Origin of the sequence: Streptomyces sp. NPDC059224 (assembly GCF_042754285.1) — a bacterium.
Classification (GTDB): Bacteria; Actinomycetota; Actinomycetes; order Streptomycetales; family Streptomycetaceae; genus Streptomyces.
Genome location: NZ_JBHZAN010000052.1, coordinates 1 through 53478, shown reverse-complemented (window position 1 = coordinate 53478; position 53478 = coordinate 1). Strand labels below are relative to the sequence as shown.

At 67.3% G+C, this 53478-nt stretch carries 42 protein-coding genes and 13 pseudogenes; 29 read left to right on the top strand and 26 right to left on the bottom strand.

Going from position 1 to position 53478, the window contains the following annotated elements; all coding sequences use genetic code 11:
- Nucleotides 1-233: 233 nt before the first annotated feature.
- Nucleotides 234-1151: an IS5 family transposase gene (locus tag ACFXI4_RS39455; RefSeq protein WP_385000928.1), complete on the top strand. Its 918-nt coding sequence runs from the start codon at nucleotides 234-236 to the stop codon at nucleotides 1149-1151.
- Here the strand turns inward: ACFXI4_RS39455 and ACFXI4_RS39450 are convergent.
- The 3 genes from ACFXI4_RS39450 to ACFXI4_RS39440 all read right to left on the bottom strand — a co-directional run bounded on the left by ACFXI4_RS39450 (nucleotide 1108) and on the right by ACFXI4_RS39440 (nucleotide 3119).
- The gene (locus tag ACFXI4_RS39450) at nucleotides 1108-1659 is read right to left on the bottom strand and encodes a hypothetical protein (protein ID WP_385000925.1); all 552 of its coding nucleotides are present in this window, start codon (nucleotides 1657-1659) and stop codon (nucleotides 1108-1110) included. The two genes, ACFXI4_RS39455 and ACFXI4_RS39450, sit on opposite strands and share 44 nt — an antisense overlap.
- 324 nt (nucleotides 1660-1983) lie before the next feature.
- On the bottom strand, nucleotides 1984-2442 hold the full coding sequence (locus ACFXI4_RS39445; protein ID WP_385000922.1) for an acyl-CoA thioesterase: 459 nt from the start codon (nucleotides 2440-2442) through the stop codon (nucleotides 1984-1986).
- A gap of 116 nt (nucleotides 2443-2558) precedes the next feature.
- Nucleotides 2559-3119 carry an OsmC family protein gene (locus tag ACFXI4_RS39440; protein ID WP_385000919.1) on the bottom strand — a complete coding sequence of 187 codons (561 nt, stop codon included), beginning with the start codon at nucleotides 3117-3119 and terminating at the stop codon, nucleotides 2559-2561.
- A 163-nt stretch (nucleotides 3120-3282) separates the two neighbouring features.
- Here ACFXI4_RS39440 and ACFXI4_RS39435 point away from each other — a divergent pair, with 163 nt between their 5' ends.
- Nucleotides 3283-3888 (top strand): TetR/AcrR family transcriptional regulator, encoded by a 606-nt coding sequence (locus tag ACFXI4_RS39435; protein WP_385000916.1) that lies wholly within the window; start codon nucleotides 3283-3285, stop codon nucleotides 3886-3888.
- A 290-nt stretch (nucleotides 3889-4178) separates the two neighbouring features.
- Here the strand turns inward: ACFXI4_RS39435 and ACFXI4_RS39430 are convergent, their stop codons facing one another.
- Nucleotides 4179-5432, bottom strand: a complete 1254-nt coding sequence (locus tag ACFXI4_RS39430; RefSeq protein WP_385000913.1) for a hypothetical protein — start codon at nucleotides 5430-5432, stop codon at nucleotides 4179-4181.
- Nucleotides 5433-5532: 100 nt separating this feature from the next.
- On the opposite strand from ACFXI4_RS39430, the pseudogene ACFXI4_RS39425 reads away from it, so the two are divergent.
- Nucleotides 5533-6314 (top strand): annotated as a pseudogene (locus tag ACFXI4_RS39425) (transposase); the annotation flags it as partial.
- Nucleotides 6315-6475: 161 nt separating this feature from the next.
- Here the strand turns inward: ACFXI4_RS39425 and ACFXI4_RS39420 are convergent.
- The 3 genes and pseudogenes from ACFXI4_RS39420 to ACFXI4_RS39410 form a co-directional block, all read right to left on the bottom strand.
- Entirely contained in the window at nucleotides 6476-7639 is a 1164-nt protein-coding gene (locus ACFXI4_RS39420; protein ID WP_385000910.1) for a citrate/2-methylcitrate synthase, read from the bottom strand.
- 314 nt (nucleotides 7640-7953) lie between these two features.
- Nucleotides 7954-8691 carry a hypothetical protein gene (locus ACFXI4_RS39415; protein WP_385000907.1) on the bottom strand — a complete coding sequence of 246 codons (738 nt, stop codon included), beginning with the start codon at nucleotides 8689-8691 and terminating at the stop codon, nucleotides 7954-7956.
- Between the two features lie 448 nt (nucleotides 8692-9139).
- Nucleotides 9140-10299, bottom strand: a pseudogene (locus ACFXI4_RS39410) (IS3 family transposase).
- A 583-nt stretch (nucleotides 10300-10882) separates the two neighbouring features.
- Between ACFXI4_RS39410 and ACFXI4_RS39405 the strand changes: the two are divergent.
- From ACFXI4_RS39405 to ACFXI4_RS39375, 7 genes and pseudogenes are all read left to right on the top strand, one after another.
- Nucleotides 10883-11656 carry an alpha/beta fold hydrolase gene (locus ACFXI4_RS39405; RefSeq protein WP_385000904.1) on the top strand — a complete coding sequence of 258 codons (774 nt, stop codon included), beginning with the start codon at nucleotides 10883-10885 and terminating at the stop codon, nucleotides 11654-11656.
- Between the two features lie 107 nt (nucleotides 11657-11763).
- Nucleotides 11764-12357, top strand: a complete 594-nt coding sequence (locus ACFXI4_RS39400) for a TetR/AcrR family transcriptional regulator (RefSeq protein WP_385000901.1) — start codon at nucleotides 11764-11766, stop codon at nucleotides 12355-12357.
- 76 nt (nucleotides 12358-12433) lie between these two features.
- The gene (locus ACFXI4_RS39395) at nucleotides 12434-13225 is read left to right on the top strand and encodes an SDR family NAD(P)-dependent oxidoreductase (RefSeq protein WP_385000898.1); all 792 of its coding nucleotides are present in this window, start codon (nucleotides 12434-12436) and stop codon (nucleotides 13223-13225) included.
- Between the two features lie 883 nt (nucleotides 13226-14108).
- Nucleotides 14109-14948, top strand: a complete 840-nt coding sequence (locus ACFXI4_RS39390; RefSeq protein ID WP_385000934.1) for a sulfurtransferase — start codon at nucleotides 14109-14111, stop codon at nucleotides 14946-14948.
- 130 nt (nucleotides 14949-15078) lie between these two features.
- Nucleotides 15079-15783 (top strand): CatB-related O-acetyltransferase, encoded by a 705-nt coding sequence (locus ACFXI4_RS39385; protein ID WP_385000895.1) that lies wholly within the window; start codon nucleotides 15079-15081, stop codon nucleotides 15781-15783.
- A gap of 182 nt (nucleotides 15784-15965) precedes the next feature.
- Nucleotides 15966-16754, top strand: coding sequence for a maleylpyruvate isomerase family mycothiol-dependent enzyme (locus tag ACFXI4_RS39380; protein ID WP_385000893.1), 789 nt, complete (start codon nucleotides 15966-15968; stop codon nucleotides 16752-16754).
- A 135-nt stretch (nucleotides 16755-16889) separates the two neighbouring features.
- Nucleotides 16890-17843: pseudogene (locus tag ACFXI4_RS39375) on the top strand (ISAzo13 family transposase).
- On the opposite strand, the pseudogene ACFXI4_RS39370 reads toward ACFXI4_RS39375, so the two are convergent.
- Nucleotides 17832-18344 (bottom strand): annotated as a pseudogene (locus ACFXI4_RS39370) (transposase family protein); the annotation flags it as partial. The pseudogenes ACFXI4_RS39375 and ACFXI4_RS39370 overlap by 12 nt on opposite strands.
- A gap of 160 nt (nucleotides 18345-18504) precedes the next feature.
- Between ACFXI4_RS39370 and ACFXI4_RS39365 the strand changes: the two are divergent.
- A complete protein-coding gene (locus ACFXI4_RS39365) occupies nucleotides 18505-18945 on the top strand; it encodes a nucleoside monophosphate kinase (protein ID WP_385000890.1) in 441 nt (146 codons plus the stop codon).
- 140 nt (nucleotides 18946-19085) lie between these two features.
- On the opposite strand, the pseudogene ACFXI4_RS39360 reads toward ACFXI4_RS39365, so the two are convergent.
- The 4 genes and pseudogenes from ACFXI4_RS39360 to ACFXI4_RS39345 all read right to left on the bottom strand — a co-directional run.
- Nucleotides 19086-19172 (bottom strand): annotated as a pseudogene (locus ACFXI4_RS39360) (IS5/IS1182 family transposase); the annotation flags it as partial.
- A 26-nt stretch (nucleotides 19173-19198) separates the two neighbouring features.
- The gene (locus ACFXI4_RS39355) at nucleotides 19199-19507 is read right to left on the bottom strand and encodes a hypothetical protein (protein WP_385000887.1); all 309 of its coding nucleotides are present in this window, start codon (nucleotides 19505-19507) and stop codon (nucleotides 19199-19201) included.
- The gene (locus ACFXI4_RS39350; RefSeq protein ID WP_385000884.1) at nucleotides 19504-20091 is read right to left on the bottom strand and encodes a sigma-70 family RNA polymerase sigma factor; all 588 of its coding nucleotides are present in this window, start codon (nucleotides 20089-20091) and stop codon (nucleotides 19504-19506) included. The genes ACFXI4_RS39355 and ACFXI4_RS39350 overlap by 4 nt, the downstream gene beginning before the upstream one ends.
- Nucleotides 20088-21629, bottom strand: a complete 1542-nt coding sequence (locus tag ACFXI4_RS39345) for a sodium:solute symporter (protein ID WP_385000881.1) — start codon at nucleotides 21627-21629, stop codon at nucleotides 20088-20090. The genes ACFXI4_RS39350 and ACFXI4_RS39345 overlap by 4 nt, the downstream gene beginning before the upstream one ends.
- A gap of 167 nt (nucleotides 21630-21796) precedes the next feature.
- On the opposite strand from ACFXI4_RS39345, the gene ACFXI4_RS39340 reads away from it, so the two are divergent.
- Genes ACFXI4_RS39340 through ACFXI4_RS39330 form a run of 3 tightly spaced genes read left to right on the top strand, consistent with a single transcriptional unit; the run spans nucleotide 21797 to nucleotide 24409 of the window.
- Entirely contained in the window at nucleotides 21797-22012 is a 216-nt protein-coding gene (locus tag ACFXI4_RS39340; RefSeq protein ID WP_385000878.1) for a DUF3311 domain-containing protein, read from the top strand.
- A 58-nt stretch (nucleotides 22013-22070) separates the two neighbouring features.
- The gene (locus tag ACFXI4_RS39335) at nucleotides 22071-24224 is read left to right on the top strand and encodes a carbon starvation CstA family protein (RefSeq protein WP_385000875.1); all 2154 of its coding nucleotides are present in this window, start codon (nucleotides 22071-22073) and stop codon (nucleotides 24222-24224) included.
- Nucleotides 24225-24238: 14 nt separating this feature from the next.
- Complete coding sequence (locus tag ACFXI4_RS39330) at nucleotides 24239-24409, top strand: YbdD/YjiX family protein (RefSeq protein WP_385000931.1); 171 nt, start codon at nucleotides 24239-24241, stop codon at nucleotides 24407-24409.
- Nucleotides 24410-24699: 290 nt separating this feature from the next.
- On the opposite strand, the gene ACFXI4_RS39325 is transcribed toward ACFXI4_RS39330, so the two are convergent.
- Entirely contained in the window at nucleotides 24700-25464 is a 765-nt protein-coding gene (locus ACFXI4_RS39325) for a transposase family protein (RefSeq protein WP_385000872.1), read from the bottom strand.
- 337 nt (nucleotides 25465-25801) lie between these two features.
- On the opposite strand from ACFXI4_RS39325, the pseudogene ACFXI4_RS39320 reads away from it, so the two are divergent.
- Nucleotides 25802-26993: pseudogene (locus ACFXI4_RS39320) on the top strand (IS110 family transposase).
- A 141-nt stretch (nucleotides 26994-27134) separates the two neighbouring features.
- Here the strand turns inward: ACFXI4_RS39320 and ACFXI4_RS39315 are convergent.
- Nucleotides 27135-27989: an alpha/beta fold hydrolase gene (locus ACFXI4_RS39315; protein ID WP_385000869.1), complete on the bottom strand. Its 855-nt coding sequence runs from the start codon at nucleotides 27987-27989 to the stop codon at nucleotides 27135-27137.
- Between the two features lie 179 nt (nucleotides 27990-28168).
- On the opposite strand from ACFXI4_RS39315, the gene ACFXI4_RS39310 reads away from it, so the two are divergent.
- Both ACFXI4_RS39310 and ACFXI4_RS39305 read left to right on the top strand, forming a co-directional pair.
- Nucleotides 28169-28660: a MarR family winged helix-turn-helix transcriptional regulator gene (locus ACFXI4_RS39310; protein WP_385000866.1), complete on the top strand. Its 492-nt coding sequence runs from the start codon at nucleotides 28169-28171 to the stop codon at nucleotides 28658-28660.
- Between the two features lie 36 nt (nucleotides 28661-28696).
- Nucleotides 28697-28853, top strand: a pseudogene (locus ACFXI4_RS39305) (GNAT family N-acetyltransferase); the annotation flags it as partial.
- An 842-nt stretch (nucleotides 28854-29695) separates the two neighbouring features.
- Here the strand turns inward: ACFXI4_RS39305 and ACFXI4_RS39300 are convergent.
- From ACFXI4_RS39300 to ACFXI4_RS39285, 4 genes and pseudogenes are all read right to left on the bottom strand, one after another.
- A pseudogene (locus ACFXI4_RS39300) lies at nucleotides 29696-30387 on the bottom strand (transposase family protein).
- A gap of 393 nt (nucleotides 30388-30780) precedes the next feature.
- Nucleotides 30781-31488: an alpha/beta hydrolase gene (locus tag ACFXI4_RS39295; RefSeq protein ID WP_385000863.1), complete on the bottom strand. Its 708-nt coding sequence runs from the start codon at nucleotides 31486-31488 to the stop codon at nucleotides 30781-30783.
- Between the two features lie 305 nt (nucleotides 31489-31793).
- Nucleotides 31794-32000: a hypothetical protein gene (locus tag ACFXI4_RS39290; protein ID WP_385000860.1), complete on the bottom strand. Its 207-nt coding sequence runs from the start codon at nucleotides 31998-32000 to the stop codon at nucleotides 31794-31796.
- Between the two features lie 32 nt (nucleotides 32001-32032).
- Nucleotides 32033-32485 (bottom strand): hypothetical protein, encoded by a 453-nt coding sequence (locus ACFXI4_RS39285; protein WP_385000857.1) that lies wholly within the window; start codon nucleotides 32483-32485, stop codon nucleotides 32033-32035.
- On the opposite strand from ACFXI4_RS39285, the gene ACFXI4_RS39280 reads away from it, so the two are divergent.
- Nucleotides 32441-33190 carry a transposase family protein gene (locus tag ACFXI4_RS39280; protein ID WP_385000853.1) on the top strand — a complete coding sequence of 250 codons (750 nt, stop codon included), beginning with the start codon at nucleotides 32441-32443 and terminating at the stop codon, nucleotides 33188-33190. The two genes, ACFXI4_RS39285 and ACFXI4_RS39280, sit on opposite strands and share 45 nt — an antisense overlap.
- Before the next feature lie 61 nt (nucleotides 33191-33251).
- On the opposite strand, the gene ACFXI4_RS39275 is transcribed toward ACFXI4_RS39280, so the two are convergent.
- A complete protein-coding gene (locus tag ACFXI4_RS39275; protein WP_385000850.1) occupies nucleotides 33252-33449 on the bottom strand; it encodes a helix-turn-helix domain-containing protein in 198 nt (65 codons plus the stop codon).
- A gap of 219 nt (nucleotides 33450-33668) precedes the next feature.
- Here ACFXI4_RS39275 and ACFXI4_RS39270 point away from each other — a divergent pair, with 219 nt between their 5' ends.
- From ACFXI4_RS39270 to ACFXI4_RS39260, 3 genes and pseudogenes are all read left to right on the top strand, one after another.
- Entirely contained in the window at nucleotides 33669-34778 is a 1110-nt protein-coding gene (locus ACFXI4_RS39270) for a trypsin-like serine peptidase (protein WP_385000847.1), read from the top strand.
- A 382-nt stretch (nucleotides 34779-35160) separates the two neighbouring features.
- A pseudogene (gene istA / locus ACFXI4_RS39265) lies at nucleotides 35161-36578 on the top strand (IS21 family transposase).
- A 306-nt stretch (nucleotides 36579-36884) separates the two neighbouring features.
- Nucleotides 36885-37214 carry a hypothetical protein gene (locus tag ACFXI4_RS39260; protein ID WP_385000844.1) on the top strand — a complete coding sequence of 110 codons (330 nt, stop codon included), beginning with the start codon at nucleotides 36885-36887 and terminating at the stop codon, nucleotides 37212-37214.
- On the opposite strand, the pseudogene ACFXI4_RS39255 reads toward ACFXI4_RS39260, so the two are convergent.
- Nucleotides 37211-38026, bottom strand: a pseudogene (locus ACFXI4_RS39255) (IS5 family transposase). The gene ACFXI4_RS39260 and the pseudogene ACFXI4_RS39255 sit on opposite strands and share 4 nt — an antisense overlap.
- 77 nt (nucleotides 38027-38103) lie before the next feature.
- On the opposite strand from ACFXI4_RS39255, the gene ACFXI4_RS39250 reads away from it, so the two are divergent.
- From ACFXI4_RS39250 to ACFXI4_RS39230, 5 genes are all read left to right on the top strand, one after another.
- On the top strand, nucleotides 38104-38961 hold the full coding sequence (locus tag ACFXI4_RS39250; RefSeq protein WP_385000841.1) for a hypothetical protein: 858 nt from the start codon (nucleotides 38104-38106) through the stop codon (nucleotides 38959-38961).
- A 1038-nt stretch (nucleotides 38962-39999) separates the two neighbouring features.
- The gene (locus tag ACFXI4_RS39245; protein WP_385000838.1) at nucleotides 40000-41682 is read left to right on the top strand and encodes a SpoIIE family protein phosphatase; all 1683 of its coding nucleotides are present in this window, start codon (nucleotides 40000-40002) and stop codon (nucleotides 41680-41682) included.
- Between the two features lie 656 nt (nucleotides 41683-42338).
- Nucleotides 42339-43031, top strand: coding sequence for a hypothetical protein (locus ACFXI4_RS39240; protein ID WP_385000835.1), 693 nt, complete (start codon nucleotides 42339-42341; stop codon nucleotides 43029-43031).
- Nucleotides 43028-43429 (top strand): hypothetical protein, encoded by a 402-nt coding sequence (locus tag ACFXI4_RS39235; protein WP_385000832.1) that lies wholly within the window; start codon nucleotides 43028-43030, stop codon nucleotides 43427-43429. Before ACFXI4_RS39240 ends, ACFXI4_RS39235 begins: the two co-directional genes overlap by 4 nt.
- On the top strand, nucleotides 43426-43905 hold the full coding sequence (locus ACFXI4_RS39230; protein ID WP_385000829.1) for a hypothetical protein: 480 nt from the start codon (nucleotides 43426-43428) through the stop codon (nucleotides 43903-43905). The genes ACFXI4_RS39235 and ACFXI4_RS39230 overlap by 4 nt, the downstream gene beginning before the upstream one ends.
- Nucleotides 43906-44145: 240 nt before the next feature.
- Here ACFXI4_RS39230 and ACFXI4_RS39225 read toward each other — a convergent pair whose 3' ends face one another.
- From ACFXI4_RS39225 to ACFXI4_RS39210, 4 genes are all read right to left on the bottom strand, one after another.
- On the bottom strand, nucleotides 44146-45483 hold the full coding sequence (locus ACFXI4_RS39225) for an MFS transporter (RefSeq protein ID WP_385000826.1): 1338 nt from the start codon (nucleotides 45481-45483) through the stop codon (nucleotides 44146-44148).
- Nucleotides 45480-46145 carry an ArsR/SmtB family transcription factor gene (locus ACFXI4_RS39220; protein ID WP_385000823.1) on the bottom strand — a complete coding sequence of 222 codons (666 nt, stop codon included), beginning with the start codon at nucleotides 46143-46145 and terminating at the stop codon, nucleotides 45480-45482. The genes ACFXI4_RS39225 and ACFXI4_RS39220 overlap by 4 nt, the downstream gene beginning before the upstream one ends.
- 145 nt (nucleotides 46146-46290) lie before the next feature.
- A complete protein-coding gene (locus tag ACFXI4_RS39215; RefSeq protein WP_385000820.1) occupies nucleotides 46291-46524 on the bottom strand; it encodes a hypothetical protein in 234 nt (77 codons plus the stop codon).
- 46 nt (nucleotides 46525-46570) lie between these two features.
- Entirely contained in the window at nucleotides 46571-46807 is a 237-nt protein-coding gene (locus ACFXI4_RS39210) for a hypothetical protein (RefSeq protein WP_385000817.1), read from the bottom strand.
- 281 nt (nucleotides 46808-47088) lie between these two features.
- On the opposite strand from ACFXI4_RS39210, the pseudogene ACFXI4_RS39205 reads away from it, so the two are divergent.
- A pseudogene (locus ACFXI4_RS39205) lies at nucleotides 47089-49096 on the top strand (PHP domain-containing protein); the annotation flags it as partial.
- A 23-nt stretch (nucleotides 49097-49119) separates the two neighbouring features.
- On the opposite strand, the pseudogene ACFXI4_RS39200 reads toward ACFXI4_RS39205, so the two are convergent.
- A pseudogene (locus ACFXI4_RS39200) lies at nucleotides 49120-49218 on the bottom strand (IS5/IS1182 family transposase); the annotation flags it as partial.
- A gap of 165 nt (nucleotides 49219-49383) precedes the next feature.
- Between ACFXI4_RS39200 and ACFXI4_RS39195 the strand changes: the two are divergent.
- Nucleotides 49384-50271: a GNAT family N-acetyltransferase gene (locus tag ACFXI4_RS39195; protein WP_385000814.1), complete on the top strand. Its 888-nt coding sequence runs from the start codon at nucleotides 49384-49386 to the stop codon at nucleotides 50269-50271.
- Nucleotides 50272-50399: 128 nt separating this feature from the next.
- Here ACFXI4_RS39195 and ACFXI4_RS39190 read toward each other — a convergent pair whose 3' ends face one another.
- Nucleotides 50400-50597: a hypothetical protein gene (locus ACFXI4_RS39190; RefSeq protein WP_385000811.1), complete on the bottom strand. Its 198-nt coding sequence runs from the start codon at nucleotides 50595-50597 to the stop codon at nucleotides 50400-50402.
- 1263 nt (nucleotides 50598-51860) lie between these two features.
- Between ACFXI4_RS39190 and ACFXI4_RS39185 the strand changes: the two are divergent.
- Nucleotides 51861-53257: pseudogene (locus ACFXI4_RS39185) on the top strand (ISL3 family transposase); the annotation flags it as partial.
- Nucleotides 53258-53478 lie beyond the last annotated feature (221 nt).

Sequence of the window (53478 nt, the reverse complement as noted above, 5' to 3'; positions counted from 1 at the left end):
CGCCCCTCACCGTGGCAGAAGTCCGGCGGCTCCTGGCAACTTGCCACCCACCCCTCGCCGCTGGCCAGCCCTTCCACAGCGCACGCGCGCTGAGAAGCTGTTGTCTTTTCGATCTTGAGAGATGCGCGTCGAACGGGAGTCCCGATCGGGTGGTCGCGGGGTGCTGGGCGCATACGGACAGGGCCTCCTGAACAGCTCGTTGGTGTCGAATCACCGAGCAGCAGGAGGCCCTGGTGCAGCAGTCTTGCGTGCCGATGGCCGGGCAGTCCAGTGCGGTCACCTGGGAGTGTGACTGTCTGGCTCACCGGTTCGGAACCGCCGCCGACAACGGGTTGCGCCAGCCTTGCTACCCGACGGACATGACGGACGGGGAGTGGGCCGTGGTCCGCCCGCTGCTGCCGGTGCCGGGCTGGATGCGTGGCCGGGGCGGCCGACCGGAGGCGTACTGCCACCGCGCGATGTTGGACGCGATGCGCTACCTCGTCGACAACGGGATCAAGTGGCGTGCGATGCCTGCCGACTTCCCGCCGTGGGACCGGGTCTGTACGTTCTTCCGCCGCTGGCGCGACCACTGGCTGGTCAAGGAGTTCCACGACCGGTTGCGCGCAAGGATCCGTGAGAGGGAGGGACGGGATGCGGAGCCGACGGCCGGCGTGATCGACTCGCAGTCCGTCAAGGCAGACGCCGTCGTCGGAACGGACAGCCGTGGCTTCGACGGCGGCAAGCTGATCAACGGGCGCAAGCGGCATGTCGTGGTCGACACGCTCGGTCTGCTGCTGGGGGTGATGGTCACCGCAGCGGACACCGGCGACCGCGCCGCCGCCCAGGTCCTGCTGCGACAAGTCACCGACGCGCACCACCGGTTGGAGCTGGTCTGGGCCGACGGCGGCTACACCGGCAGCCTCGTCGAGCACTGCCTCACCGTGCTCGCCCTGGTCCTCGCGATCGTCAAACGCAGCGACGACATGCGCGGCTTCGTGGTCCTGCCCAAACGGTGGATCGTCGAGCGCCTCTTCGCCCACCTGATGCGCACCCGCCGCCTGACACGCGACTTCGAGCGCCGCACCACCAGCGCCGAAGCGATGATCTACTGGTCGATGATCCTGCTCATGACCTGCCGCCTTGCCCGGCCACACCCGCAGCGAGCGTGAACCGGCCCGGCGCCGGCTCGGCCAGCCAACCGCGCGCGACCAGGCGTTTCGCCTTCGACCGCAGCGCCTCCACCCGCGCCGGCACCACGTCCATGCCGAACACCGCGGCCATCTCCTGGCAGGTCAGCGGCCCTTGATGAAGCCGGGCCCGGTCCGAGACCGCCTGCAGAATGCGCTGGTAGTCCACCGACAGCACCGACCAGGCCAGCCCCTCACGCCACACCGACACCTGCGACTTCGACTTCGCCGCGGCCGGCACCTGCGACGTCCTTCCGGTCTGCTCCTCGGCGGTCGGCACGGTCCCCTCGGCCGGGGCGTGGTCCTGCCCGCTCTCGTCCACGGGGGCCAACACCTCACCGACCCGCGAGCAGGCGATGGCCCACTCCTTCCATTCCCGCTCGGCCACGGCCAACTCGGCCTGGATGCGGTCGGCCGCCTCCCGCAGTTCGTCCACACGACGGCGAGCGCCCAACTCACGCTGTTCCAACAGCCCGACCACCGACGGCATCCACGACCTCCCGGAGAGCGACAGCACGACAGGCCACAACTCCCACGGGATCACCGACCCTACGCCCGACCAGCGGAAACGCAGTCCTCACGTCCGGAAAGACGACAGCTACTGAGATGGTCACACTGGCGCAGACGACGCCAAGCCGTCGCCCGCCACTGTCACTATCAGCGGCGGCTGCACACGATCGAGGGGCGGCCCGGGAAAGACAACACAGGCCGGTCATCAGCCCTCTACACTCACCCAAACTGCCCCTGAACAGGGAAAACGTCAAAGTGCTGCTGGAGTACTAGCCTGATTCGCTGTTAGATCTCAAACGCGGTCTCAGGCTTCAGGGCCATTAATTCGATCGAACCCCGCTCGATGGCTCTCAGACCACTCGGTGGGGCGCATCGTCTCCCCGCTCACATTCACGATGGTCCGCGTACCGTGTGCATATGTGGTGTTGCCATCGCGGCTACACACGCGGAAGCCGATTGTTGCCGATGTGCGGCCTATCCGCTCGGTCCAGAGGTGGACGGCGATTTCCCCATTGCCGATCAAAGGGAGGTCGAACACGATGGCGACTGCCTTCACGACGTAATGGGAAGGCACCGCCTCTTCGGATCTGCCGAACCCCAGGCTAAATGCGTACGTGTTGAAAGCACGTTCAGCCATCACCGTGTAACGACCGTTGTGCAGCATCCCGTACGGGTCAAGATCGTCGAAGTGAACATCCAGTGGGATCAAGACTCCGTAATTGACGGAATCGAATACGAGAGATGATGCAGTCGCGTCAACCACAAAAAGTCCTTTTCGTGCCGCTTCTTCGCCGGGCCCTCCCTGACTGTCGGGGAGGGCCCTTTTTCAGCCGCGTTCGCGGTGGGCGGCCTGCCGTGCGCCGGCCATGCCTCTGCGGGCTACTGAGCCTCGTCCGTCACCAGGGTCGTCGTCACCTTGACGGGGTTGGCCAGTGTGTCCCTGATCGGGGAGCGCTGTTGGACGAGCTCGGTCAGCTCCTGGAGCTGCTCTGCCGTCGCGTTCGGCGACTGCGCGTGGACGTCCACCCGGATCTCCTGTGCCCCCGGACGGACGGACTTGTCGATGCCGAGGAAGCCCTGGAGGTCGAAGTCGACCTGCAGATCCAGACTCAGAGAGCTCAGCTCGATGCCGCGCGAGGCCGCGACCGACGCATAGGTCACCGCGTAGCAGCCTGCCAGTCCCTGGAGGATGTACTCGCCAGGGTTTGCCGCCTTGTCCGTGCCGAGCAGCGCCGTGGGCTCGTCCGACTCGAAGGAGTACGTGGCGGTACGGCTGGCGATGGCTTCACCGTTCTGCAGGGGGGCGGTCGTGGTGCCCCGCTGGTGGGTCCCCCCACTCCATTCGGACTGGACGCCGAAGGTGACCTGGGCCAACTCTGGCTTGTCCCGGACCGCTTCCACGGTCTGGTTCAAAGCGTCCATGTCGACACCGTTGATCATCAATCTCTCCCTGTCGTCTTCTCATGTAATCGATCCAGCGGTCCTGGGTGGCGTCTTGATCTTGCACCCACTCGGATCGAACAGAACTGTCCGTTCGGTTGTCACACGGTAAAGGGCCCCGGCCGGACGTGTCAAACAGATCTGTTCGTTCGATACTGGTGGCATGGAGAAGAAATCAAGCACGGTGCGTGACCGGCTACTGGAGACTGCGGACCGGCTGTTCTATGCAGGGGGTATCCATGCGGTGGGCATCGACCGGGTGATCGCTGAGAGCGGTGTGTCTAAATCGACCATGTATGTCCATTTTCGCACCAAAGAGGATCTGGTGGCGGAGTACCTGCGCCGCCGTAGCGATGCCATGCGCATCCGCGTCACGCGGGAGGTGGAGGCTCGGGAACAGATGCCGGTGGAAGGGCGGATCCTGTCCGTCTTTGACGTGCTCCATGAGGTGATCTCGGAGCCCGGCTTCCGGGGCTGCGCATTCGCCAACGCGGCAGCCGAGTACCCCCACCATGAGAAGGTGCAGGAAGCTGTCGCGCATGACCGCGTCTGGCTGCCGGCTCTCTTCTCCCGTCTCCTGGATCCTCTTGGGGCGGAGGATGACCTGCTGGTGGCTGCGCTGGTGCAGGTATATGACGGCGCTAACGCAGCCGCTCATCTCGACCGATCGAAAACGAGCGCACGCACCGCCCGGAAGACCGTCGAACTGCTCCTGGCCGCCAGGGAGTCAGCCCCGACCGGCAGAAGGACTCGAGACGGGGGCCACTGACCATGCGCCGGCCCCGTTCCGAGACCCCGAAAATGAGCCCGGGCTTTGTCGTGCCTCCAGCGGTGAATGAGCACCCGGTGGCGCGCGCCCTCATAATTTTGAAGAGATGGCCCGCATTCTGAAAGCCCTCAGCCGCAATCCCATCGCGTACGAAACCGCCGTCCATGCAACAAAATTAGCGTGGCCGCAGTCATATAGCCTATATGGTTGATATTGAGTAGACGGTGCGTTGTGACCTGCCTAACAAGGGCAGTTGCGAAATTGACATCAGTGCGTTGCCCTTGATGCCCTCACGCGGCGCATCGGTTATGCCTCGGTGGTGAGCTGTGCATCCTTCGGCCAAAGTGTATGATCTGCCGAATCAGGCAGCTCTCCGTCGGTGAGCCCAGTGGTCGTTTCGGTCGCTCCCTTGGGAGAGGGATCGGTTGCCTAGTGTCACGCCGCCTCCAAGCCGCCTTAGTCGAGGGGGAGATCGAGCAGTACATTCTCGATGACCTCAGGCATGGCCGGATGGATCCAGTACTGCCCTTTGGCCATGGAATGGGCTTGCAGGCCGAAGGACGGGACTTGACCCAAGGCCGGGTAGTTAGCGTATTTCCGCTGGTGGCAAGAGGGTGGAGCGAGTTCTCGGGCTGCTGTAGGTGGCGGGGCCGGTCTTGGCGGTGAGTCCGTTTACGGCCCATGTCGAGTTGTCGGTACATCGTGCTGAGGGTGATGTCGCCGAGGTGGCGAGCAAGGTCGCGGGTGTGCCACTGGCGGTCGGGTTCTGCGTGAAGGAGGTCCAGGACGCGCTGTCTGCGCCGGTCGGCGGCCGGTGTGTGCCGATCGTCGTGCGAGACGGGGGGCAGGTCGGGATCGGGTTCGAGGATGGTGCCGTCGAGGTCGGCGACCAGGCGGCTTGTGGCGGGGCGGCCGTCGTCTTGGCGTTCGGTGTACCGGGAGACCGGTGACCTGACTTTTCGGGTGCTGATGCGGAGGCGCCGGTGCGGGAGGAGCCCGGCCAGGACCCGGGTGCCGATGACGCCGGTGGTGCGGGTGCCCAGGGCGCCGGGCTTGATGACGTCGGCGGCCTGGACCACGAGGTCGCGGGCGGTCTGGATGGCTGTGGTGAAGCCGCAGCCATCCGGGTCGGTGCCCGGCCGGTACTCGGCGGCCTCCGCCATCACGGTCCGAAGTGCCTGGCAGAGGGCGAGCAGGGCCCACATCTCCTGCTCGACTGCGACCGGGTCGCCTGAGCGCAGGACCCGGCCGTCTGTGGTCGTGTGACGCAGAGCAAAATACGCCGACTCGTGCTCCCGCTGCTGGTGGCAAAGGGCAACGAGGGCCGGGGCGGGATAACGACGGGCATCGGTCAGCGTCGTGACCAGCCGGTAGGAGTTGGTGAACGAGTAGTCGTCATAGGTCACGGTGATCCGCGCTTCCACGACGCGTACCGGGACGGTGCCGATGGCCGAGAGGTAGGAGCCATCGGTGAGTCGGCTCAGGACCGGGGCGCGTCGGTTGGCGCGCAGCCGGCCCAGGAACCTGGCTCCGGTGTCGTGCACGGCGGCGAGGAAGCGTTGGCGTCGAAACCCTTGTCCCACAGGACCAGCATGCCGGGGCCCAGGTGGTGCAGGAGCCTGCGAGCGTAGGAGGTCTCCCCGTCGCAAGCCCACCGAGCACGACCTGCCGTTCTCGACCTGGAGTCTGCCCAAGCTGGCGGACTTCCTGGTAGCGGAGGGGTGGTCGACGGCATCAGCAACGAGGGCCTGCGCATCCTGCTCCGCGAGGAAGGCGTCTCCTTTCAATGCATAAAGACCTGGTATACCTCTCGCGATCCCGACTATGCCGCCAAGAAGGCCCGCGTCGAACACCTCTACGCGACCGCCGACGGCGAGGTCATACCCGAGGACGGCGAACCCGAAGTCATCTTCTGTTTGGACGAGTTCGGTCCCCTCAACCTGATGCCGCACCAGAGCCGGCCGTGGGCCGAACACAGAGGCAAGCACAAGGACCCCAACCGGGAACCACGCCGCAGGCGGCGGGCGACCTACAGCCGTTGGGGCGGAGTGCGGCATCTGTTCGCCGCCCTGGACCTGGGCAAGGACAGGCTCTACGGCCACATCAAGCCGGTCAAGAGGCGAACGCAGTTCCTGGAGTTCTGCCGCTACCTGCGCAGCCTCTACCCACTCGCGGTCCGGATCGCGATCGTCAGTGACAACTTTTCCCCGCACCTGACCAGGAAAAAGTGCCAGAGCGTCGGCACCTGGGCGGCGGCGAACAACGTCGAGATGGCCTACACCCCGGCCAACAGCTCCTGGTTGAACCGGATCGAGGCCCAGTTCACCACCCTGCGCTACTTCACCCTCGACGGTACCGACCACGCCGACCACAAAGAGCAGGGCAGCATGATCCGGCGCTACATCATCTGGAGAAACCGCCAGGCTAACCACCTTCCGGGGGGAGAGCAGGGCACCAGGATCGGCGTCCGGGACTTCGGGGCCACGACGGTCGCCGACAGGTCGGCTTGCCGATGGTGGCAACGGCAGCCCGTGCTGCGCGGCCGACGCTCGCCGCCCGACGTCGTAGTTGCGACCCCGCTCCCTCCTCACACCTCCGGTACGGGCTGCGGCGGCGTCTCGCCCACGTAACGCGCACCTGGACGGATGATCTTCGGATCGGTGGCCTGTTCCAGGATGTTGGCGCTCCAGCCGACGACCCTGGCGACCGCGAACGTCGGGGTGAACATGTCCCGCGGCAGGCCGCACTGCTCCATGACGACGCCGGCGTAGAACTCGACGTTGGAGTGCAACTCGCGGCCCGGCTTGAGTTCGGCGAGGATCGCCTCCACGCGTTCCTCGACCCGCACGGCGAAGTCGATGAGCGGTCCGCCGAACGCCAGACCTGTGCTGCGCAGCATCCGGGAGCGCGGGTCCTCGGTGCGGTAGACCGCGTGTCCGAAGCCCATGATCCGCTCACCCCCGAGGACCCGCTCCCTGATCCATGGGTCGATCCGGTCGACGGTGCCGATCGCGTCGAGGGTGTCGAGCGCGCGGGCCGGCGCGCCGCCGTGGAGCGGGCCCGAGAAGGCGCCGATCGCGCCGACGAGGCAGGCCACCAGATCTGCGCCGGTGGACGCGATCACCCGCGCGGTGAACGTCGACGGGTTGAAGCCGTGGTCCACCGTCGCCACCAGGTACTGCTCGATCGCTTGCGCATGCACTGGGTCCGGCTCCGAACCGGTCATCATGTACAGGTAGTTGGCCGCATGTCCGAGGTCGTCGCGCGGCGCGAGCGGCTCCTGGCCACGGCCGATCCGGTGCAGCGCCGTCAGGATGGTCGGCACGACGGCAGAGGCGGCGAGCGCGTCCTCGGCGCGGCGTGCGGGATCGGTGTCGTACAGCGGGCCCAGGCCCGTGGCGGAGCCGTACAGCGACAGCGCGGTGCGCAGTCCGGCGAGCGGACCGGCCGCGGCGGTCGCCCGGGCGATCGTTGGGAGTGCCTCGGCGACCTCGTCCGGCAGGTGGCGCAGTGCGGCAACGCGGGTGGCGAAGGCGGCCGAGCGTTCCGCGTCCGGCAGCGTCCCGTGGAACATCAGGTGCCAGACGTCCTCGAAGCTCCGACTCGCTGCCAGTTCGATCGCGGAGTACTGGCGGTAGTGGTAGAAGCCCTCGGTTCCCCGTACGTCTCCGAGTGCGGTATCGGTGACGACGACGCCCGCCAGTCCTCGCGGTACCTCGATGGCCGCCTGCCGCGGCCTGGTGTCCGACATGATCTCTCCTTCGCGATGTGATTGTGATGGCTGTGCATGGTTGAGGGCGCCGGCAGCCCTGCAGAGGGGCACGGCTGACCATGTGCGACCAGTGCGACGGCTCGGAGCGAAGCGGCAGCCCCGCCAGGCTGGTGTCTTGGCTTCCGGTAGCCCCGCTGGTCGTGGTTGTCGTGCTCGCCGACCTGGTCGCATGGCTGGACATCGGGTTGACCGTCTTGTGCGCCGACCATGCGATGGCTTGCTCCGACCACATCGCACGACTGCGACATGTCGGCGGGAGCAGCCGCCGGTGCCGGGGGAGCGCCCTGGCAGTGCTACTTCTTGAGTCTGCGGCTTCCAGCGTGCCAGTCCTCGGTCTTGCCCGTCTCCTGCGCTGATACGCCGAACGACGGCAGCTGCGGCCGCTCGCGCAGGCTGCGCTTGAGTTCGGCGAAGCCGGGGAAACTGGCGAGGCCGGTGACGTGATCCCACAGCACCCCTGCCTGCTCCTCGTCAGGCAGTCGGCTGATCACCGGTCCGAAGAAGGCGATGCCCTCCGGCGGCTCGAAGTGCACAATCGGCGTACCGACATCCTTGCCCGTCAGCGACAGCGCCTCGTCGGACTCGGCCTGGATCTCGGCATCTCGGGTCGTGTCGTCGAGTGCGTCGACGAGCGAGGTCGGCAAGTTGGCTTCGGCGAGGGCGTCGGCGGCGAGGTCGGGGGTGCCTTGCCAGCCGGGGGCCCGGCCTTCGTCGGGTCCGGCCTCCATGACGCGCGCGCCGTAGGCCGCGTAGAGCGGGCCGATCGCCTCGCGTCCGTGCTTCTCTCGTGCCGCGGACGCCACTCGCAGGAGCCGCAGGCCCGCGGTGTGCTGGGCGTGGTACTCCTCAGGGAAGTGGGTGTCGTAGTCGATGTGGGAGTTGATCAGACGCAGTGAGATGAACCGCCAGTCGACGGTGTAGTCGCGCTGTGCCTGGACGATCCGGATCCACTTGCTCGTCATCCAAGCGAACGGGCAGACGGGGTCGAAATAGAAGTTGATGTCGGCGTTCTTTGCCGGAGTCATGTTCATGCAGTGTCCTAGGTCGACTGGCTTCGCGATCAGATCAGAGGCAGGAGCGGCAGACGTTCCGCGGACGAGGTCCGTGGGATATCCATCTGGGTGATGGTCACGACGACTGTCCTTCATGATCAGAGCCTCGGAGGGGTGGCTTCGGGCTCACACCGAGCCTCCGCAAACGCGGCGACTCGACTAGCCTCCAACCTTGACATCAGTGTGATGGCAAATCGCTTCGCGTAGAGCTTCACCTCAGCTCATGCGGGCGGCTGATAAACGAGCAAGCGAGCAGTCCAGTTCGAGCAGGGGACGCGGCGAGGCCTGGGACTCCGCACCCGGACGCCCAGGGCGTCTTCACATGCGGTTTGGCAGTTGCCAGTCGAGAGGCGTAGCGCAACAGCCCTTCGCAACCCTTGCCGTGGTGGTCCCCTGGGGTCTGCTGCAGGTTTGGGTGACAGTTCGGTCACGCGGCTTGGAGGGCCGGTGTGGTCATGACGGTCTCGAATTCGATGGGGGTCAGGCGGCCGAGTGCGGCTTGTCTGCGGCGGCGTGGTAGGTCCGCTCGATCCAGGTCACGATCGAGATCCGGAGTTCTTCGCGGGTGGTCCAGGTCCGGCGGTCGAGGACGTTCTTCTGCGGCAGGCTGAAGAAGGACTCCATGGCCGCGTTGTCGCCGGCTGTCCCGACTCTCCCTGTCGAGCCGGCCATCCGGTGGCGATCGAGTGCCCGGACGAATCTCCGTGACCGGAACTGGGCCCCGTGATCGCTGTGCAGGATGCATCCCTCGACCTGTTGACGCCTGGCCACGGCGTTGTCCAGAGCGGTCACGGCCAGGCGGGACTTCATCCGCGCGTCGATGGAGTAGCCGACGATCCTGTTGCTGAAGGCGTCCTTGATCGCGCAGAGGTACAGCTTGCCGTCGATGGTGGCGTGTTCGGTGATGTCGGCGAGCCACAGGCGGTTCGGAACGTCAGCGGTGACGTCGCGGCGGACCAGGTCGTGGTGCACCTGCGGGCCGGCCTTCTTGATCCTGCCGCGCTTCTTGGCCGAACACGCTCCACCAGTGGTTGTCCCGGCAGATCCGCCATGCGGTACGGTCGGCCATCGCGGCTTCCGAGCTGCGGGCTTCGCCCGCCAGGAAGCGGTAGCCGAACTCCGGGTCGTCGCGGTGGGCGTCGAACAGTGTGTTCGCGCGGTGAGCCTCCTCCAGCGCGGCGTCGGTCACCGGCTTGTCGAGCCAGCGCTAGTAGGGCTGTCTGGCGAGCTTCAGGACCCGGCACGTCACCGTGACGGGCGTCCCGTCCGCGGCCGGCTCCTTCACGAGCGGGTAGATCCCTTTCCCGGCAGATGCGCCTGCGACAGGTAAGCCGCTGCCCGGCGCGGGACCTCGTTCTCCTGCTCCAGCAGCCTGATCCGCCGGCGCGCTTCCCGCAGTTCCGCGCTCTCTCGGCTCATCACCCCCGGCCCCGACCCGGCGTCGACATCCGCCCGGCGCATCCATTTCCACAACGTCATCGGGTGGACCCCGAAGTCGGTGGCCACCTGCTCGACCACACCGGGGCCACGGTTCCACGCGACCCGCACGACGTCCTGGCGGAACTCTTCCGGATAGGACTTGGGCACAGGGACATCCTTGCCACCCACCCCGCAGGCAAGCCAGTTCAGATGTCACCCGATCGCGCAGCAGACCCCTCGGACGTCCGGTGCACCAAGTCAGGGCCCACATCGAACACACGTCAGCCCGCGAGAATCCCGACATCACGAGTTTCAGTAACGGCAGTTGATCAGCCCCCGTTCTGGAGTGTCTGGACAGGTCCGGCGCACTCGTCGCCTTGGCGAGCACGAGGCGACCGCTCTTGGGATCAGGCCCGCAGTTGTAGATCGTTCCTGGAGGCGCCGAGGAGCTTCGCGATCGAGGTGACGGTGGTCTCCGGTCCGGTGGGACAAGCAACGCCGACGGCGTGACGCAGCCGCTTTTTCGGTTTTGCAGGCGGGTGCCGTGCGCGGATGCCGCGGGTCCAGGCTGTATCCAGGCTCTCGTCGGTGGCTATCCGATGGTTTCACGCGATCCGTCCGTGCGCCGCCCCTTGTCGATCTTGCTCTTCAAGCGATCGATGGACGAACGCAGCCCACCGATGAGCATGACTGAACATACTGTATGGTCATATTGTAAGGGGCCTCGCCGACCGATTCTGCGCCGTGGGGTGTGCGGGGCAAGGCCTATTTGAGGAGATGTCCTGTGAATGCGAGTGCGAGCCGCCCGACGTTCCTGTTGGTGCCGGGGGGCCACCACGGGCCGTGGGTATGGGAGCGGCTGCAGAAAGTTCTGGAGAGCGATGGCTGGTCCACGCGAGCGGTGAGCCTCGTGAGTGCAGTGGAGGACCCGTCGGCAGTTGAGCCGTTGCCGGGCATGCATGACGACGCCAAGGTGATCAAGGCGGCCCTGGAGGCGATAGCCGGCCCGGTGATCGTTGTAGCGCACTCCTATGGCGGGGTACCGGTCACTGAGGCGATCGCCGTGGCTTCCAATGTCGTGCACGCCGTGTACGTGGCGGCCTACATGCTCGACGTGGGCGAGGGGATGTTCCAGATGCACGGCGTGCCGGTCCCCGACTCACTGATGGGCCTGCGTCCGCCGGAGAATCCCGATCTGAATCTTCCCGCAGGCTTCTATGACGGTGACGCCTCGAATCCGGAGACGGTCGAGGCGATGGCAAGGCTCGTCCCGCAGACCGTGCGTGCCGACTTCGATACGGTGACGCAGGCTGGCTGGAAAACTGTGCCGAACAGCTATGTGATCCCGGACAACGACGTGTCTACCGTCGCTGCCGTCGAGGAGGACATGGCGAAACGTGCCGATGCCGTGTACCGCGTCCCCGGTCATCACGCGCCCTTCTACTCCCACCCCCGTGAATTCGCAGAGGTCCTGACGAAGATCGCGACGAACACGGCGAACGTAAGGCCGGCGCAGGATGCGTGAGAGCGGCGCGGAGCGGTGTATTCCCCGTCCCCGTACGTAATCCCACACTGACGAGCGGAAGGTGCCCGTTGCGATCCGTTACACGGCACAAGTCCTCCCACCATGCGGTGCAAGTAGAGGCGACCGAGGCTCGCCTGCTGTCGGCGGTGACGAAACTCATTGATACAGGCGAGCCCTTCACGGCGATCAGCGTGCAACGCATCATCGACGAGGCTGGCGTCTCACGAGCCACCTTCTATGCACACTTCCGTGGAAAGTCAGACATCCTAGCGCGCCTGTCCGCTCAACTGCGTGAGTCGCTACTGGCGCTGGCCCGCCAGTGGGATCCAGCCGCAGGAGAGGACGGAGCAGACCGGTTTGCCCGGTTCTTCGAAGAAGTGATCGTTATTCACCGTGCCCATCGCAGCCTGATCACCGCGATCCGTGAGGTGGCGGCCTACGACCCAGAGGTGAGCGACTTCTACACAGCCGACCTCGAAGGGTTCGACGAGCACGTGCTCGAGACCCTGCTCGCCGAGCAGGATGCAGGATCCACGTCACACGATCTCGATGCTGTGGCCGCGAGCCGGATCATCGTGTGGGGAGGCGGGCAGGCGATCGCCCGCCACATCAGCGTCGACGACGGAAGTGGCGACGCCGCATTCGCCCGTGAGCTCGCCAGGATCTGGTGGTACGGCGCCTACCGCCGGCCTGCCGAGTGAGGCGTATCACGGATGCGAACGCAAAAAATTCTCTAAGTCCCTGAATGTCTTATTCGACGTCTAAGAGGAACCAATCATGACGAACAACACCCTCGATGGTCTGCCTACTCGCCCGCTAGCCGGCAAGACGGCGGTGATCACCGGCGGCGGGCGGGGAATAGGAGCGAGTACGGCTCTCCTCCTCGCCCGTGCTGGTGCGCGGCTCGCGCTCGTCGGTCGCCGCGAAGAGTCGATGAAGGCGCTAGCGGACAGTTTGCCCGGTGCCACGGTGGTGATTCCGGCAGACCTGTCCCGGCCTGAGGCTCCCGAGGAGGTCTGGGAGGCTCTTATCGCACAGCTCGGCCAAGTCGACGTACTCGTCAACAACGCTGGCCAGTTGGGCAGCTTTACGCCTGCTCAGGATATGACGGCCGAGGAAGCCGACGCTCTGTGGGCGCTCAATACGCGCGCACCTTTGCTGTTGGGCGCGAAAGCTGCCGCGCACATGGCATCGATCGGTGGCGGGAGCATCGTCAACGTGACCTCCGCAGTGGGAAGCGACCGGAGCATGGCCAATGTAAGCCTGTACGCCACCACTAAAGGTGCGGTGGACGCCCTCACGCTCGCTCTGGCTGCAGAATGGGGTGCCGCGAACGTGAGGGTCAACGCCGTCAGGCCTGCCGTGGCCCGAACGGACTTCTCTCGCGCCGTCACGGAGAATCCGGCGCTGGAGGAGATGCTGACGAAGGAATACGTCCTTGGGCGGCTCGGCGAGCCGGAGGACATCGCGCAGGCCATTCTCTTCTTCGCCAGTCCCGCCAGCTCCTACGTGACCGGTCAGCTGCTCAGCGTTGACGGAGGGTGGGGTTCCGTCCACGCACGCGGCTGACGCACGGGCTACCCGCAGCAAAGGTCGGCACACAGTGCAGCGTCAGCGACAGTCACGCTCACCCGCGATTGGGTTGACGCTGTTCTCGACGCGGTGAAAACGACGGCAGTCGGCAAGACCGCGTTCGGCGCCCACGCTGGTCGACAGGAGTGTTGCTACGAACGGGTGGACCGGTACAACACGGGTAACGGGCCCTCGCCGGCCTCTGAGACGAGCTCGAAGTGATCCGGTCGGCATCAGCCGACAACGAGGCCTGCGAAAGCTTCCGTGCCTGCCTGAAGCGCGAGATTCACCGGGGCGCCCTTGCCGGTCATCTCGCGCAAGGGATCACCGAACATCAAGGGCCTGGGCAAACTCCGTTTCGTAGTCGAGCAAGCCTTCGCCGTACTCCACCGGTTCAAACGCCTCGGCGTCCGCTGGGAACGCCGGACCGAACTCCGCGACGCCTTTGTCTTCTTGGCCTGCGGCATCATCTGCTGGAGGCGACTGAGGAAGCACCGATCATGATCGCGTCACGAGCCACTGGCTGCAAAACACACCACTCACCCGGTGTCACTCATCAGTTGGACAACCGCGTGATCATTTCGGAAGGCCAGGATCAGCACCGAGTACTCCCTGTCCGGCAACCGAACCTCGACGTAACCCCGCCCACGGGAGCGCAGGTGGTTTAAGCGGTCTGACAGATCCTGCACCTTTAAATGTCTCTCGACATCGCCGCCCACACCACGCTCATCCAGCCCCTCTTCCCCACTCAGGGTCTCGCCCGCGATCCAGGGGCACGTTCCCACACTTCACCACGACACGACTACTGACTGAGTCACGTCACGTGATCGTGTTACGAGCCCATAGAGCCGCAGTAAAAACGACTTTCATGGAGAACAATATGAGCCGAGCTCGCACACTGGTCGACGCTGAATGGGTGCACAGACACCTCGATGATCCCCACGTCGTTCTGATTGAGGTCGATGAGGATACGGCCGCATACGACACCAATCACATCCGCGGGGCGCTCAGAATCGACTGGCGTTTGGACCTGCAGGATCCTGTTCGCCGAGACTTCGTGGACCAGGACGGTTTCGAGAAGCTTCTGTCCCGCAAGGGCGTAAAGCGCGAAGACACTGTGATCCTGTACGGCGGGAACAACAACTGGTTCGCGGCATTCGCGTACTGGTATTTCAAGGTATACGGGCACGAGGACGTACGGCTGCTTGATGGCGGCCGCAAGAAATGGGAACTCGACAGCCGAGAACTAGTGCGGGAAGTACCTACCCGCCGGCCCACCACGTACAAGGCATCAGCTCCAAACTCATCTCTGCGCGCCCTGCGAGATGACGTCCTAGCAGCCATCGGTTCCCTCAATCTTGTGGACGTGCGCTCGCCCGAGGAGTTCTCGGGCAAACTCAGTGCCCCCGCCCACCTGATCCAGGAGGCAGCCCTGCAGCGAGGACACATCCCCACCGCAGTGAATGTGCCGTGGTCCAAGGCCGCTAACGACGACGGCACCTTCCGCTCCGATGACGAGCTCGCGTCGCTGTACGGAATTCTCGATTCCGGACGAGAGACCATCGTCTACTGCCGTATCGGAGAGAGGAGCGCGCACACGTGGTTCGTACTCAGCGAAGTCCTTGGATACGAGAACGTGCGCAACTATGACGGATCGTGGGCCGAGTACGGCTCCCTCGTGGGCGTTCCCATCACACTGCTGACCGAAAACGGCACCTGATCCGCTCCGCCTTCGCCCCATCTGGCTCGGCGGACGTCAGCCGAATGGGGAACAGGCGCTGCCTGCCACCGCCCGCCGCGTGATGACCCACTGATGCACACCGAGACAGTCACCAAGGATGGTACAGAACATGACCACTTTCCCCGATCCCGCAAACGCCCGGATCCCTGGCATGATCAAGAGCGAGAGGCGCCCCGGATTGGTCGAGGCGGCCGAGGACGTCACCGTGTTCCTCAAGCCGCTCATCAAGTCTCCCAAGATCGAGGTCGGTGAATTCACCTACTACAACGACACCGAGGACGCCGCCGGCTTCGAGGACAACAACGTTCTCTATGCGTATGGCCCGGAACGCCTGGTCATCGGCAAGTTCTGCTGCCTTGCCATGGGGACGAAGTTCATCATGTCGCCGGGAACGGATTACCACATGCCTGGCGGTACCACCTCGTACCCCTTCTTCATCTTCGGCGGATCGTGGCTCGAGAAGACGGCAGACTTGCTGCCCAATCTCCCCAGCAAGGGCGACATCGTCGTAGGCAACGATGTATGGATTGGTCGGGAAGCGGTCATCATGCCCGGCGTCACCATCGGTGATGGTGCAGTGATCGGAGCCCGTTCCCTGGTCACCAGCGATGTTGCTCCTTACAGCGTGGTCGGAGGCAACCCCGCGAAAGAGATCAGGAAGCGGCTGTCCGACGAGGACGTCGACCGCATGCTGCGCATCGCCTGGTGGAACTGGCCTGTCGAGGACATCACCGAGCATGTTCGCACCATCTGGTCTGCAACCCCGTCGGATCTGGAGGAGCTGGCCAAGAAGATCGGCCATCTGGGCGGCTGATCAGGTTCCCGTCTCGTAGAGAGACGGGAATCTCGGCGAGCTGCCTGAAGCTCGGGTTGTGCAAACCCTTTGCTGAAGATCCTTACCCAACCCAGAGGCAGTTGTGCGGGCCGTCACTACCGCTTCGAAAAGTGCGAATGGGTTAGCCAGTGGACTCTAGTACAACTTACACGATTTCCGAGATGGATGGATGGAGCGAAGGTGCGGAGGCGGTCTACGCGATATTGCGCCGCCGTCGACACGCACTTCTTGAGCTCTTGAACAACATCGAAGAATCTCAGTTCAACACACAGTCTCGCTGCACGGACTGGTCGGTGCACGAAGTGGTACGTCACGTTCGTGACGTAGCCAAGGTGCATATATCGATGTTGGATGAGACTGAATACCCTTTCGGAAACCCCAGGAAATTCAGTCCGAAGACCTCGCCCGCCGCTTGGATGAGGCACTCGGAGGGTGAATCCGTAAAGGAGACGGTGGATGAACTGTCGCAATTGATTCAACGGGAAGGGGACTTGTTTCTCCGGCGCGCAAGGGAAGGGTCCACCCAAGTGAGGCAGGGCCCACTTGGGAGGAAATTGCATTGGTCCGTGTTCAGCACCCATACCATCTGGGATGCGTGGATGCATGAGCGCGATATATGTATTCCCCTAGGATCTGACGTTCCACTTGATGGCGAGGAAGGTCGCCTCATGGTGATGTACACCCTGCTTGCCGCCTCGGCGCCTGCCGCGTGGTCTGGCGACTACGTGGAGACAGCGATCAAGCTATACGGATCACCTGACTGCACGTACCGTATAGGCCACGACAATTCCCGCATCTACGTCCAGACGGGCGGCCGAGCAGACGTCGGTGGCGATATGGCAGTGATCCTGGACAGCCTGGCAGGACGTGGGCCGGAACTGTCGGAGATACTCGGGTCATCAAGTGAAGCAGTACGGAAACTCTCGCTTCTTAGGGTCGTTGCGACGTGATGATGCCACCACCTGATAGAACGAACGGGGGAGTCTACGACGCACCGCCGCGGGCCGGATGAATGACATGGCTTTGTACGGGCGCGTCTCGCCGTCGCGGATATAGGCCAGGACACGGACCTGACCGAGGATCAGGTGCGGCTTGCGACGGACTCCTTGACACAGCTCGGGCTGGTGCAGCCGGCCGTGGCCAGGCTGGCGGAGGCCTCGGAATCGACCGTTACCCGAGGTCGTGAAGAACTCGCGCGCGGAGCAGAGGTGTTGGGGCGGGTGCGCAGGCCCGGGGGCGGGCGCAAGTCCGCCGCCGAGCGCGATCCCGGTCTGGTGGCGGCTCTCGAGTCGTTGATCGAGCCGCGTGAGGTAGGCGATCCGGTGTCCCCGCTGCGCTGGACCACGGCCTCCCTGCGGGACTTGTCCCGGGAGTTGACTGATGCCGGTCATCCGGTCAGTGCCCCCATGGTCGGCGGTCTGCTGCGTGCGATGGGCTTCAGTCTGCAGGGCATGGCCAAGAGCCGGGCCGGTAGCCAGGTGCCGACCGTGACGCCCAGTTCCGGCACATCAACTCCGCCGCCGAACGCTTCCTGGCTGAGGGCCTGCCGGTGGTGGACACGAAGCAGAAGGAACCGATCGGCGACTTCGCCCGGCCGCACCTACCGCCCCAAGGGCCAGCCGATCACCGCCCCGGACCACGACTTCATCGACCCCGACACCCCGGTCGCCATCCCGTATGGCATCTATGACCTGGGACGCGACAGCGGCTGGGTGAATGTGGGCACCGACCGCAACACCGCCGCCTTCGCGGTGGAGTCCCTGCGCCGCTGGTGGACGGTCCAATGACGTCTCAACTACCCCGGCGTGGACGGCTTGCTGGTAACCGCCGATGCCGGAGGTGCCAACTCGGCCGACTCCCGCCTGTTCAAGACGGGTCTGGCCGACTTCGCCGACGAGTGCGGACTGAGTATCACCGTCATACACTTCCCGTCAGGTACTTCAAAATGGAACAAAGTGGAACACCGGCTGTTCTCCCGGATCACCCGCAGCCTGCGCGGACAGCCGCTGACCAGCTACGAGGTACTGGATCTTTGCTGAGGTCAGGGCGTCGAGGATGCCGTGTTCGCGTGCGGCGCGGATGTCATGGACGGCTCCGGGCAGCGCGGGTGAGGCCCACAGCAGATGTCCGGCTGGGTCGGCGAGGACTTGGACGTTCATGCCGTGCTTCTTGTGTTTGCCCGAGTAGAACGGCTGGTCAGCGGCGATCCGATCGATGGGCAGGAGAGTGCCGTCGAGCAGGACGAAAGCCTTCGCCGACGCTTCGCGGACGGCATGTTCGAGTGTAGGTGCCAGAGCGGCCAAGAGGTCGACGGCTTCGGTGATGTACCGGTAAGCCGTTGTCGTGCCGATGCCGAACCCGGCTGCGAGCTGGGCGTAGGGATGCCCGTTGCGGGGGTGAGCAAGGGCAATCAGCGCCTGTCGGCCAGCGCTCGACCGGCGCCACCGGCTGCCTATCGGACGGCGACGTTCACGCAGACGGGCGGTGAGGAAGCGAAGAGGCGAGCTGGACAGGTCCAGCTCAGATGGGTAAACAAACACGTGAAGCCTCTGGCAGCGCGGGTGATCTTGGTAGTGAACCCATCTACCAGGGGCTTCACTCGTCTGTCACGCCAACTGCCGGACCCGCGCTGCAGGTTGGAAAGGGCTCACTGCACACTGCGGTGGCGTCACCGGATTCGGTTCCGACGGGGCCACCGCAGTGTCTGATGCAGTAGTTGACAGCAACGTCAGCGAACGATGCTGCGGAGGGAGCGGCGAACGGCTCGCGCACTCCGACGTCCGGCACGGTTTCCTCCTCGACGGATTCCCCCGCACGGTGCCGCAGGCGCGGGAACTCACCGCCGTCCTGGGCGCCACGGGCTCAGCACTGGACGCGGTGCTGGAGTTCACCGCTCCCGAAGACGTCGTCGTGGCACGGCTGTTGGGCCGTGGCCGGCCGGACGACAGCGAGGACGTCATCCGCTGTCGGCAACAGGTCTACGCGCAGCAGGCCGCACCCCTCCTGGCCCACTACGCGGCGATCCTGCTCACGGTCCGGGCCGTGGGCCCCGTCGAGGACATCACGGAGCGGCCATGGCGGCTCTGTCGGAGGTGGAACGCCGGGCCGGGTGACCGCGCGCCCGGTCAGTCGCCCCGGTAGAGGGCCGTGAGCAGTTCGGCGGCGGTCTGGGTGGCGGGGTGCGGGTAGTCCCGCCATCAGGCCAGGCGTACGGCGATGGGCTCAGCGTCGCGGACCGCCGAGGTTTGTCGGGCGTCGACCGCAGAGGGGGCGGTGGCGGTGAGGGTCAAGCTGTGTCGTCGGGTGATGCTGAGCATGGCGCGATGGACGCCGTTGCCCTTCAGGACGTAGTTCCGCAGGATTTTCCACCGCCCTGCTGTGCGCACCGCTGCGATCAGGGGTGGGGCCGGGGAAGTGACGCGTGACTGACCGTGGTCGTCGAGAAGATCACGCCCTGGTGCGACGGCGTCTGGTTGAGCACCCACAGGCCGATCAGCGTGGCCAGCGTGAAGACGACGGCGATCAGGACGGCGAGCACCAGCCGGCGCCGGCGTTCGCGCCGCAGCCACTCGCCGCGTGCCGTGCGGTAGGCGTCGGGGGCGGCCCGCACTCCGTCGGCGAGCGCGGCGAGGGCCTCGCTCAGTTCCCGCTCGGTGCGGTCCGGATCGGTGTCACGCGACGGAGTCGCGTCTCGCTGCGTCATCGCCGGGCCTCCATCGCGTGGGTCAGTGCGGCGATGCCGCGTGCGGTGTGGGTCTTCACCGACCCGGAGGAGATCTCCATCGCTGCGGCGATCTCGCTCTCCTTCAGCCCGAGCCAGTGCCGCAGCACGAGCGCCTCGCGCTGCCGGGACGGGAGTTGCTGCAGTGCGTCGATGAGTACCCGCTGGTCGTCGCGCAGCAGCGCCGTACTCTCGGCGGAGGCGACGGACTCGTCCGGGAGGACGGGCGGGTTCTCCACGTGCTTGCGGGCGACCTGGAGGTGACGTATCCGCATCCGGGTCAGATTGCAGACCGTGGAGCGCAGATACGCCTCCGCCGCCTCCACGTCCCTCAGGCGCCGCCACTTGCGGTAGATCTGGTAGTACGCCTCTGCCACCACGTTCTCCGGATCGTCCGCGCCTAGCAGCACGGCCAGGCGCAGCATCGAGGAGTAGTGCAGCTCGAAGAGCTGGGCGAGTGTGGCCTCACGCTCCAGTTCGGCCGGATCGGGCAGCGCGGGCGCGAGCGTCTCGCCCGGCAGCTCGACCTGCGGCTCCGGCGCGGAAGTCGGTTGTCTGCGTCTCACGGTCGATTCGCTCCCGTCTCCGGGCTCCGCCTGACACTCAGGCGGGACGGCAGGTCGGTCAGGTCGGCGCCGCGCGGGGCGCCGAGACGTTCGGCAACGGCGGTGCCGGCTACCGCCACGATCAGATTGAGCAGCAGTGCGGCCAGGCCCGCGTAGATCTTCAGCGGGCCGGAGCCGAGCGGCACGATGGACGAGAAGCCCTCGCGCACGACCAGGTAGGTACCCGCGGCCATGCCCACGCCCCATCCGGCGAGCAGCGCCCGAGGATGCAGCCGCCCGGTGAACAGGCCGACGGCCACGGCCGGGAAGATCTGCAGGATCCAGACCCCGCCGAGCAACTGGAGGTTGATCGCGTCCTGGTCGCGCAGCCCGAACACGAACGCCATCGCCCCCAGCTTCGCGGTCAGCGAGACCGCCTTGGCGATGCGCACCTGCCGCTTGGGCGTGGCGGTCGGATGCACGTACTCGACATACACGTTGCGTACGAAGCTGGTGGCGGCCGCGATGGACATCACCGCCGCGGGGACCAGCGCCCCTACGGTGATCGCGCCGAACACCAGCCCGGCCAGTGGGCCGGGCATCAACCGGTCGACCAGCATCGGAACGGCGGCCTCGGCGCCGCCCTTCGGCGCGCGCACGCCCGTCGCGAGGGCCGCGATACCGAGGAACCCGAACAGCGCGAGGAGCCCGGTCCAGGCAGGCAGCGCCACGGAGACCTTGCGCAGGGTACGCGGTCCGTCGCTGGCGAACCCGGCCGTGAGCACGTGCGGGTACATCAGCAGGGCGAGCGCGGAGCCGAGGGCGAGGGTGGCGTAGGCGGGCTGCTGGGCGGGGGAGAGGAGCAGCGCCGGGGTACCGAGCTTCTGGGCGGCTCCGTCGAAAACCCTGCCCGGTCCGCCGATCCGCTCCAGGACCAGCCAGGTGACCGCGGTGAGCGAGACGAAGACGGCGACCGCCTTGAGTGCGGAGATGACGGTCGGCGCCCGCAGCCCGTGCCGGTAGGTGGCCACCGCGAGCCCCGCGAACAGCGCCACCATCACCAGGTCCCCGGTCGCACCCCGCGGATAGACGCCCCCGGCTGTGAGTACCGCCCGTATGCCGAGCAGTTGGAGCGCCAGGTAGGGCATCGTCGCGAGGATTCCGGTCAGCGCCACCACCAGCGCCAGCGAGGGCGATCCGTATCGTCCGCGCACGAAGTCGGCGGCGGTGACATAGCCGTGCCGGCGGGCGACCTCCCACAGCCGGCTCAGCAGCACGAAGGCGATCGGGCAGACGATCACCGTGTACGGAACCGCGAAGAAGGCGGGCGCACCGTTGCCGTACGCCAGTCCCGGTACGGCGGTGAAGGTGTACGCGGTGAAGATCGTGCCGCCGAGCAGGAACCAGGTCCACACCGGGCCCAGGCTGCGGTCGGCCAGCGCCCAGCCTTCCAGGGACGGCAGCCGGTCGCTGGCGTGCAGGCGTCGCGCGGTCACGGCGAGCAGCGACGCCCCGCCGATCACGGCGAGGAACGTCGCGGTCATGGCGGCGTCGGCCATGGTCACCGTCCTTGGTGTGTCTGAACCCTCGCGCAAGAGTTGCGCGTGCCCCATGAACGGATGACAGGGAACCGGCGGGAAATTTCCCTGAAATTCGCTGTCAACCGGTCTCGGGGGATGGGCAACTCTTGCACAGACCGACAGCGAGCGGGAGAGGAGCGCAGGTCATGGCACGGATCGGTCATCACTGGGTACGGCGCGTCGCGATCGCCGTACTGCTCCTCGCGCCCGCCGCAGGCCTGCTGTGGGTCCCCTGGTACGCCGGAGCCGAGCCACGGCTGGCGGGCACGCCGTTCTTCTACTGGTACCAGCTCGCCTGGGTGCCGGGGTGCGGCCTCTGCCTGCTCGCCGCGTACGCGCTGACGAACCGACATCGCCGCTGACTCTCTCTTCCTCTTCCTGACCTTTTTGTTGTCACACCGTTTCCGGTGAGGAGCCGCCATGCCCGCAACAACCCTGCCCGAAGCCGATCCTCAAGTGCCCGAAAAGTCGCTTATATCCCCACGATCGATCCTGCTCTGGGCCACCGTCGCTCTGCTCGGCGCCGTCGCCTGGGGCGTCCTCGCCCTCGCCCGCGGCGAGAGGATCTCCGCGGTCTGGCTGGTCGTCGCCGCCCTGGGCTCGTACGCCATCGCCTACCGCTTCTACTCCCGCTTCATCGTCCGCCGGGTGCTCAAGCCGGATGACCGCCGGGCGACTCCTGCCGAGCGCCTGGAGGACGGCGTCGACTTCCATCCCACGGACCGCCGGGTGCTGCTGGGGCACCACTTCGCAGCCATCGCCGGAGCCGGACCGCTGGTGGGGCCGGTCCTCGCGGCCCAGATGGGATATCTGCCGGGCACCCTCTGGATCGTCGCCGGGGTGATCTTCGCGGGAGCGGTGCAGGACATGGTCGTCCTGTTCCTGTCCATGCGGAGGGACGGCAAGTCGCTCGGGCAGATGGCAAGGGAGGAACTCGGCCGGGCGGGCGGCGCCGCGGCCCTGATCGCGGTGTTCGCGATCATGATCATTCTGCTCGGCGTGCTGGCCCTGGTCGTCGTCAACGCCCTCGCACACTCCCCGTGGGGTACCTTCTCCGTCGCGATGACCATCCCTATCGCCCTGTTTATGGGCTTGTGGATGCACCGGATCCGGCCGGGCCGGGTCGTCGAGACCAGCGTCATCGGCGTGGCGCTGCTCCTGCTGGCGATCATCGGCGGCAGCTGGGTCCAGGGCTCCTCGCTCGCATCCGCCTTCACCCTCAGCCCGACCAGCCTCGTCTTCTGCCTCATCGGCTACGGCTTCGTCGCCTCCGTGCTCCCGGTGTGGATGCTCCTGGCCCCGCGCGACTACCTCTCCACCTTCATGAAGGTCGGCACCATCGCGCTGCTCGCGATCGGCGTCGTCGTGGCCGCTCCGGTCCTGCACGCGGACGCCGTCAGTAAATTCGCCACCTCGGGCACGGGCCCGGTCTTCGCCGGCTCCCTCTTCCCCTTCCTGTTCATCACCATCGCCTGCGGCGCCCTGTCCGGCTTCCACGCCCTGGTCTCCTCCGGCACGACGCCGAAGCTGATCCAGAAGGAGTCCCAGGTCCGGATGATCGGCTACGGCGCCATGCTGATGGAGTCGTTCGTCGCGGTGATGGCGCTGATCGCCGCCGCAGCCCTGGAGCCGGGCCTGTACTACGCGATGAACGCACCCGCCGGACTCCTCGGCACGACGGCCGAGTCCGCGTCCCACGCCGTGGCCGGTCTCGGCTTCACCGTCACTCCTGACCAGCTCACCCACGCGGCGAGCGCGGTGGAGGAGCAGACCCTGATCGCCCGCTCCGGCGGTGCCCCGACCCTCGCGGTCGGCATGTCGGAGATCTTTTCCGGCGTCTTCGGCGGCACCGCGATGAAGGCCTTCTGGTACCACTTCGCGATCATGTTCGAGGCATTGTTCATCCTGACCACGGTCGACGCGGGCACCCGGGTCGGACGCTTCATGCTCCAGGACATGCTCGGCAACGTGTGGAAGCCGATCGGCCGGGTCAACTGGAAGCCGGGGATCTGGCTGTGCAGCGGCCTGGTCGTCGCGGCCTGGGGCTACTTCCTCTACTCCGGCACCACCGACCCGCTCGGCGGAATCAACCAGCTCTTCCCGCTCTTCGGCATCGCCAACCAGCTCCTGGCCGCCGTGGCCCTCGCGGTCTGCACGACTGTCCTGATCAAGTCCGGCCAGCTGCGCTGGGCCTGGGTCACCGGCGTCCCGCTCGCCTTCGTCACCGCCATCACCTTCACCGCGGGCTGGCAGAAGATGTTCTCCGGCGACCCCAAGGTCGGCTTCTTCGCCCAGCGCGCCAAGTACGCCGACGCCCTCGACGCGGGGCAGGTGCTCCCGCCCGCCAAGACCCTCGACGACATGCACACCGTGGTCACCAACTCCACCGTCGACGGCGTGCTGATCTCGCTGTTCCTGCTGCTGGTCGCCGTCGTGATCGCGAATGCCGCGGTGGTGTGCGTAGGGGCCGTACGGTCGCCCGGCACATCGGTGACCACCGAGGCGCCGTACGTCGAGTCCCGCATCGACGTGCCCGAGCCGATCAGCGAGCCGCTGGTGGAGGTCCGGTCGTGAACGCCAGACGGTGGATGCGGGCGGTCGGCTGGTACCTGCGCGAGCTGACCGGGGAGGCCGAGTACGACCGCTACTGCGAGCGCCACCGGCGCCACCACCCGCTCGCGCCGCTTCCGACCCGCCGCGAATACCAGGTGTTGCGCACGCTGCATCGGGAGGCCCATCCGCAGGGCCGCTGCTGCTGACCGGGGGCCTGCCCGCCGGCAGGAGGGCTCCAGGGGCAGAACTGGCGTCTGCTCCCACGGTATCGGCCACTCCAGGCCCTGGGGACCACTCCGGACGAACCGGCTCGTACGAGGGCGCGGACCCAGGACCCAGGCAGACCCAGCTTGCGGCCCGTTCCGTGGCCACCAGGGAAAACACCGGACCCAGGACCCAGAGACCCCGGTCCCGGGGCACCGCGGAGTGCCGGCAGCGGACCGCTGCCCGATGACACAGATCAGCTGAACAGTGACACAGTGAGCCTTTTCCAACCTCAGTTTGAGCAGGTGAGGTGGAGGGTGAGGACGGCCTGGACGAGGCTGGTGATGCGGGTGGTGCTGCATCGGAGCTTGCGCAGGAGCCGCCAGTTCTTGAGGGTGGCGACGGCGGGTTCGACCAGGGCCCGGATCTTGGCCTGCGAGCGGTTCACGGCCTGCCGGCCTACGGGCAGGTTCTCGCATCGGCCTCGGAACGGCACGCGGGCAGCCGGTCCGGCGCCCTGGTAGCCCTTGTCCGCCCAGCGCGGGATGTCTGCGGAGGCGAGGGCTCCGAGGATGCCGTGTTCGCGGGCGGCACGAATGTCGTGAATGGCACCGGCCAGGGCGGGTGAAGCCCACAGCAGGCGGCCGGCCGGGTCAGCGAGGACCTGGACATTCAGGCCGTGCTTCTTGTGTTCGCCCGAGTAGAACGGCAGGTCGGCGGCGATCCGGTCGATGGGCAGCAGAGTGCCGTCGAGCAGAACGAACGCCTTTCTCGACGCCTCGCGGACGGCTTGTTCGAGCGTAGGTGCCAGGGCTGCGAGGAGGTCGACGGCTTCGACGATGGAGCGGCAGGCCGTGGTCGTGCCGATGCCGAACCCGGCAGCGAGCTGGGCGTAAGGGTGAGCATTGCGCAGGTGGGCGAGGGTGAGCAGGGCCTGTCGGCCCGCGCTCAGGCGACGCCACCGGCTGCCGATCGCACGACGGCGTTCGCGGATCCGGGCAGTGAGGAGACGAAGGTGTGAGCTGGACAGGTCCAGTCCGGGCGGGTTGACAAGCACGTGAAGCCTCTGGCAGAGCGGGTGATCTTGATTGTGAACCCGTCTACCAGGGGCTTCACTCGTCTGTCACGCCAACTGCCGGACCACACCGACAGGTTGGAAAAGGCTCCCTACGTTGTTCTGCGGGACGCGGTGAGCCCCTCGTATGGTTCACCCACCCAGGGGTGCCGGGTGTGGTTCAAAAGGCTCTGCCGCTTGTGGCTTCCACTGATTGGCCGCCCGGCGTCCCACGACGACTCGGCTGCCAATTAGGAATTGCGAATGATCGCTGAGTAGGGAATCGACAGCGAGGTCGTCCGTCGGGAGGCACCAGCAGCACACCGCACGGAGGCATCACATGGCCATGATCTGGGCCGGCATCGACGCAGGCAAGACCCATCACCACTGCGTCGTCATCGATGGGAGAGGCAAGAGGCTGCTGTCGCGCCGCGTCGCCAACGACGAACCCGAGCTCCTCGAACTCCTCGCTGATGTCTCGGCCCTGGACGAGACGGTGACCTGGGGGATTGACCTGGCCGACGGCGCTGCCGCTCTGGCCATCACGCTCCTGTTCAACCACGAGCAGCCGGTGCACTACATCTCCGGCCGGGCCATCCACCGCGCCTCGGAGAGCTACCGCGGCGAGGGCAAGACCGATGCCAAGGACGCCGCGGTCATCGCCGACCAGGTCCGCATCCGCCGTGGCCTGCACCCCTTACGCGCCAATGACGAGACCGTCACCGACCTCAAGATCCTCACCGGTCGACGCACAGACCTGGTCGCCGACCGAACCCGCACCGTCGACCGGCTCCGCGCCCAGCTCACCGGTATTTTCCCTGGTCTGGAGCGGGCACTGGACCTGACCAACACCGGTCCGCTCGTGCTGCTGACCGGCTACCAGACCCCAGCCGCCATTCGCCGGATTGGCGTCAAGCGGCTGGAAACCTGGCTGCGCAATCGCAGGGTCCTTCGCGCTGACCGGCTCGCCGAGACAGCCGTCGAAACCGCTGGCTGCCAGTACACCAGCCTGCCCGGAGAGAAACTGACCGCCCCAGCTCGTGCACACCCTGGCGACGGAGGTGATGGCCCTCAACCAGCAGATCGCCGACGTGGACAAGGCGATCGAAGCCCGGTTTCGCGAACATCGGGACTTCGAAGTGATCACCAGCCTGCCCGGCCTGGGTGTCATCCTCGGTGCCGAGTTCCTGGCCGCGACCGGCGGCGACATGAGCCTCTTCGGCACCGCAGACCGCCTTGCCGGCTTCGGCGGCGTCGCCCCGGTGTCCCGCGACTCCGGCAAGATCAGCGGCAACCCTCGCCGGCCGCGCCGCTACAACCACCGGCTCCAACGCGTCTTCTACATCTCCGCGTTGTTCAGCATCCGTCACTGCGAGGACTCCCGCCGGTTTTACGAACGCAAGCGTGCCGAAGGCAAGCGTCACATCCAGGCCGTCCTGGCCCTGGCCCGCCGCCGAGTCAACGTCCTCTGGGCCCTCCTACGAGACAGACGGCCCTATGAGGCCGTACCACCCACTGCCCAGGCGGCTTGACAGACCGCACTAGGAATCAGTGTCTCGTGTGTCCAAGATCAGGTCTTTGAGTACCGGGTGGTACGGGAGGATGTTCGGGTCGGTCATGAGGCGGCCGGTGGCGTAGGTGGTGTGTGTAGCGCGAGGGGGCGGAGTGTTCCGTCAGCGGGAGTTGGTGGTCGCGGCCTGTTCGATGATGCGGGTGACCGCGCCGGGCTGGGAGACCGTGACGGCGTGCGAGGCGTCGATCTCGGTGGTGTGGGAGTGGGCGCGGTGGGCCATCCAGCGCTGTGCGGCCACGGGGATGTTCTTGTCCTGGCGGGTGATCAGGTTCCAGGAAGGGATGGACTTCCAGGCGGTGGCGGTCGCGGTCTCATCCAGGGCGTTCGCCGCGATGGGGCGCTGGGTGACGGCCATGCGGGCGGCTTCCTTGGCGGAGACGTCGGCGGCGAACTGGCCCCGGAACTTGTCGGGCCGGATGTAGAGATCGGTGCCGGTGCTGCCGTCGGGCTGCGGGAAGGGCACCTTGTTCAGGGTGGCGCCGAGGGTGCTCCCGGGGAACTTGCCCGACAGCTCGCTCGCGCTCTCGCCCCGGTCGGGTGTGAATGCGGCGATGTAGACGAGGGCCTTGACGTTCTTGTTGTCGGCGGCGGCCTCGCTGATGACCGAGCCGCCGTAGGAGTGGCCGGCCAGGACGACGGGGCCCTTGACGCTGTGCAGGACGCTGGCGAGGTATGCGGCGTCGCTGTGGAGTCCACGCAGGGGGTTCGCCGGAGCGATCACGTGGTAGCCGTGGCGCTCAAGGCGGTCGATGACCCCGTTCCAGCTCGCCGACTCCGCGAAGGCACCGTGTACCAGCACCACCGTCGGCTTCTGCTGATGCTTGTGGTTCTGCGCGGTGTCCGTGTCGGTCGCCGGACCCGCGTTGGCGGCGGCCAGTCCTGCCGCGCCCAGGACCGTGGCGGCCCCCATGGCGGCGGTGGCCAGCAGCGAACGGCGCACGATCGACTTGCTCATGATCAATCCCTTGTCAGGTGGGGTTCACGGCCCGGTCGGGCCGATTCCAGAACCTAGCCCACGATTCCCTCGTGTGCAAGTTAATCGGGTGTGGTGCAATAGGGGGCAGGGAAGTGCTTGTCCCTCACACTCGGCAGGCCGCCAGGTCAGACCACGAGACTCCCGAAAGGCGTACCGCAATGACGCCCCGTACCACCGGACCCGCCCCGTCCGCGCCGGCTGACAGCCCGGCGGGCGACGAGCCTTCGCTGTACCTGGAGGATCAGTTCTGCTTCACCCTCTACAGCGCCTCGCGCGCCGTCACCGCGGCGTACCGCCCCCTGCTCGACCGGCTGGGCCTGACCTACCCGCAGTACCTCGTCATGCTCGTCCTGTGGCAGCACGGCACGATCACCGTGAAGGACCTCGTCCGCACTCTCAACCTCGACTACGGCACGCTCACGCCCCTGCTCAAGCGCCTGGAGACGGCAGGACTTCTCGAACGCCGACGCCGCGCCGAGGACGAGCGGGTGGTCGACATCACCCCGACCCAGGACGGCCTCGACCTCCGCCGTCTCGCCCTCGCCATCCCCCCGGCCCTAGACGAAGCCTTCAACCTCCCCGGCCAGGACATCGTGACGGCCAACGCGGTCCTCACGCAGCTCATCCGTAACCTCACCCACGCCGAATAAGCGGCCCAGAAGAGGGCCACTGCCCGCGCCGACAGCGGCAAGCGCGTCATGGCCGCGCTCACCGAGGAACTCGACCGCCGGGCGCCCGCCACCGCCTGCGTCTCCCTGATCGCCACGGTCCGGCCCCCTTCCTCTACGAAAAGTTCGGCTTCGCCGGCACCGCCACCCCCACTCGATCGGCCTGCACCGCGTCACCACCCAACGGCGGGCGGCCGGCCCACCACCGGCGCAGCTCTGGTCCCTGAGGTCGACGGCCACACCCGGACATCTCGGAGCGGTTCGCCTCAGGAGGCGGTCGCGGACTGTCTCCGACGGCTATCCGTAGACACACGTGGGGTCGGCTCCGCGCAGCAGCCGAGTCCGCGGTGCCCAGCCTGTGACGGTCCGTCCTCGCGGCAGGCCTGCCGTGCGGAAATGCTGGCCGGCGCAGATCGCCGGGCACGTCACCTGAAACGGCGACCGGTCCGCCTTCTACCACGTCGTCGAGCTGAGGCCGGTCGAGACGACCATCGTCGACCGCAAGGACGGTCGCACGGCCGCTTTCACAGTGGACCGGGGCGAGTAGTACCCGAAGGACAAGTTCCCCACCGTCGACGTCTACCGCAACCTCGACCACGCGGGCCTGCGGCTGCTCACCTGCGTCGGCGACTGCTCCGCCGCCGACCGCCGCTACGCGGAGAACAACGTCGTCTACGCCACCCTCACTCTCACCCACACCGACTAAACCCCGGCAGCGGCGGAACGACGGCACCGCGGGGGCCTGAACACCGCGCCCTGAGAACGGAGTTGACGAGACTTCGGGCGTCTCCGTTCACGTTGCGTGTGCTGCTCGGGAGGCCTGCCTGGTCTCAGGGCCGCTCGCGCTCGGGGGGTGCAGGGCTTGCGTGGACACCAGGAGGCGGTCGGGTACGGGTCGCCACCGATACCAACCGCGACTCGCAGTGCATCACGGTGGACAGGCGACAGGCTCCAGCATGCCGAAGGCGTCGAAGACCGGAATGAGGAGTTGGTTGAGACCGGCGTAACTGAGCGTTTTCAGCGTTGCGGCTTCAGGGTGAGAACGGCTTTGGCGGTGAGGGTCATGCGGTTGGGGCTGATGCGGGGTTTGTGGAAGATCTGCCATGACTTCAGTCGTGCCATGCCGTGTTCGACCGGTGCTCGTGCTGTGGCCGGGGGCCGGTTGGCGGTGCGCTGGGTGAGGGTGAGTTCACTGCCTGGTGGCGTTTGAGGCTGGTGGTGACCTGGGGGTCGGCGTCCTGGTGGGCGCGGTCGGCGAGGGCGGGGGCGTCTTGGCGCTCGTAGGTCCGGATGATGTGGTGGGTGCGGGCGGCGGTCAGGTCGTGGGTGCGGTCCGGCAGTGCAGGTGAGATCCACGGCGCCTCACCGGCGGGATCGGTGCCGGCGTGGACGTTCACGTGGTGCCGGCGGTGTTTGGCCGTGTAGTCGGTCCGGCTGTTGCCGACGCGGTGGCGCTCGGTGAGTGTCCTGTGCAGGAGGACGAACTCTGGGTCAGGCTCGCGTGGCGTCTTGGGCAGATCCGGAGCCTGGTCGGTGAGCAGGCTGGTGACAGTTGTGACGTAGGCGTGGGCAGTGCCGACAGATAGGGCGAAGCCTGCCGTGATGCGGGAGAGGGTGTGGTGGCGGTGCAGGTGCACGAGAGCGGCGAGCGCACGCTGGTGCGGCGGGAGTTTGCACCGCCGGTCACCCTCGCGAGTGACGATGAGCATCCTGACCCACACCGCAAACCTGAAGTCCTGGAGGATCTTCCGCAGGGACCGCAGCTGGCCGAACTCGCTTGTCGTAATTCTCCGTCGCCGTCCTCGCACAGAGCGTCAACGCTGCAAGCGCTCATTGATGAAATCTTCGCCGTCCTGGAGGCTGCGGCGGACAGGGGACCGGTGACGCACGACTGGCCGGACCGGACCTGGACTCTGTCGCGTATCAAGTCGCCGATCGGACGCCGGTTCCATGAGAGGTTCAATTCCCGGCGTTGCGGTGCTGCTCAAGCGGCACCGGCCACCCGCCACGTGCCGTTTGAGCAGCACCGTCGAGCGGGACGATGAGGCGACGGTCGGAGGGGTGAAGAAGATCTGGCCGAACGTGGAACGGCCGCGGCGTGGTCACTGGTCCTCGAACTCGTCCCGGATGACGCGGGCCAACTCCGCCGGCTTGCTGAGAAAGGGGGAGTGCGACGAACGTATTCGTCGGATTCGCTGAGCTCGCCCGGCCATTGCTTCCTGGAACGGCACCGGCATGGCTTGGTCTTCCTCGCAGATAATGTAGGTACTGGGCACCGTGCGCCACGCCGCCTCGGTGAGAGGCTGGCTCACCGACGCCAGGGACTGATGGCCGAGCCGGGCGGAGCACTCCCGGGCCAGGTCCGGATCCACGTCGCCGTACAGGACCTCCACCGGATCGGACACATCGAAGTAGTCCCGTTCCACGTTGTCGACATGCTGTTTGTGTACATCCCAGGCGGACGGATATATCCCGTTGACCAGGGAAAGGAGCGATTCGCCGACATCATGCATTATGGCGCTGAGGTAGATGACACGCTGAACGTTGCTCATCTTCCCGGCTGCCTGGCTGACCGGGCATCCACCGTAGGAATGGCCTACCACCACGGTGGGGCCGTCGATGGCCGCCAGTTCCTCGGAGAGTGCTTCCGCATCCTCGTAGAGGGTCCCCAGTGTCTCTGTGTCATGTCCACTGCTGGGTAGTGCCACAGCTCTCACCTCGACATCAGGCAGGTGGTCGATCAATTGTTTCCAGCACCATGGGCCGTGCCAGGCTCCGTGTACCAGAACGAGAGTGGGCGAATTGGTCATGTATTCCTCTTCTGCGGAGAGCGACTGACCGGACACTCGGTTGATGAACCGCTCGACGTTGTGCGCCGGGTGTGGGCTTCGGAGGGCGAAGGCTGTTGGTCTGCCGTACCGCCTCTTCGGAGCCAGGGGCCTATATATTCCAGCCTGAGCTATATTCCAGGCTGAGCGCAGTGCCGGACGATCGATCGGCAAACCGCCGATGATCACCTGCGCGCTCCTGCGACTGTTGGCGATGTCATCGAGTGGGTCGGCATCGAGCACCAGCAGGTCTGCGCGCGTACCCGGGACGATGATACCGCGGTCGCTCAGGCCGAGACTTCGGCTGGCAGGAGGGTGGCGGCGCGAATGGCGGCCAGTGCGGGAATACCTGCCCGGACATTTGAATCCAGCTCACGATGCTCGGAAAATCCCGGGAATTCTGCGTCTATACCTGTATCGGCTGACAGTAGGGTCCGGACGCCAATTTTGAACAGCAGGCGCAACCCGCTTTCCAGGACTTCGTAAGCTCTCACCCGGTCAGTGTCAACAGAAGTTGAGAACTCTCTCAATTGGTACGGGCAGCGGCCCGGTCGGCCGGTGAGACCGTTTCTGCGAGTGCCTTGTCGTCCAGCCATGAGAATTCCCCAGAAAATCCCGTCGGGATGCTCATCGATGTGAACACAAACACATCGCGTTCCAAGATCATGTCGATGGGCTCTTTGTCCGGACCTGGCTCGCGGACCGTGTGGGCGAGCCCATCCACGCCGGCGTGCACTACGGCCTTGGCATCCTCGATTTCAGGAACGCGACGCGTGAAGCAGTCATCGGCGACCGGAGGGTCACGGGCTTGTCGGCCGCAGTGATCGCTGAACTCGTAGCCGAGGTAGGTCCGTTGTGGCACGACCGGCACCAGGCCGTGTTCGTGTCCCGACCGCGGAAGCGTGCGGTCGGTGCCGGTGCGAAGCACCGGCTCGTGTTCGTCGCCCGGCTTCTGGCGACGCACGTCCATCTTCGCCACGCAACCACCCGCGACGTGCTGGCCTGCTGGTTCGGCGTGGACCGCTCCACCATCACCCGGGCCATCGGCGAGATACGGCAGCTGCTCGCCGAGCGGGGGTGCACGATCAGCCCCGGCGTGCGACTCAGATCGCTCGCCGAGATTGTCGACCACCTCGGCGCCAGCAAAATGAACGGCATCATCGACGGCACCGAGATCCGGGCCCGCCGGCCAGCCGCCGGACGCAAGGACCGGGACAAGTTCATCTCCGGCAAGAACAAGCAGAACGCCGTCAAGTCCATGGTCCTCACGGCCGGGGACGGACGGGTGCTCTTCTGCAGCCCGGCCAGCCCCGGAAGCTGCGCGGACATCACTCACGCCCGCCAGTTAGGGCTGGTCAACCTCCTGGCCGACGGCCCGGCAGTGGAGATCCTCGCCGATGCCGGCTACCAGGGCCTCGGGGCTCAGACCGGCGGCCGGGTGGTGACACCACCGCACCGCAAGTTCAAGAAGAACGCCCCGGACTGGTACGAAGAAATGCACGAGAGACAGCGCAAGGCACACTCCTCGCGACGCATCCGGGTCGAGCACGGCATCGCCCATTTGAAGAACTGGCGGGCCCTGGCCCGCCACCTCGGCCGCCGCGAACGCATGAGCGACACCGTTCAAGCCGTTGCCGCCCTACTCAGCCATCAGCGAGCCGAGGACCTGATCCCTGCCCGATAGCGGTGAAAACCCAGCCCCACCGGGCCGCTCGACGCCTAAGCGCCTACCGTGCACGAGCTCGTTACGCTGACCACCTGCATAACAACCGGTGTCCACGATCAAGGCTGAAGCCCCTAGGTCTTCCCGGCGACCCCTTCGACAGGACTCCCGCTTCTCCACTCTCGCGCCAGGCCCGACGCCACCGCTCGACCGACCGCACGCTGATCCGCAGGACAGCGGCAATCTCCGCGTCCTTCTGCCCGCCCTCGAAACGCTCCACGGCCTGGAGCCGGCATGTGCCGCATGACGAAGGAAGCCAGTGGCCTCGGCCTCACCGTCCGCTTCGAGCCCATCGCAGCAACAGCCAGACCAGCACACTCACCCGACTTTTCATGTCAGAGCCACGGTAGTGGGTCAAGCCCCCGCCGACCGGCCCTGCGGACATCATCTGAACACTCTTCTGACTGCTTCCTGACATCGCGCGCCTACTGTCCCGCGCATGCGCACATCTCCCTACCGTCCACGCGGTCACCAGGACGGCACCCTTTGGACCCTCCGGCACGCGATCGGTGCCACCGTCGCGGTGTCGGCGGCCGTCATCGCACTGGTCACGCCGACCGCGGCCGCCAACGCCGCACCGCACAACCCGTCGCCCAGCGGCGGCGCGGCGGGACAGGACACCGTCACCACCCACACCGGTGCCACGACCGCACAAGAGCAGGACCGGGTCAACCGCTACTGGACCCCCGAGCGGATGAAGCTTGCAGGCGCGCTGGTCCCCGAGATCACCCCTGTGCCCGAGGACGACAACACGCCCGACGACCCGCATCCGCTTCCCGCGAACACGCCGGACTCCGGGGCCGTGTGGACACATGGCGGGGCGGTGGAGAAGAACGTCGGCCGCCTGTTCTTCACCTTCTCCGACGGCTACGACGGCAGTTGCACTGCGACGGTCGTCACCAGCGTGAATCGCAGTACTGTCATCACCGCAGCACACTGTCTGAGAGGCGTCGGATCGCCTTCCGTCGACGACACCTGGAACCACAACTTCTACTTCGTGCCTGGCTATCGCAACGGAACGAAACCGCTCGGCGGCTTCAGCGTCAGGACCATGGCCACCTCTTCCCGCTGGGACACTGATCCGGACACCACGGAGTCGTCGGATGTCGCTGCCGCCGGCTACGACGCGGGACTCCTCGTGGCGAACTCCAATGCCGGAGGGCACCCGATCGAGGACGTCACCGGAAGCCAGCACATCGGGTTCGGTGAGCCCGTCGAGGGCGAGTTCGTCCACGCCTTCGGATACCCGGCCTACGGACTCAACGACCCCGGGGACAAATACGTCGGATCCCGCATGATCCACTGCGCGGGCACGAGCCATCCCGGTCCCAAGGTTCCCCTGCTCTGGGGTGAGACCTGCGACATGTCTGCCGGGTCGAGCGGTGGCCCTCACCTGGCCCACTTCGATACCCGCACCGGCATCGGCACCGTCGTGGGCGTCACCACCACCAACGAGGAACTCGCGGGCGGGCAGACCCCCACGCTCTACGCCACGCGCCTCGGTGACAGCGCCCACAGACTCTACGACTGGGCGCAGTGGTGTCAGTAGTACCCCGTCAGGCGTTTCTCCGACGCTCAGCCACCGCCCCAACACGGTCGGGCAACGGCCGGGAGTCGCAGCCCCGCTACCGGCACAAGCCTTCGGGGATCTGACGGCAACATTCCCAGGCGAGTTGCAGCCCTCTGCGGGGAGTTCTATGGCCGAAGGCGTCAGGAGGGGGCGTGCCGGGCGCCACGCCAGCGCGGCGACAACGAGCTCACGGATGCACGTATCTAGGCCGTGTATCGAAAGTGGATCTTGGGCTGTTGTCGCCGTACGCGTGAACGCGGCCAGTCACGTACGAGCGAAAGGGGCCGCTCGTTGATGCGGTGAGTCCTGTTGCTCGGCACTCTGCTGCTGGTTGGCAAGGGGCGGCGGAGGGCAGTTGACGATGGTCTTGGACCCGCAACGCTGGTTGGAACTCCGGCGGTTCCTTGCCCTGTTCGAGTCCGGTGCGGTGACTTTGACGGAGATCGCCAAGGACACGGGCCTGAACAGGAAGACGGTCCGCAAGTATCTGTCCGGGCAGGCCCCGGCCGAGCCGCCGCGGAGGGTGTCGGACGGCCGGCCGCGCAAGAAGGCCGTGGACGAGGTCGCGCCACTGATCGACGCGATGCTGTGGGCGGAGATCCTCATCAAGGGTGCGGTGGTGCACGAGCGCCTGGTGAAGGGCTACGGCTCCACCATCAACTACCAGCGCGTCAAGCTCTATCTGCAGGAGGCCCGTCCGTGGATTGCGGAGGAACTGGGCATCGCGCCTGGGGAGTTGGCGGGCATGCACCGTCGCTTCGAGGTGGTGCCCGGGGCCCAGGCCGACTGGGGTGACGAAGGAAGCGTCCTCGCCCACCTGGGCATCCCGAAGGTCTATTCGTTCCACATGACCCTGTCGTACTCCCGCGACCCGTTCTGCTGCTTCACCACCAGCCAGGATCTGCAGACCTTCTTCGACTGCCACAGGCGGGCGTTCGCCTACGGAGGGGTGCCGATGCCGATCGTCTACGACCGGACCAAGACCGTCGTGCGCCGGCATGTCGCACCGGGCGAGGCGGTCCCGCTGCATCCGGAGGCGGTGGGCTTCGCCGGCCACTACGACTTCGACATCGACGTACTGGCCGCCTACCGGCCCACCGGCAAGGTCCGGGTCGAACGCCAGGGTTCTGATCGTCCGACCACGTGCTCGCCGGGCGGGCCTTCTCCTCCGTCGAGGAGATGGACGCGGCGTTGATGGCCTGGGTGCCGCAGCGACGCGCCCGCACCCATGCCACCCACCACGAGGTCATCGGAGACCGGGCCGCCCGCGACCACGCGGCCCTCAAGCCGCTGCCACCCACCCCCAATCTGTTGGCCGAACGGCAGCTGCGGCATGTCGGCAAGGACTGCCTCGTCGCCTTCGACGGCAACCTCTACTCGGTCCCGGCCCGCAAGGTCCGCCCCCGCCAGCTGGTGGAGACCCGGGCCACCAAATCGCAGATCAGCCTGCACGCGACCACTCCCGGCACCGACGGCGAGAGTCTGCTGGCACTTCATGACCCGGCTGTTGGCCGTGGTGTCCGCGTCGTCGAGGAGAGCCACTGGAGTGGGCTGCCCGAGGGGAACAACCGGCGGACCACGACCGAGGTGTCCTTCTCCCCTCCGCAGCGGGACGCCGCCTCCGGGCAGGGCACCGGACCGCTCCTGGCCCTGCTCAACAGGGCCGCGGCCACCCGGATCGAGGTCGGCCGCCGGCCGCTGTCGGTCTATGACGAACTCACCGGCCCCCGGCCCTTCAACCCCCGTCCCCAGAGCAAGGAATCGCCTTTAGCGAGCTGACCGGCAACCGCATCCGCTGCGAGGAGGCCGGCCCGATCGTCGAGTTCACTTCGGCGAGGACGGCCGACGGGCCACCTACTCGTTCGCGGAACTGCCGTATCCCGGGCTCCATGCCGATCTTGCCGCGGCCTGGGCCCGCAGGACCAGCCCGACGGGCGACGGCCTGCGGACCCGCGCAGCCGCCGAGTACGCCTGGGCGGTGATCGGACGGCTGATGAGATGGCCGGGCGAGCGCCCGCCCGTCCGCCACGGACGTTGCGCGGACTGGCTCTGTCTCACCTGCGGCGTTTCGACCAGCACCGACGCATGACGATCCGGGCCACCAGCACCGTGCTGGAAATGGCCCAGGTCAGAGCCCTCCTGAGGGAGGTCGAGCCGGCCGGTCTGCTGCGAGAGGACGTAAGGAAGTATCTGGACCGGCCCGGACAGCTCTGCGGCCGCTGGCGGGAGGTCCATTCCAAGGAGCCGCCGCCCGGTTACCCGGACCGCAAGTTCGCGGCGATCACGGGCGCCACTCGCAGGGACGCGGTCGCGATCCGCCAGCGTCTGCGGGTCTTCCGCACGCTGATCGAGCGGTTCGAGACGGCCCCGCACACCCTCAGCGAGGTCGAGCGGGCACAGGCCAAGAGGTCCTAACAAAGGCGCCGGACGTGTCTGAGGGTGATCAGGCAGGTGGCGAGGCCGAGGAATGTCTCATGGATGTCGTCGCGTCGTTCCCATCGGATGCGCAGGCGGCGAAAGCCGTGCAACCAGGCGATGGCGCGCTCGACCACCCACCGTAGATGCCCAGGCCGGAGCCGTGTTCGACGCCTCGCTCGGCGATGACCGGGCGGATGCCGCGCTGTCACAGCAGGCGCCGGTACTCGTCGTGGTCGTAGCCGCGGTCGGCAACGAGCGCGTCGGGCCGGTGTCTGGGCCGGCCGACGACAGCGGCAACGGCCGGGATCTTGTCGATCAGGGGCAGGAGCTGGGTGACGTCGTTGCGGTTTCCGCCGGTCAGCGACACCGCGAGCGGGATGCCCTGGGCGTCGGTGACGACGTGGTGCTTGCTGCCCGGCCGTGCGCGGTCGACGGGGCTGGGTCCGCTTTTGGGCCACGTCGAGCGGCCCGCACGTGGGAGGAGTCGATCACCGCCCGCGACCAGTCCAGCTTCCTCGCGGCCCGCAGCTCCTTCGGCAGCACCAGATGCAGTGCGTCCCACACACCGGCCTCGTTCCAGGCGGCCAGACGCCGCCAGCACGTCATCCCCGAACCGAAGCCCAGCTCCTGGGGCAGGTACTCCCACTGGATGCCGATGTGCAGCACGAACAGAATCCCGCCCAACGCCTGCCGGTCCGGGACCCGTGGCCGGCCCTCGACCACCTTCGGTGCCGGCTCAGGCAACAACGGCTCGATGGCAACCACAGTTCATCCGACACGACCCACGGCCGCGACTCCCTCTTCCCCACGACCAGACCAACGACCACCCAAGCCGAAAGTCACATGATCAACGACTTCTGTTAGGACCTCTAAGGAACTCGCGCAGATGCTGTGGACCGGCGAGGTTCCCCCGCCGGTGAAGGCCAAGGGCAAAGGCGGACACCTTCCCGATCTGGCCGCGCTCATGGTGATGGGGGGTCTCTCGGGCCGGAACGGCGAGACGGTCAAGGAACTGGCTGCCGACCTCCGCGTCCTCGACGGGCGGGCGGTCGTGGTCAATCTGCTCAAGGGGCGCCGGAACAAGGCCCGCACCCGCCAGACGATCCACTGGGATGTCGGGAGGGGGAGCTCCCGCGTGCATACTCCCGGCGGCTGGTTTCCGCTGCTCAACGAGCTTGCCGAGCCCGGCCGCGCGTTCAGCGGATCGGAGCGGGTGTGGTCGATTTGGACCGGCGACACTGCCGGCGGTCCGGAGGACTTCAAGGCCGCTCGCTGCGCTGCCAAGGGTCACATCGACCCGTTCAGCCAGACGCTCGGACGTCAGTTCGAGTGGAACAACTGGGTCTCCCGGCACGGGCTGACAGCGAATGCCCCCGACGAGGAGGCGGAGCCCCAGTCGTTGGTGCTGACGATGAACCGACCGAAGAAGACGGCCGAAGTCCGCTCCACGCGGGCGGTCGGTGGGCACCTGCCGTCCGCGTCACGGACAAACACGCCGGATGTATCGTTCCTGCACTATCTGCGCAACGACCCGTCCATCCGGGACTGGGCCAGAAGATCCTCACCGAGGCCCTGGAGGGCACCGAGGCGTCGGCCCGTGCTTTCCGGGGACGGATCTTGGACGAGCAGATGGCCAAGGAGGCCGGGCACGATCCCGCGGCCGCGGCCGATAAGCTGGGCACAGGAATTCCACGATTACTCTGACCCCGCGAATGCCGGCGTCGGTCAGCCGGTCGCTGCCTGAGCTGATGCCGTCCCGGAGCTTCTCGGCGAGGTCGTTGACCTGCTTTTCCGTGATGTGCAGGGGGTTTCGCAAAAGCCAGCGCTTGAGTTCGTCGACACCGTCCTGGAGGCGACCGGACAGGTCCTCGAGGTTGCCCAAGACCTGCCAGCCGACGAACCACCCCACCAGCCCCAGGACCACGAAGCCGCACAGGGCCGTCAGGGCCGTGGCCAGGCCCCTTGGCACCCCGTGCCGGTGCATCCGGGCCCACGGTGGGCTGCAGGAGGGCCGTGATGAGCAGGGAGGCGACGAAGGCGAGCACCAACACCTTCACCGATCTGATGACCTGGACCAGCGCCCAGATGGCCGCCGCAAGGACGAGCAGCCGCCATCCGACCTCCGCCGCGACGCGAAGGCCCCAGGGCCCGGCCGTGAAGGGGGCCGGTCTGCCGCGGGAGGCCGACGACCGGGGCGGCGCCGGCGAGCCTTCCTCCCCTGGGTCGGCGATGGGCACCTCCGACGACCGCCCGGCTGTCGGCTCCCCCTTGGCACTGAGTGCTTCAGCCACTCACCAATTCGCACGACCGCGCCTGATCCTCAGTCGGGACGCCCGGACGCGTCAGGTGTTCCCTGCGTGCGACGGAAGGCCCGTCATCCCATCCGCCCGGGAATGAAATCTAATAGCAAGATCCACTCGGCCGAGGTGAAGCTGTGCTCGAATGGCTGGCGGATCACCTCGATGGGGGCAGCCGTAGGCGGCGCGGCACTCCTTTGCACTCGGACTCCGCAGATCTCCGACACCCCTCGCGGGCCGCCGTCGGGTGTGCAAAGAGCGTTGAGCGTTGATCGAATCACCGCGCGGGAGGCACGGCAGGGAATGGCGGAAGCACGGCAGGGGAATCGCGGAAGGGAATACCGAGAGCCCTCACTCACTTCGTTCCTTATACGGATCACACCGCCTTCTGTGAATCGCGCCGAGAAGCAGGGGAGGGATGTCGTATGAGGTACCGGGGTCAAACCGCGCGCGCAGCAGCCGAAGCAGCCATCGCAGCGGAGGGCGTGGAAGGTACCGCCGAGGCGCTGCGGTCCCTCCTGGAGAATTCGGCCGCCGCGATCGCCGTATGGGACACGGATCTGCGGTGCACCTGGGTGAACGACGCCTTCGCACGCTACGACGGCATACCGCGGCGGCACCGACTGGGGCGCCCACCGCAGGAGGCCCTGGCGGGCGACACCGCCGGTCTCGCGACGATCATGCGGCGGGTCCTGGCCACGGGCGACTGCGTGACCGGCCTCAACTACCCTTCCGGAGCCGGCGCGGAGCAGCTCGCCGGAAGGCGCTCGGCGTCCCTCGTCCGGCTGAACGACGGGGACGGCCGCCCGCTGGGGGTCTGCCTGGTCGTCCTCGGCAGCGCGGACGGTCCGCCCCGGGCCGGAGACCGACTGGCCGTGGTGAGCGCGGCGGCCTCCAGGATCGGCACCACGTTGGACGTCATGCGCACCGCTCAGGAGCTGGCGGACTTCACGGTGCCGATGTTCGCCGACTACGTGACGATCGACCTCACGGAGGCGGTGCGGCTCGGCGAGGAGCCGCTGGAGCGGTACGGCCTGTCGCAGGGGCGTGTCCCCACCTTCCGCCGCGCCGGCCAGGCCTCCGTCCGCACCGGCGCCCCGGAGTCCCTGTGGGTGCCCGGCGAGGTGGTCTACGTGCCCCGCCCGTCCCCGTTCCTCCGTGTCCTCTCCTCGGGCCGCTCGGTGCTGGAGCCGGTCCTCGACCCCTCCCACGACGTGTGGCTGGAGAACGATCCCGCGCGGGCCGAGAAGATCCGCGAATTCGGGATGCACTCCCTGCTGATCGTGCCCGTCCTGGCGCGCGGGGTCCTGCTGGGGGTGGCGGTCTTCGTGCGGACGGAGAATCCGGCGCCGTTCGACGAGAGCGACCGGATGCTGGCCGAAGAACTCGTGGCCCGCGCCGCCCTGAGCCTGGACAACGCCCGTCGGTACACCCGTGAGCGCCGGACCGCCCTGGCCCTCCAGAACAGTCTGCTGCCCCGCCGCGTCTGCGGCGGCACCGCCATGGACGTGGTGGCGCGCTACCTTCCCGCGGACGGTCCGGACAGCGTCGGCGGCGACTGGTTCGACGTGATCCATCTGCCGCGGGGCCGTCTGGCGCTCGTCGTCGGTGACGTGGTGGGGCACGGCATCAACGCCGCCGCCACCATGGGGCGGCTACGCACGGCCGTGCGTACGCTCGCCGATTTCGACCTCGCCCCCGGCGAGTTGCTGACCAGGCTCGACCGTACGTTCATCCGTCTCATGGAGGACGACGAGGAGAGCGGCGGGCCGGTCCCGTCCATGGGGGCCACGTGCGTGTACGCGGTCTACGACCCCGCCACCCGGTCCTGTTCAGTGGCACTGGCGGGGCACCCGCCGCCCGCCGTCGTCGACCCCGAGGGCACCGTCACGTTCCCGGAACTGCCGCACGGCACCCCGCTCGGACTCGGCATCTCCCCCTACGAGACCGCGGAGTTGGAGCTGCCCGCGGGAAGCACGGTGGCGCTGTACAGCGACGGGCTGGTCGAGGAGCGCCACGAGGACATCGACGTGGGGATGCGGCGGGTCAGCGCGGCCCTCGGACGCCCCGGGGACTCGCTGGAGGACGTGGCCCGGGCGGTGATCGGCACGCTGCCGGGCAAGGTTCCGGGGGACGACGTGACACTCCTGCTGGCCCGCGGCCTCTGAGCCGTCGGCAGCGGGCCCTGTCCACGCCGCCCTCGCCGGACGCGGCACCGCCTCCCCGCGGCACCTCAGCCCAATTCCCGTGGCCCCGCCACCCCTGGACAGGTCGGTGTGGGCGTGCCGTCCGGCCAACCGGCGCCAATTCCTATCGTTGTATTGAGGTGCGGACCCCCTCCGTGACTCGTGCGTGTCGGCGCTGCAGGCCTGGTCCCTGCGGTTCGTGGAGACCTTCGCCGAGGACACCACCGCGGCATTCGGCGAACACCTTGTCCTCAGCGAGCGCAGCGGCCGCAGCCGCGGGGGGGCCGGGACATTCCCCCACCGCGGCGCCCGAAGGGCGCGCTGACCGACGGTCTGTGTCCCGCCGGGCGACGACCGCGAGCGGGGACGTCCGCTTCCCGGCATCCACGGCAACGACGGCACGCTCCGGGTCAACCTCGCGCACATCGCGAAGGTACTCGACACGGCCCGCGGCGCGCTGAACGCCGCCGGCAACCGCGCCGTTCTCGCCGAGGTGGGGCTGCCCATCATCGAAGGCGGCCCGCTGGACGGGCCGGTCACCGGCGGTTGGCCGGCCGGTCCTCGCTGGCAGGACGGAGCCATCGACTACACCGGGGCCGGCTCCTGGCCCAGCATTCCTGAGCACGGCCTGCTTCATCGTGATCAGCTACCTGTCGGGGATGCGGTCAGGCGAAGTCCGGGAACTGGCCCCCGACTGCGCGTTCACAGAGACCGGTCCGGACGGTCGTATCCGCCACAAGTTGCGCGGCAGGGTCCTCAAGGGCCGCAAGCTCACCGGCGAGGAAGCTGAATGGGTCGTGCTCGACATCGTCCACCAGGCCGTCGCGCTGCTCGCCACCGTCAACGACGACCCGACCCACCTGTTTGGCCACAAGGGCATGACCAGCAACAGCCTTGTCCTGTTCGGCTCGGTCAACAGGCGCCTAAACGACTTCCGCGACCACCTCAACGAGCTGTTCAGCACCCCGGACTCCCCCTACGTGCCGCTCCCCACGGCCACACCGGCGCCGGATAACGACACGCCCGCTCACGATGAACCAGAGCGTGAAGAAGTGGAGGAAGAACCCATGCCCTGGCGGTTGAGTACCCGGCAGTTCCGCCGCACGCTCGCCTGGCACATCGCGCACCAGCCGTTCGGCGTCGTCGCGGGCGCCCGCAGTACCAGCACGCCGAACTGGCCCTGTTCGAAGGCTACGCGGGTACCTCGGCCTCCGGGTTTGCCGCCGAGGTCGCTGCCGAACGCGCCATCGCCCAGCTGGACTACGTCGAGGACCTCTACCGCGACTGGAACGACGGCCACCGCACCAGCGGAGGCGCCGCCGGCCGCGTGAACGCCGAGTTCGATCGAATCCGCCGGGAGCTGGGCGACCTGCCCGGAATCACCGCCAGCCCCGCCCGGCTGCGCACCATGCTCCAGCACCTTACGAAAACCCTTCACCCCGGCGTACTCAACGACTGCTTCTACCAGCCCTCCTCCGCCCTCTGCGCGAAGCGGGCCCAGCACACGGGCCGGCCCCTGCCGCTGCTGACCATGTGCCTGACCTGTCCCAACGCCCGCCGCTCCAGCGTCCACCTGCCCCGCCTGACCACCGCCCGCGCCCAGGCCCAGCGCCCGCTCGACGCCCCGGCCGGACTGTCCCGCCTCCAGACCGCCGCGCTGACCACCCACATCGCCGAACTCGACCACGCCATCGCAGAACTCACCTCCACCGAAAGCCCCGACGCATGAATGACCCCGCCGAACTGCGGCTGCGGCACGCCCTGGAACACGCTGGCATTCCCGTACGGCCGGGCACGGACCAGGCTGTCGTGCACGCCTTCGAGCGGATCGTGACCGGCAACCCCGAACACACCAGCGGCGCCCTGACTGTCTCCACGCTGTGCACGGAAGCAGGTATCTCGCGCGCTACCTACTACCGCTCACCCCTGGCGAAGATCATCACCGGACTGCTCCGGACACCGGACGCGCCCCGACCGCAGACCGACACCCTGACGGCGGAGATCGCCCGCCTCAACAAGGCGGACCGTACGCTGCGCTCCCAACACGCGGCCGAGCAGCGGGAGGCACGCGCCACCATCGCCGCCTACGCCAACCACATCCAGACGCTGAGCCTGCGGAACGCCGAACTCGAAGCGGAGAACGCCACCCTGCGCGAAGCTCTCCGCCAGAGCGGTACCGTGGCCTCCCTCCCTGTGACGCGTTGAATGCTGCCGCCGGAAGGACTTCCCACCTCCTCTCCAGTGGGGAGGTGCTCCTATGCCTTTGGCCAGGGAAAACACTGCTGCGTTGAGATCGGGTACCGACGCTGACGCCCACATGGAGGGCTTCGCCGCTTGGTCCAAGGTCGATCAGGGCTCTTCCGGGCGGAGAAGATCTCGGCGGGGAACGCAGGTTCCTGGAGGCGGAGCCGAAGATCGATGTCGTACACCCTCCCTCCGGAAGGGTCATGTCGCTACATTCGCGCTGTCCTGTGAGGCGTCTTCCTTGGACTGCGGCTTCAGGACGCCCCGCCCACGCGTACGGTCTATCTCGCGCCATTCCGGCCGCAGGCCGGCCAGATTCGTGGTGAGGAAGTACGCGGCGGCGCAGGCAAGCAGCACCGGCACGAGTCCGACAGCGGTCACCACCGCCCCGGCGAGCAGCCCGCCGAGAGGGATGCCCGCCCAGGCCAGCGAGTCACCGAGCGCGTTGACCCGGCCCAGCATCCGGCGCGGCACCCGCTCGACGAGGACGGCTCCCAGCACTGGATTGACGAAGCCGGCACCGAACCCACTGACCGCGAAGACGGCCAGTACTGCTCCCAGCGGGGCATCGAAGGCGAGGATCAGGAACCTCGGTGCCCCGGCCAGCAGGAACCCACCGAGAACCACCACCCGCCGCCGCAGCCGGTGCGCGACCACCGCGGCGATCAGGCTCCCGCCGACCCCCGCCGCCCCCATCACGCTGCCCATCAGGCCGATCGCGGTCGGCCCGTTGCCCGACTCCCTGGCCCAGACCGGTACGAGCACCGAGGTGATCGCCGCATCCAGCAGGTTAGTGATGCCGACCATGACAATGACGGCGAGCAGCAGCGGCTCACCGCGCAGGAAGGTGAAGCCCTCGCCAAACCGCCGCCAGTAACCCGGTCCCGTCTCCCCGGCCGACGAGGGGGCTTCCTCGATCGCATGGCCCATGCCGCGAGGAAGCGCGAGTTTGATGAACACGGATCCAAGGGCGAAGCAGCCCGCGTTGACGGCGAGTCCGGTCAGGGGACCGAGCAGCGCCACCAGGGATCCGCCGGCCGCCAGGCCGACGGTAGAGGCGAGCCGCTCGATCACACCGGCCAGACCGGTGGCCCGCTCCAACGGCACCCGGCCGCGCTCGGCCGCTTCCGGGACCATCACCTCCTTGGCCAGGTCGCCGGGGCCCCGGGCCGCGCCGATCAGCGCGACCAGAACCAGCAGAAGGGGAAAGGACAGCAGGTCCAGGGCGTGGAGCAGGGGAACCGCGGCAGCGGCGATCGCGCTGGCCAGATCGGTGGTCCAGGAAACGGCCCGCGGGCCGATCCGGTCCACCAGAGGTCCGGTGAACGCCTTGACCACCACGTAGGGAGTCATCTCGCAGAAGGCGACCAGTCCGGTCTGGGTGGCGCTGCCGGTTGTGACGAGAACGAACCAGGGCAGTGCCACAACGGAGATACGGGTGCCGGTCAGTGACACGGCCATGGCCGCCAGCACCCCGCCCAGCGGCTGTAAGAACCTCTTGCCGGGTATGCCGCCAGTCTCCGAGGCGTTGTCGGTCATGAGGTCGTGCTTCCTTGCTCTTCCTGGGGGTCGGAAGGGAGCGACGACGCGGCGGGCGCATCCAGTTCGGGCAGGATCTGCGTGATCACGGCGACCCGTTCGGCTCCCTCCGGGGCGTTTGCCGCCGTCTCCGGCGCGTCTCGCCGGTAGCGCGCAATGAGTTCCGCCAACTCCCGGTACAGGGCGGCGGCTTCCTCGGGTGTGAGCCGCAGGGCCCAGTCGCTCATATCGAAGGTGTTTCGCCATGCGCGGGGCATCGTCTGAAGCCCGTTCAGGGTCTGCTGGGTGCGCAGGGTGTAGATGGCTGCGACGGACTGTAGGTAGGCCAGAGTGGCGTCGGGCTCCCGCTCGGCCAGCTCCGGATCGTTAAACCAGGTCGTCCGGTGCACCGAACGCCACCAGCGCTCTCGCGCGTTGCCGCGTTCGGTGTCCTCCTCGACGAAACCGGCCGCGCCAAGCTGCCGGAGGTGGTAGCTGGCCGTACCGGAGTTCACGCCCAGCCGCTCCGCGAGGCGGGTGGCCGTCGACGGGCCGTGCTTCCGCAGCAACCCGACCAACTGCACGCGCACCGGATGCGCGAGGGCTCGCAGCCCCTTGGCATCCAGAACAACCGAGTCAGCTTCGGTTTGCGGGCCGTCCGGCCTCGCTTGTGGGTCAGTCATACCGCGCACTCTAGACCGCAAAGACTTGTTCGCAAAGGAGTCTTCGCGAACAAGTCTTTGCGGTCTAGGGGGCCTTCGCTGTGCCACTGCTCGTCTACGGAGGTGCGCCGCCTGAGACACCCTGCGGCTGAGACACACGTACAGGTCACATAACGCCGTCCAGGACCACGCCTGGCGGCAGCATGTCGAAGGCCGCAAGGGCCAGGTCCATCCACACGGCGGTGACGTCGCGCCCGGAGCGGGCCTGAAGCCGGACGGTGTCCTTCTCCCGCCAGACGACGGTCCTGTGGCCGTCGAACTTCATCTCGTACCGCCAGCCCGGCCCGACCGGCAAGATCGGGACGAGCTCGGCGAGCGCGACATCGACGGGGAAGTCCACGCACTCAGGCTCCGGCCGCCGCGGCGCCCGTGCACGCGGAGAGGGCCTACCGAAGCAGGCGCATCACCGCCTTCACGGCCAGCGCGAGCGGCGTGTCCTGGGCGGCCAGCGCAGTGCCGTAGGCGATCGCGACATGCTCGATCGCCTTGATCGCGGCGCACAGGACGCGGGCCTGGTGCTCGGTGAGCTCGTCGCCGGCGTCGACCGCGAGCCAGGTGAGGGCGATCGCCGCGAGGACGACGAACGCAGCGAGCAGCGTGAGGGTGTGGAACAGCTGGGACATCTCGGCCTTTCCGGGGCCAGACGACGGTCGCCGGCCTCACCCCTTCCGCCGGGAACCAGGCCGCCTTACAGGATGGGGATCGCGAAGTGAGACGCACGTCACGCGAGCGCGTTCGGGCTCGCTGATTCAAGGCCGCCCCGCTCCTTGCGGTCGCTGCGCGGCGTGGGACACCATCAAGTCACTCGTTCGCACGCTTGTGCGATTTCGAGTTATGGTGGATACCTGGAGAGGACACAGTTCAGGGAGGGGCACACGACAAGACGGGAGGTGTGAAGCCGTGGCTGCATCCCGCGCGCCCCGGCCTGCGGGTCGCCTCCGGTTACTCCGCCCGCTACGGCGCCTCCCTCCCCGATGCCCTCGTGCGGCGTGCTGCCGAGCGCGGGATGACGACGCTCGCGCTGACCGACCGGGACACCGTCGCGGGCACGGTCCGCTTCGCCAAGGCCGCCGGTATCCGCCCAGTCTTCGGCGTTGACGTCGCCGTCGCCCCCTTCACCCCGCCCGACCCGGCAGCCGGTCGGTCGCGTACACCCGTACGCGGCGGCGCCCATGTGGTGGAGCCGCCGTTGCGGATCACGCTGCTCGCGCAGACTCCGGCCGGGTGGGCGCGGCTGTGCCGCCTCGTGTCCACTGCGCACGCCGAGGCGGACGGAGGCCTGCCGATCGTCTCCTGGCCGGCCCTGCGCGAGTTCGCCGACACCGACCTGGTGATCCTGCTCGGTCCCGGCTCCGAACCGGTCCGGGCCCTGTCCACCGGCCGCCCCGACGTCGCCGCGCAGCTGCTCGCTCCGTGGCGGGAGCTCGCGGGAGAGCGGCTGCGACTCGAGGCTGTGTATCTGAGCCGACAGGGCACCGGTGCGGGCTCATTGCGGCTGGCCGCGCGCACCGTGGGCCTGGCCGACCAGCTCGGCGTGCCCGCGGTGCTGACCAACGCGGTCCGTTACGCCGACCCCGACCAACACCGGCTGGCCGACGTGCTCGATGCGGCCCGGCTGCTGCGGCCCGTCGACCGCCGGCACCTGGACGGCGGCGAGCGCTGGCTCAAGGGCCCGGCCGCCATGACGGCGGCCGCCGAGCGCATCGCCCAGGCCGTCGGCGACGACCCGGCCCGGGCCGTACGCCTGCTGGCCGACACCGAGGCCACCGGCCAGTTGCACCCTCACCCCCGCTGATCTCGGGCTGGGCCGGCCGCACTTCCCCGAGCCGTCCGTCGTCGGCGCGGGCCCGGAGCCCGGTGCGGCCATGCGCCTGCTGCGACAGCGCTGCGACGCCGGCATGGTCGCCCGCGGCCTAGACCGTGACGAGCGCGCCGTACGACAGCTCGACTACGAACTGGACGTCATCGGCCGGCTCGGGCGCGGCTTCGAGGCGTACTTCCTTGCCGTCGCCCAGGTGGTCGCGGACACCCGGGCGCTCGGGATCCGGGTCACCGCGCGCGGCTCCGGCGCCGGAAGCATGCTCAACCACGCCCTTTTCATCGCCACCGCCAACCCTCTTGAGCACCACCTGCTCTTCGAGCGCTTCCTCAGCGAGCGCCGTACGTCGCTGCCGGACATCGACCTCGACGTCGAGTCCGAGCGGCGCCTGGAGGTGTACGACGCGATCATCCGACGGTTCGGGCGGGAACGGACCGCGGTCACCGGCATGCCCGAGACCTACAGAGCACGGCACGCCCTCCGGGACGCTGGACTTGCCCTCGGGCTTCCGCCGCAGGTCGTGGGCGACGTGGCCAGGAACTTTCCGCACATCCGGGCCAAGGACATCCGCGGCGCCCTCGCCGAACTGCCGGAGCTGCGGCAACTCGCCGCGCAAGCAGGGGAGTTCGGGCCGTTGTGGGAACTGGCCGAGGGCCTGGACGCGCTGCCGCGCGGCTACGCCATGCACCCGTGCGGGGTGATCCTGTCGAACGTGTCGCTGCTGGATCGGCTTCCGGTGCAGCCGACGCCGGCCGGTTACAGCATGGTGCAGGCCGACAAGGAGGACGTCGAAGATCTTGGACTCCTGAAACTCGACGTCCTTGGAGTCCGCATGCAAAGCGCCATGGCGCACGCCATCGCCGAGATCCAGCGGGCGACGGGGAAGGCTCTCGACCTCGACAACCCGGACCACGTCTCCCTCGACGACCCGCGCGCCTTCGAACTCATCCAGCGCAGCGACACGGTCGGCCTCTTTCAACTGGAGAGTCCTGGTCAACAGGACTTGGTGGGGCGGCTGCAGCCCCGCCACATGCAGGACGTCATCGCCGACATCAGCCTGTTCAGACCGGGCCCGGTCAGCGGGGCATGCCCGCTTTCGATGGCCTCCAGGGTTCAGCGGTGTTCGGCCCAGCGCCGGCCACGGACCGGATCGACCGGCAGCAGCGACTCGATCCGGTCCCGCATGGCATCAGTGATCACCAGCCGGACAGGCATATCCGATCAACTGACCAACCCGGCAAGGAGACAAGCTCTAGTTTCACCCCCGACCAGCGCCCCTGCGTGACCCGTACGCGCCCGCGCTAGACGAGGGGGACGGCACATGGCTGAAAGGCGTTGAAAGTGCGGCCCCCGAGTCGAGGTCGTCCGGGATCATGAAGCATGCTCCCGGATGACTGGCACCTCACCCAAGACGTCGACGACTTCCTCGCCCGAGCCGGGGACTTCCTCTGCTCGCGCGCCGCCCTGCACACCACGCCGCTGACGGACATCGAGAAGCTGCGGATACGTAGGGCGGCCGATCCCGACGCCGAAGCCGCCGTTTTCGGCCGAATGGAGTCAGAGGGCGAGGTCCGCGCGATCTTCTATCTCACTCCCCTCGGACGCCTGGGCCTCACACTCCTTTCTGTCGAGCAGGTTGAGACCCTCGCTGCACACTTGGCCAGCCTCGGCCACTCACCCGCCAACGTCATCGCGGACCACGACACCGCTGGCGCTTTCGCCGAGTCATGGCAGCAGCACACGGGCGCGGCGTCGGTACCTTTCTGGCGGACGCATCTTTACCGTCTCGGCACACTCACCCCACCGCAGCCGCGTCCGGAGGGCCAGGGCCGCCTCACAGGCGGTAAGGACCGTGAGCAAATCGTGCGCTGGTGCCGTGAGTTCTGTGTCGACGTCGGGGAGCAGCCCTCCATCGACTTGATCGACGCCGGCTCCTGGGAGGGCTCGCGTTTCGGCGACAGGCACTTCACGTTCTGGGAGACCCCGGAGGGCACCCCCGTCTCGATGGCGGCCTCGACCTCGGTCGTCGGCGGCATGGTCCGGGTGGACCCCGTCTACACCCCTGCCCACCTCCGCGGCCGCGGCTACGCGGGAGCTGTGACGGTCGAGGCGAGCAGGGCCGCGCTGACCGCGGGGGCGACTGACGTTGTCCTGTTCACAGACCCGGATAACCCCACGAGCAACGCCCTCTACCAGCGCATTGGGTACGTCCATGTCGCCGACTTCGCCGGGTACAAGTTCTCCTACGGCGCACCAGAGGCCGGGTGAGGGTCGCCCCTGGGCAACGGCCTCGGAAGGCTCGTCTCAGTAGCCCTCGCACCGGCGATACGGCGGGCTGTGCGCAACATCTGCCGCGGACCGCTGCGCGAATAGTGCATGGATCGAATACTGCTTCTTCACCAGTAGCCCTCAGTCCGGAACGCGGCTGCGTCTAACGAGACCACGCCCACGGCCTGGTCCTCCTGCGAGGCAGACACCGGAAAGAGGTCCGCGACGCTGCCGGCGACAAGCTTCCCGAGGGCGAGATCCGAGCCGATCCGTGGGTCGTCATCGAGGCCGTCGCCACCGCCGTCACCGTCCTGGAGAGGCTCCACACGAGCACCTGGCTGTTCCCGGCGACGTTGTTCACGGACTGCCGCGACCGCGCGACCATCCTGCGCAGTCGCGTCGGCGGTTCCCGGTCGGAGACCGGGATCAACCACGGCATCGCCGAATTCCCGGGCTGGGTGAGGACTTACTGCACCGAGCACAGCCGCAGCGATCACATTCCACCCGACCCGGTCCACCCGGCCATCTGCTCCTCCTCTCGCCTGCGCCGCACCCTGGCCTGGTTCATCGTCCGCCGGCCGCGGCGCCTCGTTGCCGCCGCCATCCAGTACGGACACCTGCGCGTCCAGATGCCCCTAGGCCACACCGACCCTCGGGAATTGCATCAGACGGGCGGGAAGTCGCAGGTCACCTGCTCACGGAGAGAATCTGGCGGACTCCGACACTACTGCGACCCAGCAGCTTGACCAGGCACGTTGCCAACGTTATCCCGTCTGATGCATGAGCTGCCCTCCAGAAGGGATGGTCTGGAGTGGTGCATCAGCAGAAGGTGGCCCGGGCTGGGTCGGCGCACCTGGAAGTCGTCTCCGGGGTGGTTCATCTGCGTCCCGAGGACACGATGTTCGACGCGATGTTGCGGGGCTGGCGGGCCCAGCAGAAGTCGCGAGGGCTGACAGACGAGACGATCGACCCGAGGGAACGGCTGATCCGCCGGTTCCTCGATTTCACGACCGAATACCCGTGGCAGTGGACGCCGGCTCACATGGACGAGTGGTCCGTCTCTCTGACGAGTGAGAAGCACCTGGCGCCCTCCACGGTCCGCAGCTACCAGGGCACGGTTCGACTGTTCACCGAACTCCTCATCGACGCCCGCTACGGCTGGAGCCCGGCGTGCGAAGAAGCCTTTGGCGCTTATCCGGTGGCCATCGCTCACGAGTGGAACACGCCCCCTCACCTGCAGGACTACGAGGGCGACCGCGAAGCGAGGCCGTTCACCCGGGAAGAACTGCAGCGGTTCCTCGACTACGCCGACGACCAGGTCACACGCGCGGTGAAGTCCAAGCGCAAGGGAGCCCTCGCCGCCTACCGGGACGCCACCCTCTTCAAGGTCATCTACGGGTGGGGACTTCGCCGGACCGAGACGTCCAAGTTGGATGTGGTCGACTTCGGGCGGAACTCGAAGGCCCGCCAGTTCGGCCGGTACGGCACACTCAACATCCGCTATGGCAAGGCGAAGAAGGGGCAGCCGTCACGGCGTCGGAACGTGCTGTCGGTGATGGACTGGGCTGTCGAGGCGGTCGCAGACTATGTGCGGGGCGTCGACGGGGCGGTTGCATGGCTACCACTGGCGGACAATCGCCGACGTGCCGGTGGACGACCGCCGGGTGGTGGTTCGTGTGCGAGTGCGGCGCCTGGCGTGTCCCACACGCGGCTGCCGGCAGACCTTCCGTGAGCAGATGCCCGGAGTGCTGGAGCGATACCAGCGCCGCGCGGCCCGTCTGACCAGGCAGGTCAAGGACGTGGTCAAAGAGTTAGCGGGCCGGGCTGGATCGCGTCTGCTGGCGATACTCGCAGCGGGCCTGTCGCGTCACACGGCCCTGCGCACCCTGCTACGTATCCCGTTACCCACCGGGCGGGTGCCCCGCGTGATCGGTGTCGACGACTTCGCCCTGCGCCGGCGGCACCGCTACGCCACCGTGCTGATCGACGCCGAGACCCATGAACGGATCGACGTACTTCCCGACCGCACCGCCGACACGCTGGAAGCATGGCTGCGCGAGCATCCGGGCATCGAGATCGTGTGCCGAGACGGCTCAGCCACCTACGCCGAGGCCATCCGCGCCCTGCCGACGCAGTCCAGGTCGCCGACCGGTGGCATCTGTGACACAGCCTCTGCGAAGCCGCCCTGAGCGAGGTGAAGGCGCACAGCACCTGCTGGGCTGCCGTGCTGGACGCGCCCATCTACGATGGGCCCCGCGCGCAGACGACCATGGAACGCTGGCACCAGGTCCACAACCTGCTCGAGAAGGGCGTGGGCCTGCTCGAATGCGTCCGCCGACTGCAGTTGGCACTGAGCACCGTCAAACGCTACGCGCGGGCGGACCGGCCTGAGCGCATGCTCCGCGTCCCCAAATACCGCGCCAGCCTCGTCGACCTCTACCGCGAGCACCTCCGCAAACGCCGGGCCGAAGACCCCGCCGTCCCCGTCCAGCACCTCTTCGAAGAGATCAAGGCCCTCGGGTTCGCCGGCTGCCTGAACCTCCTGCACAAGTACATCAACCAGGGCCCCGCGGACGCCGACCGCAGCCACATCTCCCCACGCCGGCTCGCCCGGATGATCCTCACCAGGCCCGACAACCTCAAGGCCGAACATCATGATCTTCTGGCACGGCTCACCGCCGCCTGCCCCGACATGACCCAACTGGTCGCCGTTGTCGGGAGCTTCGCCAAACTCCTGACGCCTTGTGCAGGAAATGCCCACGGCCTCTCGCGTTGGATCGCCGAGGTTCGCTCAGCCGATCTGCCTCATCTGCACGCCTTCACCCGGGGCCTGGACCGAGACCGCGACGCCGTGGACGCCGCACTCACACTTCCGTACGGCAACGGCTCCACCGAAGGTGTCAACACCAAGACGAAGCGAATCGCGCGCCAGATGCACGGCCGAGCAGGCTTCTTCCTCCTCCGCCACCGAATCCTCCTCGGATAGCACCACCCTCCGTCACGACCGAAAGTGAGACAGGGCCGCTCGTTTGACAGACCCGACTCCGTCGATGCAGGTGGCGGCTGCTGGGGCCGGTGGTTTGACGATCGGGTTTGGTTTTTCCTCGGTCATTGGGTGACCTCCTGTTTCTTCTCGGCGAGCTGGCGCAGGATGTCGGCGAACGTTGCTGGGTCCTGTGCTCCGGCGACTCCATAGGCATTCTCGAA

What these genes read in the sequence shown, in the direction of transcription:
- ACFXI4_RS39440 (WP_385000919.1), bottom strand. Translation starts at nt 3,119, where the DNA reads ATGATCAACGGTGTCGACATGGACGCTTTGAACCAGACCGTGGAAGCG.
- ACFXI4_RS39390 (WP_385000934.1), top strand. Translation starts at nt 14,109, where the DNA reads ATGAGCCGAGCTCGCACACTGGTCGACGCTGAATGGGTGCACAGACAC.
- ACFXI4_RS39435 (WP_385000916.1), top strand. Translation starts at nt 3,283, where the DNA reads ATGGAGAAGAAATCAAGCACGGTGCGTGACCGGCTACTGGAGACTGCG.
- ACFXI4_RS39220 (WP_385000823.1), bottom strand. Translation starts at nt 46,145, where the DNA reads ATGACTGACCCACAAGCGAGGCCGGACGGCCCGCAAACCGAAGCTGAC.
- ACFXI4_RS39345 (WP_385000881.1), bottom strand. Translation starts at nt 21,629, where the DNA reads ATGGCCGACGCCGCCATGACCGCGACGTTCCTCGCCGTGATCGGCGGG.
- ACFXI4_RS39250 (WP_385000841.1), top strand. Translation starts at nt 38,104, where the DNA reads ATGCTGTGGACCGGCGAGGTTCCCCCGCCGGTGAAGGCCAAGGGCAAA.
- ACFXI4_RS39395 (WP_385000898.1), top strand. Translation starts at nt 12,434, where the DNA reads ATGACGAACAACACCCTCGATGGTCTGCCTACTCGCCCGCTAGCCGGC.
- ACFXI4_RS39210 (WP_385000817.1), bottom strand. Translation starts at nt 46,807, where the DNA reads ATGTCCCAGCTGTTCCACACCCTCACGCTGCTCGCTGCGTTCGTCGTC.
- ACFXI4_RS39230 (WP_385000829.1), top strand. Translation starts at nt 43,426, where the DNA reads ATGAATGACCCCGCCGAACTGCGGCTGCGGCACGCCCTGGAACACGCT.
- ACFXI4_RS39415 (WP_385000907.1), bottom strand. Translation starts at nt 8,691, where the DNA reads ATGAACATGACTCCGGCAAAGAACGCCGACATCAACTTCTATTTCGAC.
- ACFXI4_RS39315 (WP_385000869.1), bottom strand. Translation starts at nt 27,989, where the DNA reads ATGAGCAAGTCGATCGTGCGCCGTTCGCTGCTGGCCACCGCCGCCATG.
- ACFXI4_RS39295 (WP_385000863.1), bottom strand. Translation starts at nt 31,488, where the DNA reads ATGACCAATTCGCCCACTCTCGTTCTGGTACACGGAGCCTGGCACGGC.
- ACFXI4_RS39260 (WP_385000844.1), top strand. Translation starts at nt 36,885, where the DNA reads ATGACGATCCGGGCCACCAGCACCGTGCTGGAAATGGCCCAGGTCAGA.
- ACFXI4_RS39310 (WP_385000866.1), top strand. Translation starts at nt 28,169, where the DNA reads ATGACGCCCCGTACCACCGGACCCGCCCCGTCCGCGCCGGCTGACAGC.
- ACFXI4_RS39225 (WP_385000826.1), bottom strand. Translation starts at nt 45,483, where the DNA reads ATGACCGACAACGCCTCGGAGACTGGCGGCATACCCGGCAAGAGGTTC.
- ACFXI4_RS39380 (WP_385000893.1), top strand. Translation starts at nt 15,966, where the DNA reads ATGGATGGATGGAGCGAAGGTGCGGAGGCGGTCTACGCGATATTGCGC.
- ACFXI4_RS39420 (WP_385000910.1), bottom strand. Translation starts at nt 7,639, where the DNA reads ATGTCGGACACCAGGCCGCGGCAGGCGGCCATCGAGGTACCGCGAGGA.
- ACFXI4_RS39335 (WP_385000875.1), top strand. Translation starts at nt 22,071, where the DNA reads ATGCCCGCAACAACCCTGCCCGAAGCCGATCCTCAAGTGCCCGAAAAG.
- ACFXI4_RS39355 (WP_385000887.1), bottom strand. Translation starts at nt 19,507, where the DNA reads ATGACGCAGCGAGACGCGACTCCGTCGCGTGACACCGATCCGGACCGC.
- ACFXI4_RS39450 (WP_385000925.1), bottom strand. Translation starts at nt 1,659, where the DNA reads ATGCCGTCGGTGGTCGGGCTGTTGGAACAGCGTGAGTTGGGCGCTCGC.
- ACFXI4_RS39195 (WP_385000814.1), top strand. Translation starts at nt 49,384, where the DNA reads ATGCTCCCGGATGACTGGCACCTCACCCAAGACGTCGACGACTTCCTC.
- ACFXI4_RS39340 (WP_385000878.1), top strand. Translation starts at nt 21,797, where the DNA reads ATGGCACGGATCGGTCATCACTGGGTACGGCGCGTCGCGATCGCCGTA.
- ACFXI4_RS39330 (WP_385000931.1), top strand. Translation starts at nt 24,239, where the DNA reads ATGCGGGCGGTCGGCTGGTACCTGCGCGAGCTGACCGGGGAGGCCGAG.
- ACFXI4_RS39270 (WP_385000847.1), top strand. Translation starts at nt 33,669, where the DNA reads ATGCGCACATCTCCCTACCGTCCACGCGGTCACCAGGACGGCACCCTT.
- ACFXI4_RS39385 (WP_385000895.1), top strand. Translation starts at nt 15,079, where the DNA reads ATGACCACTTTCCCCGATCCCGCAAACGCCCGGATCCCTGGCATGATC.